Annotated in this window: 54 protein-coding genes and 3 tRNA genes (1 of these 57 only partly in view); 31 read left to right on the top strand and 26 right to left on the bottom strand. The window is 58.5% G+C overall.

The window, feature by feature from the left end; translation table 11 throughout:
* Positions 1–1,886: the 3' portion of a diguanylate cyclase domain-containing protein gene (locus tag B5F54_RS14495; protein WP_172749755.1), read on the top strand. Its footprint begins 424 nt before the window's first position; the window shows 1,886 of its 2,310 coding nt (coding positions 425–2,310); the start codon falls outside the window, past its left edge; it ends in the stop codon at positions 1,884–1,886.
* 279 nt (positions 1,887–2,165) lie between these two features.
* On the opposite strand, the gene B5F54_RS14490 is transcribed toward B5F54_RS14495, so the two are convergent.
* From B5F54_RS14490 to dnaA, 17 genes are all read right to left on the bottom strand, one after another.
* A complete protein-coding gene (locus tag B5F54_RS14490; protein ID WP_087234946.1) occupies positions 2,166–2,777 on the bottom strand; it encodes a Type 1 glutamine amidotransferase-like domain-containing protein in 612 nt (203 codons plus the stop codon).
* Between the two features lie 209 nt (positions 2,778–2,986).
* Positions 2,987–3,532 carry an NUDIX domain-containing protein gene (locus B5F54_RS14485; RefSeq protein WP_087234945.1) on the bottom strand — a complete coding sequence of 182 codons (546 nt, stop codon included), beginning with the start codon at positions 3,530–3,532 and terminating at the stop codon, positions 2,987–2,989.
* 308 nt (positions 3,533–3,840) lie between these two features.
* Positions 3,841–4,494 (bottom strand): lysozyme inhibitor LprI family protein, encoded by a 654-nt coding sequence (locus B5F54_RS14480; RefSeq protein WP_087234944.1) that lies wholly within the window; start codon positions 4,492–4,494, stop codon positions 3,841–3,843.
* Complete coding sequence (gyrA, locus tag B5F54_RS14475; protein WP_087234943.1) at positions 4,484–7,009, bottom strand: DNA gyrase subunit A; 2,526 nt, start codon at positions 7,007–7,009, stop codon at positions 4,484–4,486. Before gyrA ends, B5F54_RS14480 begins: the two co-directional genes overlap by 11 nt.
* A 95-nt stretch (positions 7,010–7,104) precedes the next feature.
* Entirely contained in the window at positions 7,105–7,644 is a 540-nt protein-coding gene (locus B5F54_RS14470; RefSeq protein WP_087234942.1) for a YcxB family protein, read from the bottom strand.
* Positions 7,645–7,873: 229 nt separating this feature from the next.
* Entirely contained in the window at positions 7,874–8,224 is a 351-nt protein-coding gene (locus B5F54_RS14465) for a DUF6054 family protein (protein ID WP_087234941.1), read from the bottom strand.
* Between the two features lie 109 nt (positions 8,225–8,333).
* A complete protein-coding gene (locus tag B5F54_RS14460) occupies positions 8,334–9,002 on the bottom strand; it encodes a hypothetical protein (RefSeq protein WP_207740544.1) in 669 nt (222 codons plus the stop codon).
* On the bottom strand, positions 8,972–9,493 hold the full coding sequence (locus B5F54_RS14455) for a flavodoxin family protein (protein WP_087234940.1): 522 nt from the start codon (positions 9,491–9,493) through the stop codon (positions 8,972–8,974). Before B5F54_RS14455 ends, B5F54_RS14460 begins: the two co-directional genes overlap by 31 nt.
* A 23-nt stretch (positions 9,494–9,516) precedes the next feature.
* Positions 9,517–10,083, bottom strand: coding sequence for a YcxB family protein (locus tag B5F54_RS14450; RefSeq protein WP_087234939.1), 567 nt, complete (start codon positions 10,081–10,083; stop codon positions 9,517–9,519).
* A 19-nt stretch (positions 10,084–10,102) separates the two neighbouring features.
* Positions 10,103–10,777 (bottom strand): hypothetical protein, encoded by a 675-nt coding sequence (locus B5F54_RS14445; protein WP_087234938.1) that lies wholly within the window; start codon positions 10,775–10,777, stop codon positions 10,103–10,105.
* Positions 10,778–10,897: 120 nt separating this feature from the next.
* Entirely contained in the window at positions 10,898–12,838 is a 1,941-nt protein-coding gene (gyrB, locus tag B5F54_RS14440; RefSeq protein ID WP_087234937.1) for a DNA topoisomerase (ATP-hydrolyzing) subunit B, read from the bottom strand.
* Positions 12,839–13,010: 172 nt separating this feature from the next.
* The gene (locus B5F54_RS14435; RefSeq protein ID WP_087234936.1) at positions 13,011–13,508 is read right to left on the bottom strand and encodes a hypothetical protein; all 498 of its coding nucleotides are present in this window, start codon (positions 13,506–13,508) and stop codon (positions 13,011–13,013) included.
* Positions 13,509–13,528: 20 nt separating this feature from the next.
* Positions 13,529–13,801, bottom strand: a complete 273-nt coding sequence (remB, locus tag B5F54_RS14430; protein ID WP_087234935.1) for an extracellular matrix regulator RemB — start codon at positions 13,799–13,801, stop codon at positions 13,529–13,531.
* Positions 13,767–14,843 carry a DNA replication/repair protein RecF gene (recF, locus tag B5F54_RS14425; RefSeq protein ID WP_237966951.1) on the bottom strand — a complete coding sequence of 359 codons (1,077 nt, stop codon included), beginning with the start codon at positions 14,841–14,843 and terminating at the stop codon, positions 13,767–13,769. The genes remB and recF overlap by 35 nt, the downstream gene beginning before the upstream one ends.
* Positions 14,833–15,072, bottom strand: a complete 240-nt coding sequence (locus tag B5F54_RS14420; RefSeq protein WP_087234933.1) for an RNA-binding S4 domain-containing protein — start codon at positions 15,070–15,072, stop codon at positions 14,833–14,835. The genes recF and B5F54_RS14420 overlap by 11 nt, the downstream gene beginning before the upstream one ends.
* Positions 15,073–15,161: 89 nt before the next feature.
* On the bottom strand, positions 15,162–16,271 hold the full coding sequence (gene dnaN, locus B5F54_RS14415) for a DNA polymerase III subunit beta (protein WP_087234932.1): 1,110 nt from the start codon (positions 16,269–16,271) through the stop codon (positions 15,162–15,164).
* Positions 16,272–16,755: 484 nt separating this feature from the next.
* Positions 16,756–18,075 (bottom strand): chromosomal replication initiator protein DnaA, encoded by a 1,320-nt coding sequence (gene dnaA, locus B5F54_RS14405; protein WP_087234930.1) that lies wholly within the window; start codon positions 18,073–18,075, stop codon positions 16,756–16,758.
* Between the two features lie 587 nt (positions 18,076–18,662).
* Between dnaA and rpmH the strand changes: the two genes are divergently transcribed.
* From rpmH to B5F54_RS17730, 10 genes are all read left to right on the top strand, one after another.
* Positions 18,663–18,797 carry a 50S ribosomal protein L34 gene (gene rpmH / locus B5F54_RS14395; RefSeq protein ID WP_038322395.1) on the top strand — a complete coding sequence of 45 codons (135 nt, stop codon included), beginning with the start codon at positions 18,663–18,665 and terminating at the stop codon, positions 18,795–18,797.
* Between the two features lie 325 nt (positions 18,798–19,122).
* A complete protein-coding gene (gene rnpA / locus B5F54_RS14390; RefSeq protein ID WP_237966939.1) occupies positions 19,123–19,461 on the top strand; it encodes a ribonuclease P protein component in 339 nt (112 codons plus the stop codon).
* Positions 19,458–19,694, top strand: coding sequence for a membrane protein insertion efficiency factor YidD (yidD, locus tag B5F54_RS14385; RefSeq protein WP_087234928.1), 237 nt, complete (start codon positions 19,458–19,460; stop codon positions 19,692–19,694). Before rnpA ends, yidD begins: the two co-directional genes overlap by 4 nt.
* 14 nt (positions 19,695–19,708) lie before the next feature.
* Positions 19,709–20,758 (top strand): YidC/Oxa1 family membrane protein insertase, encoded by a 1,050-nt coding sequence (locus B5F54_RS14380; protein ID WP_087234927.1) that lies wholly within the window; start codon positions 19,709–19,711, stop codon positions 20,756–20,758.
* Between the two features lie 60 nt (positions 20,759–20,818).
* A complete protein-coding gene (gene jag, locus B5F54_RS14375; protein WP_087234926.1) occupies positions 20,819–21,670 on the top strand; it encodes an RNA-binding cell elongation regulator Jag/EloR in 852 nt (283 codons plus the stop codon).
* Between the two features lie 338 nt (positions 21,671–22,008).
* On the top strand, positions 22,009–23,373 hold the full coding sequence (gene mnmE / locus B5F54_RS14365) for a tRNA uridine-5-carboxymethylaminomethyl(34) synthesis GTPase MnmE (RefSeq protein WP_087234924.1): 1,365 nt from the start codon (positions 22,009–22,011) through the stop codon (positions 23,371–23,373).
* Between the two features lie 341 nt (positions 23,374–23,714).
* Positions 23,715–25,586, top strand: coding sequence for a tRNA uridine-5-carboxymethylaminomethyl(34) synthesis enzyme MnmG (mnmG, locus tag B5F54_RS14360; RefSeq protein WP_087234923.1), 1,872 nt, complete (start codon positions 23,715–23,717; stop codon positions 25,584–25,586).
* Entirely contained in the window at positions 25,583–26,293 is a 711-nt protein-coding gene (rsmG, locus tag B5F54_RS14355; RefSeq protein ID WP_087234922.1) for a 16S rRNA (guanine(527)-N(7))-methyltransferase RsmG, read from the top strand. The genes mnmG and rsmG overlap by 4 nt, the downstream gene beginning before the upstream one ends.
* Before the next feature lie 77 nt (positions 26,294–26,370).
* The gene (locus B5F54_RS17735; protein ID WP_172749754.1) at positions 26,371–26,619 is read left to right on the top strand and encodes a hypothetical protein; all 249 of its coding nucleotides are present in this window, start codon (positions 26,371–26,373) and stop codon (positions 26,617–26,619) included.
* A gap of 182 nt (positions 26,620–26,801) precedes the next feature.
* A complete protein-coding gene (locus tag B5F54_RS17730; RefSeq protein WP_172749753.1) occupies positions 26,802–27,371 on the top strand; it encodes a flavodoxin family protein in 570 nt (189 codons plus the stop codon).
* A 264-nt stretch (positions 27,372–27,635) separates the two neighbouring features.
* On the opposite strand, the gene B5F54_RS17380 is transcribed toward B5F54_RS17730, so the two are convergent.
* A complete protein-coding gene (locus B5F54_RS17380; RefSeq protein ID WP_140400393.1) occupies positions 27,636–28,136 on the bottom strand; it encodes a hypothetical protein in 501 nt (166 codons plus the stop codon).
* 319 nt (positions 28,137–28,455) lie between these two features.
* On the opposite strand from B5F54_RS17380, the gene B5F54_RS14340 reads away from it, so the two are divergent.
* From B5F54_RS14340 to B5F54_RS14305, 7 genes are all read left to right on the top strand, one after another.
* Positions 28,456–29,370 (top strand): ParB/RepB/Spo0J family partition protein, encoded by a 915-nt coding sequence (locus tag B5F54_RS14340; RefSeq protein ID WP_087234919.1) that lies wholly within the window; start codon positions 28,456–28,458, stop codon positions 29,368–29,370.
* A gap of 381 nt (positions 29,371–29,751) precedes the next feature.
* Complete coding sequence (locus B5F54_RS14330) at positions 29,752–30,450, top strand: LytR/AlgR family response regulator transcription factor (protein ID WP_087234917.1); 699 nt, start codon at positions 29,752–29,754, stop codon at positions 30,448–30,450.
* A gap of 125 nt (positions 30,451–30,575) precedes the next feature.
* Positions 30,576–31,484 (top strand): hypothetical protein, encoded by a 909-nt coding sequence (locus B5F54_RS14325; protein ID WP_087234916.1) that lies wholly within the window; start codon positions 30,576–30,578, stop codon positions 31,482–31,484.
* A gap of 535 nt (positions 31,485–32,019) precedes the next feature.
* Entirely contained in the window at positions 32,020–32,787 is a 768-nt protein-coding gene (locus tag B5F54_RS14320) for a ParA family protein (protein WP_087234915.1), read from the top strand.
* 48 nt (positions 32,788–32,835) lie between these two features.
* Entirely contained in the window at positions 32,836–33,699 is an 864-nt protein-coding gene (locus B5F54_RS14315) for a ParB/RepB/Spo0J family partition protein (RefSeq protein ID WP_087234914.1), read from the top strand.
* 47 nt (positions 33,700–33,746) lie between these two features.
* The gene (gene serS / locus B5F54_RS14310) at positions 33,747–35,024 is read left to right on the top strand and encodes a serine--tRNA ligase (protein ID WP_087234913.1); all 1,278 of its coding nucleotides are present in this window, start codon (positions 33,747–33,749) and stop codon (positions 35,022–35,024) included.
* 145 nt (positions 35,025–35,169) lie between these two features.
* On the top strand, positions 35,170–35,895 hold the full coding sequence (locus B5F54_RS14305; RefSeq protein WP_087234912.1) for an acyl-[acyl-carrier-protein] thioesterase: 726 nt from the start codon (positions 35,170–35,172) through the stop codon (positions 35,893–35,895).
* Between the two features lie 276 nt (positions 35,896–36,171).
* On the opposite strand, the gene B5F54_RS14300 is transcribed toward B5F54_RS14305, so the two are convergent.
* A complete protein-coding gene (locus tag B5F54_RS14300) occupies positions 36,172–36,849 on the bottom strand; it encodes a Crp/Fnr family transcriptional regulator (protein ID WP_087234911.1) in 678 nt (225 codons plus the stop codon).
* Between the two features lie 131 nt (positions 36,850–36,980).
* Here B5F54_RS14300 and B5F54_RS14295 point away from each other — a divergent pair, with 131 nt between their 5' ends.
* From B5F54_RS14295 to B5F54_RS14285, 3 genes are all read left to right on the top strand, one after another.
* Positions 36,981–37,679, top strand: a complete 699-nt coding sequence (locus B5F54_RS14295) for a 4Fe-4S binding protein (RefSeq protein ID WP_087234910.1) — start codon at positions 36,981–36,983, stop codon at positions 37,677–37,679.
* A 329-nt stretch (positions 37,680–38,008) separates the two neighbouring features.
* Positions 38,009–38,995 (top strand): hypothetical protein, encoded by a 987-nt coding sequence (locus tag B5F54_RS14290; protein ID WP_087234909.1) that lies wholly within the window; start codon positions 38,009–38,011, stop codon positions 38,993–38,995.
* A 30-nt stretch (positions 38,996–39,025) separates the two neighbouring features.
* Complete coding sequence (locus tag B5F54_RS14285; RefSeq protein WP_087234908.1) at positions 39,026–39,307, top strand: helix-turn-helix domain-containing protein; 282 nt, start codon at positions 39,026–39,028, stop codon at positions 39,305–39,307.
* Positions 39,308–39,356: 49 nt separating this feature from the next.
* On the opposite strand, the gene B5F54_RS14280 is transcribed toward B5F54_RS14285, so the two are convergent.
* The gene (locus B5F54_RS14280; RefSeq protein ID WP_087234907.1) at positions 39,357–39,686 is read right to left on the bottom strand and encodes a DUF2493 domain-containing protein; all 330 of its coding nucleotides are present in this window, start codon (positions 39,684–39,686) and stop codon (positions 39,357–39,359) included.
* Positions 39,687–39,792: 106 nt separating this feature from the next.
* Here B5F54_RS14280 and B5F54_RS14275 point away from each other — a divergent pair, with 106 nt between their 5' ends.
* Entirely contained in the window at positions 39,793–40,035 is a 243-nt protein-coding gene (locus tag B5F54_RS14275; RefSeq protein WP_087234906.1) for a helix-turn-helix domain-containing protein, read from the top strand.
* A 148-nt stretch (positions 40,036–40,183) separates the two neighbouring features.
* Here the strand turns inward: B5F54_RS14275 and B5F54_RS14270 are convergent, their stop codons facing one another.
* On the bottom strand, positions 40,184–46,627 hold the full coding sequence (locus tag B5F54_RS14270; protein WP_087234905.1) for an NPCBM/NEW2 domain-containing protein: 6,444 nt from the start codon (positions 46,625–46,627) through the stop codon (positions 40,184–40,186).
* Between the two features lie 432 nt (positions 46,628–47,059).
* On the opposite strand from B5F54_RS14270, the gene guaB reads away from it, so the two are divergent.
* Positions 47,060–48,547: an IMP dehydrogenase gene (gene guaB / locus B5F54_RS14265; RefSeq protein ID WP_087234904.1), complete on the top strand. Its 1,488-nt coding sequence runs from the start codon at positions 47,060–47,062 to the stop codon at positions 48,545–48,547.
* 199 nt (positions 48,548–48,746) lie between these two features.
* On the opposite strand, the gene B5F54_RS14260 is transcribed toward guaB, so the two are convergent.
* Both B5F54_RS14260 and B5F54_RS14255 read right to left on the bottom strand, forming a co-directional pair.
* A complete protein-coding gene (locus tag B5F54_RS14260) occupies positions 48,747–49,427 on the bottom strand; it encodes an LrgB family protein (RefSeq protein ID WP_087234903.1) in 681 nt (226 codons plus the stop codon).
* The gene (locus B5F54_RS14255) at positions 49,420–49,791 is read right to left on the bottom strand and encodes a CidA/LrgA family protein (RefSeq protein ID WP_087234955.1); all 372 of its coding nucleotides are present in this window, start codon (positions 49,789–49,791) and stop codon (positions 49,420–49,422) included. Before B5F54_RS14255 ends, B5F54_RS14260 begins: the two co-directional genes overlap by 8 nt.
* A gap of 367 nt (positions 49,792–50,158) precedes the next feature.
* Here B5F54_RS14255 and B5F54_RS14250 point away from each other — a divergent pair.
* From B5F54_RS14250 to B5F54_RS14230, 5 genes are all read left to right on the top strand, one after another.
* Positions 50,159–50,235: transfer RNA gene (locus B5F54_RS14250), tRNA-Met, on the top strand.
* Between the two features lie 3 nt (positions 50,236–50,238).
* Positions 50,239–50,313, top strand: a tRNA-Glu gene (locus tag B5F54_RS14245).
* A 33-nt stretch (positions 50,314–50,346) separates the two neighbouring features.
* Positions 50,347–50,423: transfer RNA gene (locus tag B5F54_RS14240), tRNA-Val, on the top strand.
* A 107-nt stretch (positions 50,424–50,530) separates the two neighbouring features.
* On the top strand, positions 50,531–51,106 hold the full coding sequence (locus B5F54_RS14235) for a hypothetical protein (protein WP_087234902.1): 576 nt from the start codon (positions 50,531–50,533) through the stop codon (positions 51,104–51,106).
* Between the two features lie 196 nt (positions 51,107–51,302).
* On the top strand, positions 51,303–52,337 hold the full coding sequence (locus B5F54_RS14230) for a hypothetical protein (protein WP_087234901.1): 1,035 nt from the start codon (positions 51,303–51,305) through the stop codon (positions 52,335–52,337).
* A 56-nt stretch (positions 52,338–52,393) separates the two neighbouring features.
* Here the strand turns inward: B5F54_RS14230 and B5F54_RS14225 are convergent, their stop codons facing one another.
* Entirely contained in the window at positions 52,394–53,290 is an 897-nt protein-coding gene (locus B5F54_RS14225; protein ID WP_087234900.1) for a helix-turn-helix domain-containing protein, read from the bottom strand.
* A 182-nt stretch (positions 53,291–53,472) separates the two neighbouring features.
* Here B5F54_RS14225 and B5F54_RS14220 point away from each other — a divergent pair, with 182 nt between their 5' ends.
* Positions 53,473–53,880, top strand: a complete 408-nt coding sequence (locus B5F54_RS14220; RefSeq protein ID WP_087234899.1) for a VOC family protein — start codon at positions 53,473–53,475, stop codon at positions 53,878–53,880.
* A gap of 109 nt (positions 53,881–53,989) precedes the next feature.
* Here B5F54_RS14220 and B5F54_RS14215 read toward each other — a convergent pair whose 3' ends face one another.
* Positions 53,990–54,178 (bottom strand): helix-turn-helix domain-containing protein, encoded by a 189-nt coding sequence (locus B5F54_RS14215; protein ID WP_237966923.1) that lies wholly within the window; start codon positions 54,176–54,178, stop codon positions 53,990–53,992.
* 186 nt (positions 54,179–54,364) lie between these two features.
* On the opposite strand from B5F54_RS14215, the gene B5F54_RS17720 reads away from it, so the two are divergent.
* Together B5F54_RS17720 and B5F54_RS14205 are read left to right on the top strand one after the other, a co-directional pair.
* Positions 54,365–54,580 carry a hypothetical protein gene (locus tag B5F54_RS17720; RefSeq protein ID WP_087234897.1) on the top strand — a complete coding sequence of 72 codons (216 nt, stop codon included), beginning with the start codon at positions 54,365–54,367 and terminating at the stop codon, positions 54,578–54,580.
* Positions 54,581–54,676: 96 nt separating this feature from the next.
* Positions 54,677–55,168 carry a hypothetical protein gene (locus B5F54_RS14205; RefSeq protein ID WP_087234896.1) on the top strand — a complete coding sequence of 164 codons (492 nt, stop codon included), beginning with the start codon at positions 54,677–54,679 and terminating at the stop codon, positions 55,166–55,168.
* A gap of 184 nt (positions 55,169–55,352) precedes the next feature.
* Here the strand turns inward: B5F54_RS14205 and sleB are convergent, their stop codons facing one another.
* Positions 55,353–56,030, bottom strand: coding sequence for a spore cortex-lytic enzyme (sleB, locus tag B5F54_RS14200; RefSeq protein ID WP_087234895.1), 678 nt, complete (start codon positions 56,028–56,030; stop codon positions 55,353–55,355).
* Positions 56,031–56,517: the final 487 nt, after the last annotated feature.

Below are 56,517 nucleotides of genomic sequence, written 5' to 3'. Positions count from 1 at the left end.
TGCGCCTCAGCCTGGAACGCCATCAGATCCTCATGGACCAGACGGACGACATCATCATCGAATGGAATATGGAGACGGATTCCTTTTTCTGCTCCCCGAAGTGGGAGACGAAATTCGGCTACATGCCGCAGAGGGAGCATATCACAAGGCATATCCTGCACGGCGATTCCCATATCCACCCGGAGGACCGGCAGCGCGTGGCCGAGGCCCTGCGCTCCATCCGGCGGGGCGCGTTGCACAGCGACCTGGAGTTCCGCATCTGCACGGCGGACGGGCGGTACCTCTGGTGCCGCGCGCGCATGACGGTGCAGACCAGCCAGGCCAACCATCCCGTCCATGCCATCGGCCTGCTGGTCGATATCGACAGCGAAAAGCGGCAGGCCGAAAAACTGCTGGAGATCGCCCAGCGCGATCCCCTGACCAACCTGCTGAACAAGGTGGCCTCGCAAAAACGCATTGAGGAGTATCTCAACACTGCGGCGGACGGCGATTGTTCGGCGCTCTTAATCGTCGATCTGGACAATTTTAAGCATATCAACGACAGCATGGGACACCTGGTGGGGGACGCCATCCTGGTGGACGCCGCACAGCGCCTGAAAACGCATTTCCGCAGCACCGACACGGTGGGGCGGCTCGGCGGGGACGAGTTCATCATCCATATCCAAAACATCCAGGATGTTTCCATCGTTCAGAAAAAGGCGGAACAGTTGATCCTCGAGCTGGGGGACATCGAGACGGTGAACAACGGCATGGAGAATTCCCCCAGCATCGCCCTCTCCTGCAGCATCGGGGCCGCGATCTATCCCAAACATGGGAAAAGCTTCAAAGAACTGTACCGCCACGCGGACCTGGCGCTCTATCAATCCAAAAAGAACGGGAAAAACCAGTACAACGTCTACGACGGTTCCTACCAGCAGGAGCGCATTTTGCGCCCTTACACCCAGCCGGCGTCCATCCCCGAGGAAAAAGTGGATGCGGACGGGCCGGGCAACCTTCTCGACTACCTTTCCGAGCATTGCTTCCACATCCTGTACCACTCCCGCGACGTAGAGACAGCGGTCCAATCCATCTTGGAGATGGTGGGGAAGAAGTTCAACGTCAGCCGGTCGTATATCTTTGAGGACAGCGAGGACGGGAGCTATTGCCGCAATACGTTCGAATGGTGCAACGAGGGCATCTCCCCGCAAATTGACAACCTGCGCTGTATCTCCTATGAAAAGGATTTAAACAACCGTTACCGGGATAACTTCAATGAGGAGGGCATCTTCTACTGCCGCGACATCCGCCTTTTGGAGGAAGAGCCCTATGCCATCCTCGCCCCGCAGGGGATCAAGGCCCTGTTGCAGAGCGCCATCTACGACAACGGCGTGTTCCGCGGGTTTGTCGGGTTTGACGATTGCTCCATCAACCGGTTTTGGACGCAGGACCAGGTGGACGCGCTGGCGTTTATCTCGGAGATCCTGAGCGTATTCCTCTTGAAGCACCGCGCCCAGCAGCGCACCGTACAGGCCGAGGAGTCCATCCGCTCGATCCTCGAAAACCAAAGCACCTGGATCTACCTGATCGACCCGAAGTCGTATGAATTGCTCTATGTGAACCGCTGCCTGGGCCAGATCTTCCCGAGCGCGCAAATCGGCATGCACTGCTACGAAGCCTTTTTCAGGCGGGACCATCCCTGCACGGAATGCCTGTTCCGGAAACTGACGGAGAAAAACCAGAGCCTTTTGCAGGAGGTTTACCATGCGGCCCTGGACCTCTGGCTGATGACCGACACCTCCATGGTGACCTGGCACAACCGGCCCGCCGTCCTGATGTGCTGCTTTGACATCACCCCCTATAAAAAGGCCGGGACGAACGACCTGCTGGACAAGAACCTCCGTCCCTGAGCGGGCGGAGGGGGAGGGCCGGCAAAGCCGGGCCGCTCCGCGCCCCGAGGCCAAAACCGTGCGGCACCAAAAACGCCTTGCAGCCAGCCCATACGGCGCTGGTGCAATCGCCATACATACGCAGAAAAGCGGCGTCCTTTTGAGCCTGAAACGCTCACAAAGGGCACCGCTTTTTTTGTTGCTTTTTGCATATGCAATTTTATGAAAGCTTTCCCGATTTCTATTCGGGTTCTTGGAGCTCCAACGGCCAAGGGCCGTTGGTTTCCTTTTGGGGTTTCCTTACTTCAAAACCTCCACCTGGCCGTCCTCCACGAAAAGCGCCTGGTGGTCGTCGATGACCTTCAGGTCCAGCGTGGAAGCATACGCGGCCACAATCTGTTCGACCGCCGCCCCATACTCCGGGTTGCCCCGGTGCGGCACCGGATACCATTCCGTCAGATGCAGCCCCGTATAGTCCTGTAATCCCGGCGCTTTCCCGGGGTCGTCCATCGCAGACGAATAGGCGATGTCCGGGGCCGCGGCGATGGCGCCCGCCGATTCCCCGATATAGGGCTTTCCCTTGTGGACCTCCTCGCGGATCAGCCGGTCCGCGCCGCTCTGTTTCAGCGCTTGCAGCAGGAAAAAGGTATTCCCGCCCGCGATGTAGATCAGGTCATTTTTTTGCAGCGCCCTTTGGATGGCATCATACGGGGCGGTGGAAACCTCCACTTCGTCCACAACCAGCCCCATCTGTTCCAAATTCTGCTTTTCCAGGGCGGCCCAACCGCCCGGTTCCTCCGCAAGGCTTGCCGTGGGGATATAGGCGACCGATTTCCCTTTGTAATCGGGCATCACCCGCTGCAAGAGGTGGGAGACATTTTGAAACATGGATACCAATAGCAATTTTTTCATCGCTTTTTCCTCCCTGTAAACAAACCTCGCCGGTTTGATGGGCATTCCGATACCGCGAAGCGTCTATAAGGCGCCCGGTTTCCAGCCCTGCGTGCGAAAGCGCAGCCGCCCATCCCATGGGATATGTGGAGGAAGGGCCGTTTCAAAAATGCAAGTTTCGGACGCATTTTATTTACAACTCGTAATTTTTAAAACTATTTTACGGATTGTTATAGTTTTTTCTGCTCCACCAGGCGGGCGGCCTTTAAAACCAGCACCTGGGTCTTCGCGTCTTTGATGGTGTTGTCCATCACCATCTCCACCGCCTTTTGCAGCGGGATGCGCTCGACCTCCAGGAATTCGTCCTCGTCCAGCTGCGATTCCCCGTACCCCGTGATCCGGCAGGCATAGAGGTGCAGGATCTCGTCGCAATAGCCGGGCGTGGGGTAGAGCAGCCCCAGGTTCAAATACTGCTCCGCGGTGGTGCCGGTCTCCTCGCGCTGCTCGCGCTTGCAGGCTTCAAAGGGGTCCTCGCCGCGCTCCAGTTTCCCGGCCGGGGCCTCCAACACCACCTCCTGGTACGGATAGCGGAATTGCCGGACAAAGAGCATCTCGTCCTGTCCCGTGAGCGCCGCCACGCAGACCCCGCCGGGATGCATCACCAGCTCGCGCTTGGATTTGGCGCCGTTTTCGAGCTCCACGTCGTCCACGGCGACCTCGATGATCCGGCCCTTGTAGATATCCGTGCGGCCCAACTGCTTTTCGATCAATTTCATGGTCCGGCCTCCTTATTTAAAATACAAAACGTAATATAAATAATCTATAAAACAATTTGTATTTGACAAATTCATCACATTGTTGAAAACTCGGTTGATAATACTAAAAGTTAATCTGTTCTGCGCTTGCTCCCCGCCGCAAAAAGGCAAACGTCCCTTCCGGCCCATTTGCAAAAGGAAGGCCCAAAAAGGGAAATGCGGGGCTTTGCGCAGTAAAAAAATATACTTTACGAATAAAATAACATACATATTACAAATTGGAATATGTATTTGCCCGTCCTATGATGGGCGGCATAGCATGCCTCCCCTTATCCCTCGAAGTGATACGTATAGTTCGGGTCGATGGCATACAACTCTTCGTAAAGCTCCACCGCCCGGCTGCGGTAATAATCCATCACCCGGCTGGCCTCATCGACCTGCGCCATGGTGCCGCCGACCGCCTGGGCGTCGGCGCGGAATTCCTCCAGGGCCGCTTCGGTCCCATCGCTCCACGCCTGCTGCTCGCTCTCAAGCGTAGCCTTGCGGTCGTCCGAGACCTTTTCCAGCAGGGTTTCGTAGGCATACGCCACCTCTTCGCGCCAGATCTCCGCGTATTTCTGGGAGACCTCCACCATATCCTTGTTGGAGATCGCCTGGTTGTTGTCCTGGATATACGCCTGGTCGATCGGGTTGTCCGCGAATTTCTCGTCAAAACCCGGGTTTTCCGTCTCCACAGGCAGCACCTGGCCGGGGCTGTCCTCCGGCGGCTCCGGCGCGGGCTCCGTGGAGCTCTCCGGCGTGGACGGCGCTTCGCCGTCCGGCTGCGGGGCGGGCGCCGGGGCGCTCTCCTCGGAAGAAGCGCTGGACGTGGGCGCGGAGCTGCTGCCCGGCGGGTCCTCCGTGCCGTTGTCCCCCGTACACCCCACCAGGGCGGCAAACCCGACGGCCGCCGCCAGCAGAATGGCAATCCATTTATTCTTCATTGCTGTTCTCCTGTTCCGATGGTTCCTCGGTCAAATCCTCGTCCCCGGCGTCGCCGTCGTCCTCCGGCAGATCGTCCGGTTCCTCGTCCTCTTCGTGGGCGGTCCGCGCCAGGGTGACAACGCGGCTTCCTTCGTTCAGGCGCATCACGCGCACGCCCTTGCTGGGCCGCGCGCACTCGCGGATGGAATTCGCGCGGATGCGGATGATCACGCCGTCCGATGCGATCAGGATGATGTCGTCGTCCAGGTCAACCACCTTGATGGCGGCCACGTCGCCGTATTTCTCCACGTGGTAGTTGGTCAGGCCCTTGCCGCCGCGCGACTGGATCCGGTAGTCGTCGGTGGAGGAGAGGCGGCCGTAGCCCGTCTCGCTGACGGTCAGGACCAGCCCGCCCTCGCGGACAACGCTCATGCCGACCACGCAGTCGCCCTCCTTGAGCGTCAGGGCCTTGACGCCGCGGGCCGTGCGGCCCATGGCGCGCACGTCGTTCTCGCTGAAGCGGATCGCCATGCCCTTCTTGGTCGCCACCAGCAAATCGTCGCTGCCGTTGGTCAGGCGGACCCAGCACAGCTCGTCGCCCTCGTCCAAGTCGATGGCGATCACGCCGCCCTTGCGGGTGGTCTGGAACGCGGAGAGCGGGGTGCGCTTGATGACGCCTCTGCGCGTGACCATCACCAGATAGCCGTCCTCGTCGAGCTTTGGCACGCGGATCATGGACGTGACCCGCTCGTCCTGGGCGATCGGCAGCAGATTGGCGATGTTCATGCCCTTGCTGGTGCGCGCGCCCTCCGGCACCTCATAGCATTTCAGACGGTAGACGCGGCCCAGGTCCGTGAAGAACATCACATAGTCGTGGCTGTTGATGACGAACATCTCGGTGGCCACGTCCTCCTCCCGGCGCGTCATGCCGGAGACGCCGCGGCCGCCGCGCCGCTGGGTGCGGTAGGTGTCGGCCTTCTGGCGCTTGATATAGCCGAAGTTGGTCAGCGTCAGCACGCATTCCTCCTCCGGGATCAGGTCTTCGATATCCACTTCGCCGCTGATCGCCGCGATTTCGGTGCGGCGCTCGTCGTTGAACTTCGCTTTGACCGCGAGCGCCTCCTCCTTGACAATGGCGAGCACGCGGCTCTCGTTGGCAAGGATGTCCTTCAGGTCTTCGATCTTGAGGTGCAGCGCTCCCAGCTCGTCCTCCAGCTTCTGGCGGTCCAGGCCGGTCAGCGCGCCCAGCTGCATCTGCACGATAGCCTGCGTCTGCACATCGTCCAGGCCGAACCGCTCGGTCATGCGCTGGCGCGCCTGGGCGCGGTCCTTGGAGGTGCGGATGATCGAGACCACTTCGTCGATGAAATCGACCGCAATTTTGAGGCCCTCCAGGATGTGCGCGCGGTCCTCGGCCTTTTTGAGCTCAAAGCGCGTGCGGCGTGTGACGACGTCCTCCTGGAAGTCGATGTAATTCTGCAAAATTTCCTTGAGCGTCAAGGTCTTTGGCTCGCCGTTCACAATGGCCAGCATGATGACGCCGAAGGTCGTCTGCATCTGCGTAAATGTATAAAGCTTGTTCAGCACAATCTGCGGGGAGGCGTCGCGCTTGACCGTGATGACAATGCGCATGCCCTGGCGGTCGGAGTGGTCCTCCACGTTGGAGATGCCGTCGATGCGCTTTTCCTTGACGAGCGTCGCGATGCTCTCGATCAGGCGCGCCTTGTTCACCTGGTAGGGGATCTCCGTCACCACAATGCTGAACCGGCCGTTCTTTTCCTCCTCGATTTCCGCGCGCGCGCGCACCGTGATGCGGCCGCGGCCCGTCGCATAGGCCGCGCGGATGCCCGCGCGCCCCATGATGATGGCGCCGGTGGGGAAGTCCGGCCCCTTGATGTACTGCATCAGCTCGTCGAGCGATGCGTCCGGGTGGTCGATCAGGCAACACATGCCGTCGATGACCTCGCCCATATTGTGCGGCGGGATGTTCGTCGCCATGCCGACCGCGATGCCCGTGGACCCGTTGACCAAAAGGTTCGGGAAATGGCTGGGCAGCACAACCGGCTCTTTCAGGCGGTCGTCGTAGTTCGGCATGAAATCGACGGTTTCCTTGTCGATGTCCTGCAACATCTCGACCGCAATTTTGCTCATGCGGCTCTCCGTATAACGGTAGGCAGCGGGCGGGTCGCCGTCCACGGAACCGAAGTTTCCGTGTCCGTCCACCAGCATATAGCGCATGGAGAAGTCCTGCGCCAAACGCACCAGCGCGTCGTAGACGGAGGCGTCGCCGTGCGGATGGTACCGGCCCAGCACCGAACCGACGGTATCCGCGCATTTGCGGTACGGCTTGTCGGGGCTCAGGCCGTTCTCATACATCGTGTAGAGGATGCGGCGATGCACGGGCTTGAGCCCGTCGCGCACATCCGGCAGCGCACGGGACACGATGACCGACATCGAGTAATCCAAAAAGGACTTCTTGATCTCCTTTTCCAGATCTACGTTAATAATGCGATCGTTTTCCTGCATGTCTTGCATTGTAGAAACCAACCCTTTCTTTCGAGCCTACGGCGATCCCATGGACCGCTTTATCAAAAAACAGCTTGCTGATCTTCTTGAAATGGGGCGCGCCTTCACTTCTGCGTCTGCCCGCCGGTTGGGAACAGCGCATGGAGCTTCTGCACATCCTCCGGGGAGAGCGCCCGCTTGGGGACATACCGCGATTCGCCGGGCCCCAGCCGCAGCAGGAGGATGCGCCCATCCTCCCAAACCGAGAGCATCGCATAGGGGAGGGACGCCGCATAGCGGTCCGATTTTACGTCCACATGGTCCGCAAAAAAGGACAGGGACTGCGCGGTCATGCGCTCCCCGGCGTGGTCGTAAAACGACTGCGCGCGGCTGCGCACCAGCAGGGGCTGGATGGAATCGTGGAAAAAGCCCACCGCCAGGCCCAGCAGCACCAAAAGCGAGAAAAATACCGTATTCTGCGGGTTCCCCACGCCGAAGAGCAGGCAGAGCACAAAGCCCGCCACCACCAGCACAAACCCGGCGGCGCGCAGGAACAGCCGCTCGCCCGGCGATGCGGCCGCATTGCACGCGGCGATCTGATAATCGGCATAATCCTGTTTGGTCGGTAAAAAGCTGACCGAGAGCAGCGGTGTCTGTTGTTCCATTTGTCCTCCTATCCCGGTGCGTGCTGGGCCACGGGACCGGCCCCGCTTCGATGCACGGGGGCCAAAAAAGCCCTGCCTGGTGGTGCAGGCTTGCCCCAAGCGCCCGCGTTTCAAAGCGCGCGCCGCCCATTTCTGCCCGCCGGGAAAATCAAATTCATTTCTATATGTATATTTCAAAATAAATAATACAAATCGTATTTTCTGGATTTCGTTTGTTCTGCTTGGATGCCTACATCCCTTCAAATGGGCCCTTGGACAGGATCTTCTTCACCAGTTGGACGAACGCATCCCCCGTGCCCCAATCGAAGTGGGTGAACGCACCAGTGCCGCCGCCCGCACCGATGGCGGACACCTGCACGGTGCCGCCGTGCCCGACCAACGTCAAGGTGAGGCTGGCGCGGCTGGCGTTGCGCATAAAATAGCGGTCGTACACACGGACGGCAACCTGCGTATCCCCCAAGTCGTATCTGGCAGTGCCGACCAGCTCCACGGAGGCGCCGCTCGCCAGAATTTCCTTCTCCAACAGGGACAAGACCGTGTAGAAATCCGCATCATGGAGTTCCTTCTCAAATTGTGCCATGGATTCCTTCCTCCTTAGTTTGCATATGGCCGGTTTGAAAGCCGCCGTACTGCCGTCCCATCCGCTCCGATCGGCCAACACCCGTTTGGCCCATCGGAACGGACGGCCGTCAGGCCGTAGGTCCCTCGCCCGGCGCTGCAAAGAGCTCCTGTTTCGAAAGACCGTTTTTCCGCCCTTTCCGCCGCCAGACGGACTCCGCAGACATCCGGTACAAAACGCGCGGGAAATTCTGGGTGATATAGAGGTCTTCCGCCTGCCCGCCGGAAACGATGGCCTCCGCGAGCGTTTGGAGCGCCTGCCCGAGGCGCTTTTTGGGCCCGTGGCCCATGGGGATGTTTTGCGTCTCCGGCAGCATCCCGCCCCCGCCGGCGCCAATCCCCTGGCCCCAGCGCACCCCCGCACGGCGGCACCAATGGCGCAGCATGTGCAGCGCATGGGCGTTCTGATGGCCCTCATAAAACCCGGAGTTGACGAGCGCATAGGCTGTCCGCTCCTTCTGCGGCGTTTCCCGGAAATCCGCTTCCAATTGCAGCAGCGCGCCCACCATATGGGAGGGCAGGCCGTCCACATAGAGCGGCATGGCAAACACCAGCACATCGCAGGCGGCAATCCCGCGCAGCGCCTGTTCCGGGAGGGGGGCGGTCCGGATGGCGTATTCCCGCACCGCTGCCTGCGGGGGCAATGCATCGCGCAGCCCCTGCAAGATCACCCAGGACGCGCTGTTTTTTCCCTTTGGGCTTCCGCAAATCAAAGCAATGTCCGTAGCAAATCCCTCCAATCCGGCGGCTGTTCCACAAAGCGCACCTCGTTGACCCGGCCATAGAGGTTCACCGCCATGGCCTGCACCCATTCCTGCGCGGTCCTCTGTTCCTCCGGCGTTGCCCCGCCGTAAAAGACCACGGTCAAACCGTACGAATGATGGTACCGCTGGCGGTGGTGCATCTCCCCGTTTTTGATGACAAAATAGGGATGGACATACGAAATGCACCGGTCCAGCACATTTTTGACAAACGGGCCCGGCCCGCCAAAGCAGCACCGGCTCACAAGGACCAGCTCGCCGCTGTTGGCAAGATAGGCCCCCATATCCCGGTATGGGTCCGGGAGCACGCAGCGTCCGGGCGTTTTGATCCAGCAGCCGAAACAGCCGGTGCAGGGGCGGATCGTGCCGTTGTCCGAAAACACCGTGCCCGCAAAAGGGGACTCCAGCTCCCGGACCGGTTCCGCCTGCTCCACATCCTGGATTACCAGAAAGCGATGGTTTTCACGCATCGATCGTTCCTCCGTTCCCCCGCCTATTGTTTGGCCCAGAGATACCGGTTGGCGAATTGTTCGCGCATGTGGGCGGACACGGCCTCCCGCTGTCCGGGGGAAAGCTGCTTTTTATCGACAATCAGCAGATGCCGGTCCCAACCGCCCGCCACGACCAAATACGCGGGGCATTCATAGCATGCGTAATAATCGCTCCAATACCCGCTGATTTTTTCATAAGGGGTTTCACAGCAGACGCTGTCCCGGTAAAAGGCGATTTTGCAGCGCTGCTGCCAAAAGCGGTTCTTTTGGAAGACCGCCGCCGCGCGTTTCTGCATCCGCACCGGCTGGAACCAGAAAAAATAGGCCGCCAGCAGCACGCCCAAACAGCCCACGGCAATGGGAATCCAGGCCGTGGCGTATTGATACCGGTAGACCGGGATGCAGGAAAACGCCAGGGCCGCCACGGTCAGCGCCGCGGCCGCGCGCACCCCTCTGCGGCTCCAAACCGAACGGTGGCTTTCCGCAAACACGGCCGCCTGCGCATATTCCTCCGCGGTGAGCGTCTGATGCACCACCGCGATGGGTTCCCCCTCGTAAAACGTTGGCAAAGGGCAGTCCTCCTTCCGGTCAATCCTCCCGCGGCTGCGTGCCCGCCTGGATCATCGCCCGCACCTCCGGCAGGACCGAAGGTTCCACGCAGCGCATGGGGAGGATCACCATATCGTCGCCCTTGAAATACACGACGATGTTCTTCTGATAAATCGCGCTCTTACACGAGCCGTCCAACGGGATCTCCCACTGGTTTTCCCCGCGGCCCATCTCGATCTTATGCGGATAGATCTCCATGCAGATTTCCTTGCCATTCGCATTGCGCTTGGCGTCCTGTTTGATGCGGATGTCCGGCAGGAAGATCATGATGAAGATCATCGCCGCGCAGACCGTGGCAAAAAACAGGTTGTCCGGGTTGCGTTTCAAAAAGAAAAAGACCAGGAATCCCAACAGCAGCGCGGAAAAGACCACCAGCTCGATGCGCATGCGCCGTTTGCGCCGTTTGCCAAACTGCGTGCCGCGCATACAGGTGCGGATCTCCTCCTCGGTCAGGACATAGGAGAGCTTCACGCCGGTGATGGTGTCTTTGTACTCCTGGTCGGCGCCCTCGGACACGATCTCCGCGTCGCTGCCGTCCCACTGGACGGCCTCCTCCTGCTCTTCATCCTCCAAAAATTCCGGTTCGGGGGCCTCAACCCCCTGGGGTTCCGGAGGCTGGGCGGTCTCTTCGTTTTCTTTCGTAAAGTCTTTCATGTAGGATTCTCCTTTGTATGTTTCGGCGCGATGCGCCATAGTATAGCCCGTATGCAGGGAACCGGCATGGGCCATTCAAACGAATTTTCTTCCGTCTGCCGGAAACCGGCAGCACAGGGGTTAAATGTCCAGGTTCTGGACGTACTTCGCATTCTTTTCGATGAACGCGCGGCGCGGTTCGACCTTGTCGCCCATCAGGATGGTGAAGGCCTCGTCCGCGGCGGCGGCGTCCTCCACCTCCACGCGCAGCATCGTGCGGGTTTCGGGGTTCATGGTCGTCTCCCAAAGCTGCTCGGAGTCCATTTCGCCGAGACCCTTGTAGCGCTGGATCTCATACCCGCTGACCAGCTCCGCCATCAGCTTGTCGCGCTCCTTGTCGGAGAAGGCGTAATAGTGGTTTTTGCCCTTGCTCACGCGGAACAGGGGCGGCTGCGCCAGATAGATGTGGCCCTCCTCCACAAGCGGCTTCATAAAGCGGAAGAAGAAGGTCAAAAGCAGCGTGCGGATATGGGAACCGTCTACGTCGGCATCCGCCATGATGATGATCTTCCCATAGCGCAGCTTGGAAATATCGAATTCCTCGCCGATGCCGCAGCCCAGCGCCGTAACGACCGGCATCAGCTTTTCATTGCCGTACACCTTGTCGAGGCGCGCCTTTTCGACGTTCAGCATCTTGCCCCAGAGGGGGAGGATCGCCTGGTATTTGCGGTCGCGCCCGCCCTTGGCGGACCCGCCTGCGGAATCGCCCTCGACGATGTAAATCTCGGTCTCGTCGGGGTTGCGGCTCTGGCAGTCGGCCAGCTTGCCGGGCAGGGAGGCGGTCTCCAGCTCGGACTTGCGCCGCACCAGCTCGCGCGCCTTGCGCGCGGCCTCCCGCGCGCGGGAGGCGGACAGCGCCTTGTCAAAGATCGTGCGCGCCGTGGCGGGGTTCTCCTCCAGGTAGGTGGCCAATTTGTCGGACACCAGCTGGCTGACCAGCGTGCCGACCTCGGTGTTGCCCAGGCGCGCCTTGGTCTGGCCCTCGAACTGCGCGTCCTTGACCTTGATGCTGATGATCGCGGTCAGGCCCTCGCGCACGTCCTCTCCGGACAAGTTCTTGTCGTTGTCCTTGAGGATGTTGTATTTGCGGGCGTATTCGTTCATCACGCGCGTGAGCGCCCGCTTAAAGCCGTCCTCATGGGTGCCGCCGTCCGTGGTGTGGATGTTGTTGGCAAAGCTGAGCATCAGCTCGTTATAGGAGTCGTTGTACTGCATGGCGATTTCCGCTGTGGAGTTGTTGTCCGCCGCCGTGCAGGAGAAATGGATGATGTCGTCGTGGATGGGCTCCTTCTCCTTGTTGAGGAACTCCACAAAGCTGGAAATGCCGCCCTGGTAGCAGTAGTTGTCCTGCAAAAGGTTCTCCGGGTCGCGTTCGTCCCGCAGCTCGATGTGTACGCCCGCGTTCAGGAAGGCCTGTTCGCGCAGGCGCTTTTGCAGCGTCTCATAGTCATAGACCGTGGTGTCCTTAAAAATCGACGCATCCGGCTTAAAGGTGACGGTGGTGCCGGTCTTGTCCGCCGGGCAGTCGCCGATGACCTCCAGGTCGCCGGTCGCCTTGCCGTATTCAAACCGCTGGTGGTAGATCTTCCCCTCGTGGTAGACCTCGACCTCCAGCCAGACGGACAGCGCATTGACCACGGACGCGCCGACCCCGTGCAGGCCGCCCGCGACCTTATAGCCGCCGCCGCCGAATTTGCCGCCCGCGTGCAGGATCGTAAAGACCACCGTGACCGCGGGCAGGCCGGTCTTGTGCTGGATGCCCACCGGGATACCGCGCCCGTTGTCCGTGACGCGGATCACGTCGCCGGGCAGGATCACCACGTCGATCTTGTCGCAGTACCCGGCCAGCGCTTCGTCGATCGCATTGTCCACGATCTCATAGACCAGATGGTGCAGGCCGCGCGGCCCGGTGGAGCCGATGTACATGCCCGGGCGCTTCCGGACAGCCTCCAGCCCCTCCAACACCTGGATCTGGTTTTCGTCGTATGTCTGATTCGTTTGCAAGACTTCGTTTATATCCATGTTACATGATTCCCCCAATAACACACATAAAGGCTGCGGGACCTTCCCTGCCTGCGGCCGCAGCGGGCCCTGGTTTTCCCGGCCCTTTGGCCGCCCAAATCCGGCAGGCCGCCGCTTTTTCCGGCACATTCCCAGCCTGTTTCAAAAAACCTTCCGCGATGTTCAAAAGGCGCTATAACCGCCGGGCCGTCCGCGGATTGGGACGGCGCCCGGATTCCCCGCCGCTGGGTGCGCCCCTGGCCGTCCGGCCGGGCGCCTGGCTCTGCCGCTGGCCCCCGCGCGGAAGGTCCACGCGCTGCGTATCGTGCATCTGTCCCGGAGCCGGCCTGCGGCGCGCCCTCTCCGGCGCAGCCGGCGGCACCTTTGCCGGCTGGATGGGCCGCAGGCGGACAAAAAACGGGCTGATCAAAAAGAAAAGCAAAAACGGGACGGCGATCAGAACCAGGGAGGTAAAGCTGAATTCCTGCACCAGTGTCACAAACAGGACGAAAAACACCGCGCCGGCGATGGCTGCCACGGCCGCAAGCGGATAAAGCGCTTTATCCAGCGAGACGTTCGAGCATTCGCCGCATTTCCCGCAGCGGTATTCCCCCCGTGTTTTCAGAGCCCATGCGCGGAACCAGTTGACCTGTTTCCCGCAGTGCGGGCATTTTGGAAGCATGAGTCGCATGATGTTCCCCTTCTACTGTTTCAAACATTGGAAATTTCGTCGATGTACCCCGTCCGCTTCAACAGCGTGGACGAGGAAATCTGGGAGATATAGACCGTCTCCCGGTTCTGGCTGTCGCGGCAAAGCACAAAGGACTTCGGCAGCTCCATGCTGACGTTGACGACCTTTCCGGCCTTCTCCGCCTGCGCCAGGTAGTTCCGTGTGGTTTTGGAGATCGTCGAGGTCTCCATATTGAAGATGCCGACGATTTCATCCATCTTAATCACCGTGTCCTGCCCCAGATGTAGGTACATAAAGTTCTCCTCTCCGCACTTCAAACAGCGCGCCTTCCTCCAGGCGCTTGACCGCGCCCGGCTCGCAGCACGTGAGAAACACCTGCCGCCCGTCCAAGCGGTTGAGCAGGTAATGCTGCCGGCCGGCGTCGAGCTCGCTCATCACATCGTCCAGCAGGATGACCGGCGCTTCGCCGCCCTCCTGCTCCAGCACATCGGCCTCGGCCAGCTTGAGCGCCAACACCAGGGAGCGCTGCTGCCCCTGGGACCCATAGGCCCGCGCAGAGACGCCGTCCACGGTGACCTCCAGGTCGTCGCGGTGCGGCCCCACCGTGGTGTGGCCGCTCTGTAGGTCGTCCCGGCGCGCCGCCGCCAATGCCTCCCTTAGATTTTCGGCGCTTTTTTGATACTGTATTCCAAATTGTTCCTTATTTTCCGAAATCCCCGCGTAGAGCTCCCGCGCGGGCGCCTCGATTTTTTGTATGTACGCCGCGCGCTCCCTTGCCACGGCGTCGCCGTACCGCGCGAGGCGGTCGTCCCAGATCTCCAGGGTATCCAAGAGCTCAGCGTGGCGCGGGATGTCTTTCAGCAGCGCGTTGCGCTGCACCAGCGTGTGGTGATACCGCGACAGAAGCGGCGCATAGGCCGGCTTTACCTGGCAGAGGGCCGCGTCGATGAAATTCCGCCGCAGCGCCGGGCCGCTCTTGATGAGGGAGAGGTGCTCCGGGGAGAACAGCACGGCGCGGAATTTGCCGACCAGCTCCGCGGGGGAGCGCTTTGGCACGCCGTTGAGCGACGCGCTGCGCCGCCCGTTCTGGATGGTGAGCTCCGCCTCCTGCTCGCGCTCCTCGCTGTAAAATTGCAGGTGCAGCGCCGCCTTTTCCTGGCCGAAGGCCACCAGCTCGCCGTCGCGCGCGCCCCGGAACGAGCGCCCGCCGGTAAACAGCCAGACCGCCTCCAACAGGTTGGTTTTCCCCTGCGCATTCCTGCCGTAGATGACGTTCATCCCCGGGCAGGGGGTGAGGCTTCCCGCGCAGAGGTTGCGGTAGTGTTCAAACGCCAGACTCTGTATTTTCAGAACTACACACCTCGTAACATACGTTGTTATAGACCGCCTGGTCGCCGGGCCGCATCTTTTTCCCGCGCATGGTGCACGGCTCGCCGTTCACCTGCACGTTCCCGGCCTGGATCTCAAATTTCGCCTGCCCGCCCGTATCCACGGCGCCGCCGCGTTTGAGCAGGGCGTCCAGGCGGATGAACTCTGTGTCGATCGAAATGCTTTCTTTCTTCATAGATCGGTCTCTTTTCTGTAAAATATGGGCCGCGTGCTGCGCAGGCAGCCGCGCCGGTTTTTTCGCAAACGCCCGGGCAAAGCGGGGCGTCAGCTGTCGCTCTTCAGGCGGACCGGAAGCACCAGGAACAGGAAGGCGTTCCCCTCCCGCGGGAGGACCTTCATCGGGCTCAAGGGGCCGTTCAGCTGCACCTTGACCTCGTCGCCCTCCGCGTTCCGCAGGGCGTCGAGCAAATACCGGTTGTTAAATCCAATCTCCACATTCCCCCCTGTAATCTGCGCTTCGAACTGGTCGTTCGCGCGCCCCATGGAGGTGGAGCAGGACAGCTTGATTTCATTGTCCTCAAACAGGCAGCGGACCGGGCTCTTCAGGCGGTCGGTGATCAGAAGCGACACGCGCTCCACGCTCTCGATAAAGCTGCGCGTGTTGACCAGCACCTCGGTGCTGCTTGCGGCGGGGATCGCCGCCTTGTAATCGAGGAATTCGCCCTCCAAAAGCCGGGAGATCACCGTATAATTCCCGATCTTAAACAGGATATGGCGGCGCCCTACGACCAGGGAAAGGGTCTCTTCCTCGCTGTCGCTGAGCAGCTTCGTCACCTCGTTGAGCGTCTTGCCCGGGACCACAAAGCTGGCCTCTTCGTTTGCCTGCACCGGCTCCTCGCGGATCGCCAGGCGGTACCCGTCCACGGACACCAGCCGCAGCGTGCCGCCGCCCAGCTCAAACAGGGTCCCCGTGTGGATGGGCTTTGCGTCCGTGTCCGCCACGGCAAAGATCGTCTGGCGGATCATGCTCTTGAGCATGCTGTGCGGCAGATCGATCGTGGTCTCCCCGGTGATCGAGGGGATCTCCGGATACTCCTCCGCCGGGATGCCGACGATCGAAAATTCGCTCAGGCCGCAGGTGATCGCGGTGATGTTCTTTTCATCGGACGCGATGCAGACCTGCTCCCCGGGGAGGCGGCGCACGATATCACCGAACAAACGTGCGCTTAAGACCAGGTTGCCGGGCTCCTCCACAGAGGCTTCGATGGTGGTGGTCATGCCCAGCTCCAGGTCATACCCGCAGAGGGTCACCTCCTGCCCGTGCGCTTTCAGGAGGATGCCTTCGAGCGCGGGGATGGAGGATTTGGTCGAGACGGCCCGCTGCACATTGGAGACGGCTTCCGTCAATTGTTGTTTGCTGCAAGTTATTTTCATTGTATCACCCTTTTATCTGTTTGGGCCAAGCGGCTCGATGTTTTCCACCTTGTTTGCGGGGTTTCCACCGCAACTTCCGGTTTTCTCTCTTTATAAGCATAGCAATGGAATGCTTTTGATTTAGTACCAGCAGTAGGGGCCGGGGAAATGTGGAAAATCTCCGGAAACCCAGTGCTGGCGCGGCAAAAAACGCCGGAATTTTCATTTTTTGTATGTTTATGCATTGTGGAAGGTTGTATTATCCACCCCAGAATCAACAATTTGTTGAAAACTCTGTGGGGAAAGTTGAAAACACGTTAAAAGATTTCAAGGCGCAAAAATCCGGTTTCTCAAAAGGCTCTTTTTAAGAAACGGCACACTCTGCATAGCATCTATACAATTTGTATTATAACTATTTGTATAACGAAAGGCGCACGAATCCGCAAAGCGCCGCATGGTTACACAGCCGCCCTGTGGGCGCAAAACGCCGGGACCCTGCCGGGGGTTACCGGTCGCGGATGTTCTTGATGATGTCCTCCACGGTGCCCTTGGTCTTGGGATCGCGGGCCATGCCCTTCTCCACCTGCTGGATGGCGTAGACCACCGTCGAGTGGTCGCGGCCGCCGAACTCCTCGCCGATCGAGGTCATGGGCATCTGGGTGATCTCGCGCACCACATACATGGCCACCTGGCGCGCGTTGGAGATGTTGGCCGAGCGCTTGCTCGAGCGGATGTCCTCCGGGCTGGTGCCGTACGTGCGTGCGACCTCCTCGATGATCTTCTCCACGGTCACCGGGACCGGCTGCTCGTTGTTGATGATGTCGCTGACCGCCATCTGCGCCGTGGACAGGTTGAGGGCGTCGCCGTTGAGCAGGTAGTACGCCTTCATCTTCTTGACCGTGCCCTCCAACTGGCGGATGTTGTTCTTCAGCCGGTTGGCGATGTATTCGATCACGTTGTTCGGCAGGTCGATGCCGAGCAGCTCCGCCTTGCGCTTGATGATCGCGATGCGCGTTTCAAAATCCGGCGGCTGGATGTCCGCGGTCAGGCCCCACTCAAACCGGGTGAGCAGGCGCTCTTCCAGGGTGGCGATGTCCTTGGGCGGACGGTCGGATGTGAGGACGATCTGCTTTTTTGCCTCATATAAGGTATTAAAGGTGTGGAAGAATTCCTCCTGGGTGGATTCCTTGCCCGCGATGAACTGGATATCGTCCACGAGGAACACGTCCGCCTTGCGGTACCGCTGGTGGAACTCCGCGGTGGTGCCGTGGCGGATGGCTTCGATCAGCTCGTTGGTGAATTCGTCGCCTTTGATGTAGACGATGTTCATCTCCGGATGCCTTCTTGCGATCTCGTTGCAGATGGCATAGAGCAGGTGGGTTTTCCCGAGGCCGGAATTGCCGTAGATGAACAGCGGGTTGTAGAGTGTCGCCGGCTTTGTGGCGACCGCCATGGAAGCCGCATGCGCAAATTTGTTCGACGGCCCCACGATGAACGTGTCGAAGGTGAACTCGTAGTCGTCGTTCTGGGAAGAGGCGTCCTCTTCCTCCTCCTTCTCCGCGGAGGGCACGTCCTCCGGCACGCAGATCTGCACCTGGATGCCCGGCCCGAAGATCTCGGCCACCGCATCGTTCAGAAGATCCATATAGCACCGGTTCAGCGTCTGCCGGTGGAATTCATTCGGCGCCTTCAGAAGGGCGATCCCCTTTGCAAAGTCCAGGCTGACCGGCTCAATCCGGCTGATCCAGGTGGTGTAAGCCACCTCTGTGATGTGTTTTTTGCAGTATTCGCAAATAAAACTCCAGGCTTCGGTAAAAGATTCCATGTTTGAACCTCCGTGTTTTCAAAATCGTCCTTGCGCGCATGTTTTCCTTGCAAACAAAGCGGGTGAAACCGGGACCGGCACATCCAAATTTCACCAGTTTTGGAAATCGATAGACTTCAGGCAGTATATATCTTATAGTATCACAATTTCATCGCTTTTACAACTTTTCAACAGTTAGAAATCGATTTGGTGAAAAGCTGTGGAAAAGAATCCCGTGTAAAAAGGGCGTCCCCGCCGGAAAAACCGGGGCTTTACCGGGCAGAAAACCGCTTTTTCCACAGATTCCCCAAAAAAGGCGGCGCCGGGACGCCCCCGTCCCGGAAGGGAAACCGGCTGGGAAACGCCCCTGCAAAAGGCCCCGTCCGCCCCCGGTTTGCCGGTGAAAAATTTTTTCGCATTGTTCTTTTAAAAAGATACGGCCCTGCATCTTGTGGTCGGGAAAGGGCATGCCCCTTAGTTCTTGCGAAAATCCCGCAGGAATGCCGGTTTCCCGCGCATTTTTTCGCTAAGAAAAGGTTGACAGCCCGGACGGATATAATATATAATGCTAAATTGCAAGGTTTGTACCCCGAAAGGAGGGTGTATGTATGCTGAGAACGTATCAGCCCAAGAAGCTCCACAGAAAAAAGGAGCACGGCTTCCGCAAAAGAATGTCTACCAGCAACGGCCGCAAGGTATTAGCCCGCCGTAGAGCAAAAGGCAGAGCGCGCCTGAGCTACTAAGACAAAAGGCCACCGGAGTGTGGCCTTTCTTTTTAGCACGAGCCGCGCGGCGGCTTCCCAGGCCGCCGGAAATCGTTGGACGGGAGACAATGGCACGCGGATGCGGAAGGGGGCTCCAAAAACAGGGCGGCCCTTCCGATTTTCAAACGCGCCGGTTTTGCTGCGCGCTGTTTGTTGCAGCAGCCCTCTAAATAAGGGGCATATGGGCCGTTTTTTTGCCTGTTGAGGCAAACAACGGGCAAACCGGCGGATGTTTTTCGGGAATAGGTCCCGGATGGCGCATCCAATGTGCGTTTCTGGCATCCCGAAGAGGGATCGTGGAAGAATGATGGACTTGTTTACACCAATCAAAGAGAATCGGGATTTCCGGCGCATCTATACGCGGGGCAAGTCGTATGTGTCGCCGGTGGTCGTGACCTATGTTTTAAAAAACCGCAGCCAGAACGTGCGCGTGGGCATTACGACGGGGAAAAAGACCGGCAATGCCGTCAAGCGCAACCGCTCCCGCAGGATTATCCGGGAAGCGTTCCGGCAGGCTGCCCCGCAGGTGCGGGAAGGGTTTGATTTTGTCCTGGTGGCGCGCGGCCGCACGCCCTTTGTAAAAAGCACGGATATTTACCGCGTTTTGATGCGGCAATTGAAAGACGCGGGTGTTTTGAAATGAAACGCCTGCTTATTTTGCTTATTCGATTTTATCAGCAGGCGATCTCCCCATTCAAACAGCCCTGCTGCAAATATTATCCCACCTGTTCCAATTATGCGTTGGAGGCGATTGAGCGTTTCGGCGCGCTGAAGGGTTCCCTTTTGGCGCTGTACCGCATTTTGCGCTGCAATCCGTTCAGCCGGGGCGGGTATGACCCGGTCCCGGAGAAGAAGGAAAAGGGAACATCAAAATAGAGGAGAAAGCATACATGGAAATTTTCAATTGGTTCGGCAGTATTCTGGGATATTTGTTGTGGTTCCTTTATGAAATTATCCCGAACTATGGTGTTGCAATTATTCTGTTTACAATCATCACCAAGCTTTTGCTCCTTCCTTTTTCGGTCAAACAGCAGAAATCCATGGCGGCCAACAGCAAGATGGCGGCCAAGCAGCAGGAGATCCGCACCAAATATGCAAACGACCGGCTGAAAATGCAGGAGGAAATGCAGAAGCTGATGGAGCAGGAGGGGGTCAACCCCACCAGCGGTTGCCTGGTGACCCTGATCCCGTTCCCGATCATGCTCGGCATTTACTACACGGTTCTGTACCCGCTGCAGAACGTTCTGCACATCAGCATTGATTCGATCAATAAAGCGACCGCCCTGTTGTCGCAGATCCCGGGCGTGGGCACGACGCTGAACGTCGGCTACTACTCCCAGATGGAGATCATCAAACATTTCGACCAGCTCCGTCCGCATCTGACGATGTTTACCGGGGACGAGCTGTCCCGCATGGAATCCCTGAGCCGCGGATTCAATTTCTGTGGCCTGAACCTTTTGGATACGCCGCAAAGCAGCCACTTCCTGACCTTTATGTGGGTCATCCCCGCGCTGTGCCTTCTGACCTCCCTGCTGTCGCAGGTGATTATGATGAAGATGCAGCCCGGCATGAGCCAGCAGCAGGGCTGCATGAAATGGATGCTCTACCTGATGCCGCTTCTGACCGCCTGGATCGCGTACACCGTCCCGGGGGCCGTCGGCTTCTATTGGACCATCCAGACCACGGTGAGCTTTGTGCAGTCCATGCTATTGCGCAAATTCTATAGCCCCGCGCTGGTGAGCGCAAAGGCGGAGGCGCAGCGAGTCGCGCTGCGCGAGGTGGAAGAGGCGAGGATGAAGCCTCTGGCCGTGCCCCTGAAGATCCATGCAGGGCCCGCGCCAAAGCAGCAGAAAAAGGAAAAGGCGTCTGCGCAGCATCCACAAAAACAAAAGGGAAAGCAAAAACAGAGCAGCGACGATTACCGGGGAACAAAAAAATAACGAGAAACGCGCCGCGTATCAAGAAGACAACCGTGCGGTGTGGAGCCGGGAGGGTTAAACGTGATTAAAGAAGCAATTGGAACCGGGAATACGGTGGAAGAGGCCTTTGAGGCCGCATGCAAGGAGTTGGGCGTGGAGTCCCACGAGGCAGAATTCGAGATTCTGGAAATGCCCGTGAAAAAGACATTCGGCCTGTTTGGCGGCAATCCCGCAAAGGTGCGCGCCTATGTCAAAGACAGCCCCGCAGACGCTGCGGCGCAGTATTTGAAGAACATCCTCTCCAATATGGGATTGTCCAACGTGCAGTTCGACATCCAGGAGGAGGAGAGCGGCGCTTTGATCTCCCTGTCCGGCGAGGACGTGGGCTTTATCATCGGGCACCGCGGGGAGACGCTCGACGCGCTCCAGTATTTGGCCGGCCTGGTGGCCAACCACATTGAGAATACGTACTTCCGCATTACGCTGGACATCGGCAATTACCGCGAGAAGCGCAAGGACACCCTGGAAGTGCTCGGCAAAAAGATCGCAAACAAGGCGGTCAAGTCGGGCCGCAATTGCTCCCTCGAGCCCATGAACCCGTACGAGCGCCGCATCATCCATACGGCGGTGCAGACTGTGGAGGGCGCAAAGAGCTGGAGCGAAGGCGAAGACCTCAACCGCCATGTGGTGATCGGCCCGGTGGATGGGGAGCGCCCGCAGCCGCGCAAGCCCTATCATTCGCGCGGGCCCCGCAAACCGTACGGCGATAAATCCCGCGGGGACTACCACAAGAACAACTACGGCGGCAGAGGCCCGCGCCCGCAGGGGCAAAGACCGGCCGGGCAGACGCAGCAGCGCTCCCAGCCGAGGAAAGAGACCTCCGGCCCGCTCTACGGCCGCATCGACATCAATCGGAATAAAGACGGCGAATAAGGCTGTCGTTTGGATACCAGACGGAAGGGGGACGGTTCTGCGGAATCGTCCCTTTTTGTCATGCCATGGGCGCGCTCGGGGGAAGGGCCCCTGCGCGCCAGGAAGCGCATCGGAAACACAGGGACGCGCGGCAAGCCCTTTCTGTTTTGGAAGGCCATGCGCCCCCGCGGGGAATCTGCGCGCCTGGCCGGGCAGCGCCTTTTCCACGCAGGGGAGGAAAGGGGATCGGCCGCCTCCTTCCCAGCCCGCGAACCCCGGCCCCGCGGCTGGATGGGGATTGCTGGCCGGGCGGCCATTTTCCGGAAGGCCGCGGACGCATCGAAAAAGGAGGAACATCCATGCCAAAGACCATAGCTGCCATCTCCACCCCGCAGGCCGCGGGCGGGATTGGCATCGTACGCATTTCCGGCCCGGAGGCGCGCGCCATCGCCGGGCGCGTCTTCACGTCCGCGCGCGGGAAGACGCTGGAACAATGCCGCGGGTATACCGCCCTGTATGGCCGCGTCCACGACGCGGAGGGGGAGATCGACGAGGCGATCGCCCTGAATTTTGTCGCCCCGGCCAGCTTTACCGGGGAGGATGTGGTGGAGCTCTCCTGCCATGGGGGGATCTACGTCATGCGCCGCGTCTTGCAGGCGGTCTTTGCGGCGGGCGCTGCCCCGGCGGGGCCGGGGGAGTTCACCCGGCGCGCGTTCCTGAATGGGAAGATCGGCCTGACCGAGGCGGAATCCGTGATGCAGATCATCTCCGCCCAGGGCCTAGAGGCCGGGAAAGCGGCCATGGCCGGGCGCGACGGCGCGCTGGAACGCCGGATCATCCAGATCCGCGAGGGATTGACCACCATCGCGGCGCACCTGGACGCCTGGGCGGACTACCCCGACGAGGACATCCCGGAGGTGGACGGCAGCGGCCTCCAGGAATCGCTGGAACACGCGGCCCAGGAGCTGGACCGCCTTCTCTCCCAGTTTGAGGCGGGCCGCGTCCTGCGCGAGGGCGTGGAGACGGTGATCGCCGGGCGGCCGAACGTGGGCAAATCCACCCTGATGAACCTGCTCTCCGGCTGCGAGCGCTCGATCGTCACCGAATACGCGGGCACCACGCGCGACGTGGTGGAGGAAACCGTGCTGCTCGGCGGCATCCCGCTGCATCTGGCGGACACGGCGGGCATCCGCGCTACGGAGGACCCGGTCGAGCGGATCGGCGTGGACCGTGCGCGGGAGCGCGTGCAGGCGGCGCAGCTCGTCCTGGCGGTGTTCGATTCCTCCCAGGCGCTGAACGAGGAGGACCGCCTCTTGATCGAGTCCGTCCAGGATACGCCCGCAGTTGCGGTGGTCAACAAGAGCGATTTGGAAAATGTAATTGACTTAGAGTATATTAAAAATCATTTTAAACAAATTGTATATATTTCGGCGCTGTCCGGCGATGGCTTGGAGGCGTTGGAACAGGCGGTCGCGTCCCTGTTGAAGACGAATGAATTGGACCCGTCGAGCGGGATTTTGTTCACCGAGCGGCAGCGCGACGCGGCGCGGCGTGCGCGGGATTGCGTGCAGGAGGCGCTGGATGCGCAGCGCTCCGGCGTGACGCTGGACGCCGTGACGGTTTCCGTGGAAGGGGCGGTGTCGGCCCTGTTGGAGCTGACCGGCGAGCGCGCGACGGAAGCGGTCGTGGACCAGGTCTTTGCGCAGTTCTGCGTCGGCAAGTAACCGCGCGGCGAACGCGCAAAAAAGCGCTGGGAAAACGCCGAAAGAGAAAACGGTCGAAAACCGGCAAGCGCCATCGCGCAAAACAATGGAAAACATGCGGGGCAGAAAACAGAATCCCGCGCATGTTGGGCGAAAAAAGGGACAACGGGTCGCTTAACACCCGATGATTACAATGAATGAAGAAATAGCGGGCTTTCCGTCGCATTTGCGGGGGAAAGCGGCTGTTTTTGGAAAGACGGTCTCTGAAAAACAATTGCTGAAAAACAAAGAGGGTGCATCTTGGCGCTTCGGCTGCCGGATGCGCCCGAAATCCTTGGAAAACGATAAAGGGGGAACCCAATTTGACCTATCAGGCCGGAACATATGACGTCGCGGTGATCGGCGCGGGACATGCGGGCATTGAGGCGGCGCTGGCCTCGGCGCGCCTCGGCTGTCAGACGGTGGTATTCACCATCAATATGGATGCGGTGGGAAACTGCCCGTGCAACCCGTCGATCGGCGGCACGGCGAAGGGCCATCTGGTGCGCGAGATCGACGCGCTCGGCGGCGAGATGGGGCGCACGGCGGACGCGACCTTTTTGCAAAGCCGCATGCTGAACAAGGGCAAGGGCCCGGCCGTGCATTCCCTGCGCGCGCAGATCGACCGCCGCGAATACAGCAAGGTGATGAAGCACAAGCTGGAATTGCAGCCGAATTTGCAGCTCAAGCAGGCGGAGATCGTCGACCTGTACCAGGAGGGCGGCAACTGGGTCTTGACCACCCGCATGGGCGCGCAGTATACCGTACAGGCGGTGGTCATCGCGACCGGCACCTTCCTCGGCGGCAAAATTTTTGTGGGCGACGTGGCCTATGAGAGCGGGCCGGACGGCATGTTCCCGGCCGCCTTTTTGGGCGACGCCCTGAAAAAGCTGGGCCTGCGCCTGCGCCGCTTCAAGACGGGGACGCCCGCGCGCGTGCTGCGGTCCAGCATTGATTTCACAGATCTGGAGGTGCAGGAGGGCGACGAACCCGTCGTGCCCTTCTCCTACGACACCCTGCACCCGGGCAAGAACCAGGCGGTGTGCCACGTCTCCTGGACGAACGAGGAGACAAAGCGCATCATCCTGGAAAATATCCACCGTTCCCCGCTCTACGGGGGAAAGATCGAGGGCGTGGGGCCGCGCTATTGCCCCAGCATCGAGGACAAGATCGTCCGCTTTGCGGATAAAAAGCGGCACCAGCTCTTTATCGAACCGTGCGGCAAGGATACGGAGGAGATGTATTTGCAGGGCATGAGCTCGTCCCTGCCGGAGGATGTGCAGCTCGCGTTTTACCGGTCGATCAAGGGCCTGGAGCATGTGGAGATCATGCGCTGCGCCTATGCGATCGAATACGACTGCGTGGACCCCTTGCAGATGGAAGCCACGCTTGAATTCATGGATTTCCCCGGCCTGTACGGTGCGGGGCAGTTCAACGGCAGCTCCGGCTATGAAGAGGCCGCCGCGCAGGGCTTGGTCGCGGGCATCAACGCGGCGCTCAAGATCCAGGGCAAGGAACCGCTGGTTTTGGATCGCGCGGGCTCCTACATCGGGACGCTGATCGACGACCTCATCACCAAGGGCGTCTCCGACCCATACCGCATGATGACCTCGCGCTCGGAGTACCGGCTGGTCCTCCGGCAGGACAACGCGGACGAACGCCTGACCCCGACCGGCCGGAAATTGGGCCTGATCGGGGACGAGCGCTGGGAGCGCTTCTGCACAAAGGAGGAGCAGAAAAAGCGGGAGATGGCGCGCGCGCGCCGCACCGTGTTGCCGCCCACCGAGGTGCTCAACGACATCCTTGTTTCACGTGGAACAACGCCGGTTTCCACGGGCGTGAAGCTCGCGGACCTGCTGCGCCGCCCCGAGCTCAGCTATGAAGCGCTGACCGCGGTGGACATCACGCGGCCGGTGCTGCCTGCCGCAGTGTTCGAAAATGTGGAGATCGAGATCAAATACGAGGGATACATCGTGCGCCAGAAGGCGGACATCGCGGAGATGCGCCGTCTGGAGGGCAAAAAGCTGCCCCGCGGCGTGGATTACAAAACCATCACCGGCCTGAGGCTGGAAGCGCAGGAAAAGCTGCAAAAGGTCATGCCGGCGAATATCGGCCAGGCGTCCCGCATCAGCGGCGTGAGCCCGGCGGACATTTCGGTGCTGTTGATCTGGCTGGCAAAGGAGGGGAAGGCATGAGCGAGGACATCCGGCAATATTTGCAGGAGTGCGCGGCGTCCTATGGGATTGCCGTGTCCTCCGGGCAGGCGGAGCAGTTTCAATGGTATATGGAGCTGCTGATCGAGTGGAATCAAAAGATGAACTTGACCGCGATCACCGAGCCGAAGGCCGTGGTGGTCAAGCACTTTTTGGACAGCATCCTGTTGTTGCCCGAATTGGAGCAGGGCGACACCCTGATCGACGTGGGGACGGGCGCGGGTTTTCCCGGCGTGCCGCTGAAGATTTTGCGGCCCGGCCTCCAGCTGACCTTGCTGGACAGCTTGAACAAGCGCCTTATCTTCCTCCGGGAGGTGCTGGACCGCCTGGGGCTGGACGCACAGATCGTCCATGCGCGCGCGGAAGAGGGTGGGCGGCAGGCGGGCCTGCGCACAAAATTCGCCTTCGCAACCGCGCGGGCGGTCGCCCCGCTGAACCTGCTGTGCGAATACTGCCTGCCGTTTTTGCAGATGGGCGGCGTCTTTTTGGCCATGAAGGGGCCGGAGCCGGACGCCGAAGTGGAGGCGGCAAAGCGGGCGGTCTCCCTGCTCGGATGCCGGTTGGACGGCGTGAAACGCTTCACCCTGCCGGGCGGCGACGCGCGCAGCGTGGTGCGCATCCGCCGGGAAAAGCCCCTGGCGGCGGCCTATCCGCGCCATGGCGCAAAGATTTCCAAAAGCCCGCTCTGAGTGGGCAAGAAGGGCAAACGCGCTCTGCGGCTTGCCGGAGGAAACTGCAAAAGCCCCTGCACGGGCGGCGCTGCCGTATGGGAAGGATTTCCCACCGGCGGGCGCGTTGCGGGGGAAAAGCCCCTGGCGGCGGCCTATCCGCGCTAGGACGCAAAGATTTCCAAAAGCCCGCTCTGAGTGGGGCGAGAAGGGCAGGCGCGCCCTGCGGCTTGCCGGAGGAAACCGCAGAACCCTCTGCGTGGGCGGCGCTGCCGTTATGGGAAGGATTTCCCACCGGCGGGCGCGTTGCGGGGGAAAAGCCCCTGGCGGCGGCCTATCCGCGCTAGGACGCAAAGATTTCCAAAAGCCCGCTCTGAGTGGGGCGAGAAGGGCAGGCGCGCTCTGCGGCTTGTCGGGGAAAATTGCAGAAGTTCCTGCGTGGGCGGGCGCTGCCGCAGGGAGAGGATTTCCCACCGGCGGGCGCAGCGCGGGGAAAAGGGGAAGAAGACTGGATGGAGGAGATGTCGAATTGAAGGCTTTGTTGCTCAATGCGAGCCCCAAGAACAACGGGAACACGGCCCGGCTGTTGGAATTGATCGGGGACGCATTTCAGAAAAAAGGGATGGAAACGCAGACGCTCTGCCTGGGCGACCTGCATTATGCCTTCTGCAAGGGGTGCAGAAGCTGTTATCAGACGGCAGAATGCGTGCAGCACGACGACGTACAGTTGGTTTTGGAACAGATGGAACAGGCGGACCTGATCGCCATCGCGTCCCCGGACTATTGGGGCGGGATCACCGGCCAGCTCAAGGCGTTCATCGACCGCTGCACGCCGTACAGCCCTGCGCACCAGCCGCACGCGGCGCTTTCCATGGGCAAGCGGGGGATCAGCATCGCCCTGAGCGCCCGCGAGGACCCGCGGGAGTGCAAGGAGATCCTGGCCCGCATCGACCGGTTTTTCCAGCGCATGGGAATCCGGCCCATGGCAAATTACTACACCTGCGGCGTCCTGACCGAGGATGACCTGAACAACAACGAGGGGAAACTCGCGGAAGTCACGTTCTTTGGGGAAGAGATCGCCAAAACGCTGATGAAATAGGCCGCTTTCGCGCATGGAGCGTGCCTTTGCGCCGCGCAGGTGCGCGGGTTGGACCATTGTGACCGGCCGGAAGGACAGCAAAACCCTAGTCGCTCTCCAATACGGGAGCGTGGATTGAAATCGGATGATGGTTTGCGTCGGCATGTATGCTGTGCTCGCCGCCCTCCGTGCGGAGGGTGTGGGTTGAAATCATGTCCATGATGAGGTGGTTATTGCTATGGCCCATGTTCCCCTATGCAGGGGGCGTGGGTTGAAATGATCCGGTCAAGCAAAAGAAGCTGACCACCAACATGTCACCCTCCGTGTGGAGGGCGTGGGTTGAAACTCATAGCAGATGCGCGGGTCGATGGGTTGCTTGTTCACCGCCCGAAAGGGCCGTGTGGGTTGAAACACGGATTTGAAATGGGTAATGAACCGGCTTGGTGGCGGCAGGCGGGACTGCGAGGATGGAAAGGGCGTTCCCAGATCATGGGGATTCCCGAGAGCTGCCCGCTCAAAGGGCGGCGTGGGATGAAATGGGTGTCCGCGCGTGGCCAGCAGGCAGCCTTCCGCATTGGCGCCGGATGGGATGGCGGGGGAAAGGAAAAGCGCCTCAAAGCGGTTGGTCCTTGCCCCGCCTCTCAATTTTGCGGATGTGCCGCCGCTCAAAAGGCGGCGTGGGTTGAAATAGAAATTTGTAGACCAAGCCGTGATGTTCAGCGGCCGCCACCCGCGAGGGTGGCGTGGATTGAAATCGGTTAGATAATCGAGTGATACTTTGTACATATGTCGCCACCCGCGAGGATGGCGTGGATGGAAATTGCACCAGCATGGCGAACGTGGGGATGAATCCCAAGCCGCCGCCTGCCCGGGTGGTCAATCATCCCCAAAATGGAGCCCCTATAGGCAAACAGTCCTAATATCAAAAATTCCAAAGGCTCAATCGACCGGAATCACGCCAAAATCCACAGGAAAAGCGTTTTTTCGCGTACAGATTCCAACAAAAAGTTTCCCTCCCATATGGTATGCTTAAAGCACAGAAGGACAAGCCCCCCTGGGGCGGTTACATAGATGTGCAGAAAGAAACCAGATGGGAGGTATTTTTATGGGCATCATGCAGGATAAACGGCGCGTGATCGAGATCCCGCTCGACGACATTTATCCGAATCCCGCCCAGCCGCGCCGGTCGTTCCCGGAAAAGGAGCTCCTGGAATTGAGCCGGAGCATCCGGCAGAACGGCCTGCTGCAACCTTTAAGCGTGCGCCGGACCAAAAACGGCTATGAGCTGATCGCGGGCGAGCGCCGTTGGCGCGCGTGCCGCTTGGCCGGGCTGGACAGCGCGGCCTGTATTGTCAATTCGTGCAGCGATAAGCAGAGCGCGGTGCTGGCGATGACCGAAAATTTACAGCGCCAGGACCTGCAAATCTTTGAAGAGGCCGAGGGCATCCGGCGCTTGATCGAAGAATGGGGCGTGACGCAGGAAGAGGCGGCGCTCCGGCTGGGGAAGAGCCAGTCCACCCTGGCGAACAAGCTGCGCCTGCTCCGCCTGACGCAGGAGGAGCGTAAAAAGATCAGCGAGAATGGACTCACCGAGCGCCATGCGCGCGCGCTGCTCCGGGTGGACGACGTCGAATTGCGCGGCAAGGTGTTGGACGCGATTCTGGCCCAGCATTTGAATGTGCAGCAGACCGACCAGTTCATCGAGCGCATTCTCTCGGAAAAAGAGGACAAGCCTAAGAATAAGAAGCGGATCATTGTAAAAGATATCCGTATCTTCATGAATACGATCAGCCATGCGGTCAAGACCATGCAGCTCTCCGGCATCCAGGCAAAGACCATCCGGAATGAGACGGACGATTACATCGAGTGCATTGTCCGCATCCCAAAGACGGGGCCGGCCGCCGGCCGGATGACACCTCCGCCGGAGAAGCAGGCGGCTGTGCCGGAGGCGGCGCAACCCCCAGTTCCCAGCATGGAAAGCAATCCGGAGGACAAGCCTGTTTCGCGCATTGCGGGGTGATTGCCCGTACAAGCCCCGGAACTTGCGGGGCCCTTTTTGGGGAAGAACACGAGTTGTAGACCCCCACACCGCCCGGATTGGCGGGCGGTAGGGGGAATGCCGGGAAAACCCGGCGGCCAGCCCGCCGGTCGGACGGGCATTGGCCAAACCCGCGCGGTAAGCCCGCGCACCGAAAACAGATTACAAGACTACTCCCATTTCCCTTATATTTTCCCTGTGAAAAGCCGCTGCGGTGCTTTGCACTGCGGCGGCTTTTTCCTGTTATTTAAGGTATCATTTTGTTGATTTGACAGCAGCTTTAAATTATAAATTGGAAAAAGAGTTGATAATAAATCGGGATAGAATTATAATTGTTATATTCTTATTTAGAGGCGAGAAATAATGAATTGTTTAATCTTATGTAATCAAGATGATAGGGAGCTGTTAATTAAAAAATTTATCAATAGAAATTATAATCAAACAATTCATTTCACTTTTATAAAGACTTTAGAGGACATATTTAATATAGTACGTAATAGGCGATTTCCTGTTGAATTTTTATTAATACAATTGATTCACGATGCTGACTTTTTGCAAAGTTTGCAAAAGGTTCGAACACAACTCCCCAGTACATTTCTGATGCTGATTTTTGATGATCCCCAATTTTATTCGTTTTCCTTTATGCTCAAGGCATTTCAAGTTTTTCAACATCCAATCGATCTTGCGTTTTTAAATGCAGAGATGGAACGCGCTGTGCAAGAGTATATGGATCAAGGGATGCTGCATATTACACGCAATCGATGTGAAAGTATAACGATCCCTATAAAAGAGATCGTATTTGTGGAAGTATATGACAGGCATATTTTGATTCATACAACAAAAGAAATTGTTCGTGCCAATGGGACTTTATCCCACTACTTGCAAGATTTACAAAATTATCGTTTTGTGCAGATTAATAAATCTGAGATCGTCAATGTAGAGCATATAAAATCGATCCATAAAAACGAAATACGATTGGATGACACACAAGTGCTTTGGATGAGCAGATATTATATGAAGAGCATGGATAAAAAGATATTGCATCATAGTCAAAATAAATGACCACATATACAGATATGATTGATATTTTTTAAAAAATATAGTTAATATAAATTGAAATTTCATAATTGGGGAAGGGGATAGTCCAATGGGATTTTTTATTCGTAAGATAGGAGGCCTAAAATTATATGAGAAAGGAATATAAATATGAAAAAAGTATTCTTTTTAAAATCGTTTCTTTGCTATTAATCATGACCTTTGTGTGTAATACATCTATTTTTTCTTTTGCGGCGATAGAGACAAGTGAAACCCCTGTTGCAGAGTATAACCCAAGTGGAATTGAAGAGTTCGGCGAGGCAACTTATTACCACAATTATACGGAAGACTACCGTATTACGATTGGGCTTTTATCGGATGGAAGATATGATATAGCCTATCTGGAAACCGCAAATCCCGATCTTATATACCATAGCGTTACTTTTATAGAGGATGTTGAACAACCCGAAAACTTTGAAGAAATTGAAAAAATGGTTTGTGATGGCCGTGTTGATTTAAAAACAATGGACATCAATCGTGAGGTATTGTTGACCAGATCGGGAGACGACGATGCAAACGTGATTGGGCTGGATTTGGAAGCGGACCGGGGAGAGCCTTATTCGGATAAATATATCGATTCCCTATCTGGCGGAGGAAAAACAGTCTCCTTATATGAATCCATGTATTTTGACATCCGTGATAAGGCAATCGAAGATTTTACATTAAAAGCGGGCCTCACAGTTGCGGTAATTGTAACGACGTTAAAGATAACGACACGACAGGTTAAGATTCTTTTAGGTTCAGTTCTTGTACTTATTAACGGTGAATATCAGTTAAGCCAAAGCACGGGGGTACATTCCTATAATGCAAGCGTTGTTTATTATCGGGAGGTGCGTTCAGGGAATATCTCCCCGTACCGTGCAAGTAGAGAACTGAAATATGTTTATTACGTGGCGTCCGGCCTTGGGACTTGTGTGCACGATGATAATGTACGGGATATTCATGATGATGACTTTTATGATACACAAGCGTTATTAGAAAAAGGGCTTTCTTTATTATAAAATTGTATTATGAATTTTAGGGGGGATCGTTATAGATTATCAGCCTAAAAGCGTGAAAGCTTTTTGGGGCGTATTGACAAGTATCATGTATATATCAGCAGGTGTTTTTATGATTCTATTTACTTTATTGCATTTTCCTAATTGGATAGTAAATTTAGTATTCTATGGGTTGTTTTTAGGAGCGATATTTATAGATTATAAAAAGACGCGTTGTCCCTATTGTCACTCTATGCGAGTAATGGGATTGCTTCATGCGAAAGGCAGCCAAGAGATATGTCCCCGTTGTAGGCGTCTCATTTATTACGATTAAGTCCTCACAATGGAATAAGAAATCTTGCAGCCGAGAGCCCTGCCGCCGGAAGCGATCCGCGGCGGGGTTCTTCGTTTCACGTGAAACATTGCAAATTTCAAGGAGAAATACTTTTCCTTCCTTCCCTTCCGTGCTATAATAAAACCATTGTTACAACGCTGGGCGTTGTAAAGGCTCCCCTTTACGGAAAAAGGGGACGGTTTTCTTTGGAAACGGGGGCGGACTATGGGAAAAATCATCGCAGTAGCAAACCAAAAGGGCGGCGTGGGCAAGACCACCACGGCGGTCAACCTTTCGGCGGCGCTCGGTGCAAAGGGGAAAAAGACCCTCCTGGTCGATGTGGACCCGCAGGGGAATTCCTCCAGCGGCGTCGGCGTGGACCGCCGCAGGGTCAAGCAGACCATGTATGAGGTGTTGATCGGGGAGACGCCGGCACAGGAAGCGCGCATCCACACCGAATTTGCCAACCTCGACCTGCTGCCCTCCAGCATGGACCTGGCGGGCGCGGAGCTCGAACTGATTGAAATGGAGCACCGGGAATCCATCTTAAAAAATGCGATCGTCCCCCTGCGGGCGGAATACGATTTTATCCTGATCGATTGCCCGCCGTCCCTGGGCATCATTACGACGAACGCCCTCTGTGTGGCGGACACGCTCTTGGTGCCCATCCAATGTGAGTATTACGCGTTGGAGGGGCTTTCCCAGCTGATGAATTCGGTCCGGCGCGTCAAACGGCAGTACAACGAGCAGCTCGACATCGAGGGCGTGCTCCTGACCATGTACGACGGCCGCCTGAACCTGACGCAGCAGGTGGTGGAAGAGGTCAAAAAGTATTTCCCGCGCAAGGTGTTTGCAACCGTGATCCCGCGCACCGTGCGCCTGTCCGAAGCGCCGAGCTTCGGGCGCCCGATCTGCTATTTTGACCGCAGCAGCAAGGGCGCTTATGCATACGACGCCCTGGCCGACGAAGTATTGAAAAAAGCAGCCCCCTGATTTGGGGACGAAGGGATACCGAATATAGCGCACAGGGGGTGAATGAAAATGGCGGGAAAAAAGAAGGGCGGCCTGGGCAAGGGCCTGGACGCGATCTTCGCAGAGAACGATATGGAGGACGCCAACGCGACGGTCACGCTGAAGATCAGCGAGATTGAGCCGAACCGCGCCCAGCCGCGCAAGGACTTCAACGACGAGGCGCTCGCGGAGCTGGCAGATTCCATCGCGCAGCACGGCGTGTTGCAGCCGCTTTTGGTGCGGCCGCTTTTGGGCGGCGGTTACCAGATTGTCGCCGGGGAACGCCGGTGGCGCGCGGCGCGTATGGCGGGCGTGTCGGAGGTGCCCGTGGTCATCCGGGAGATGAGCGACCACGAGGTCATGGAGCTTGCCCTGATCGAAAATTTGCAGCGCGAGGACCTGACCCCCCTGGAAGAGGCGCAGGGCTACCAGTCGCTGATCGACCAGTACGGCATGACGCAGGAGGAGATTTCCCGGACGGTCGGGAAGTCCCGCCCCGCGGTGGCGAACGCGCTCCGCCTGCTGCATCTGCCGGAGGACCTGCAAGCGCTGGTCTCCGCCGGGAAGCTTTCCGCGGGCCATGCCCGCACGCTGCTCGGCTTTTCGGACGAGGAGCAGATGCGCGCGGCGGCGAAGCTGGTTGTGGAGCAGGGTATATCGGTGCGCGAGCTGGAAAAGCTTGTAAACAAGGCAAACGGCAAGGAGGAAAAGAAGCCGCCGCGCAAGAGCGGGCGCATCCACTACTTCGACGAGGTGGAGCTGGCGCTCAACGAGCATCTGGGCCGGAAGGTCCGGGTGAGCGGCACGAAAAAGCGGGGCACCCTACAGATCGAGTTCTATGGGGAGGACGACCTCGCAGGCCTGATGAAGCTGTTTGACCAGGAAGACGATTGAATGTTTCACATGAAACATCACATACAGAAAACAAAGGAGCAACGAACATGTTGGATTTAAAGATGATCCGGACAGAACCGGACAAGGTAAAAGCGGCCATTCAAAAGAGAGAAATGAATCTCGACAGCGTGATCGACGAGATTTTGAAGATTGACGTGGACCGCCGCGCCGTCACCGGCAAGGTGGAGGCAAAGAAGGCGGAGCAGAACGCCGCGTCCAAGCAGATCCCGGCCATGAAGAAGGCGGGCCAGGACACCACCGAATTGATGGCGCAGATGAAGGTCCTCTCCGCGGAGATCAAGGAGTATGACGCGGAGCTCGGCGAGCTGGAGGAAAAGCAGAAGGACCTGATGCTCTCCCTGCCGAACCTGCCGGACGAGGACGTCGTGGCGGGCGGCAAGGAGCAGAACGTCCCGCTGCACTATTTCAAGGAGAAGCCGGTCTTCGACTTCCCGATGAAAAACCACGTGGACCTCTGCGAGGCGCACGGCATGATCGACTACCAGCGCGGCGCGAAGATCGGCGGAAACGGCGCCTGGATCTACCGCGGCTGGGGCGCGCGCATGGAGTGGGCGCTGCTCAACTTCTTTGTGAATGAACACCTGGGCGACGGCTATGAGCTGATCCTGCCGCCGCATATGCTGAACTACGAATGCGGCTATGTCGCCGGGCAGTTCCCGAAATTTGTGGAGGAGGACTACTGGATCGCCAACCCGACCAGCGCCGACCGCAAATTCATGCTGCCCACCGCGGAGACCGCGCTGGTGAACCTCCACCGCGACGAGGTCCTCACGCTGGACGAGCTGCCGCGCAAATACATCGCCTATACGCCGTGCTACCGCCGCGAGGCGGGCTCCTACCGCGCGGAAGAGCGCGGCATGATCCGCGGCCACCAGTTCAATAAGGTCGAGATGGTGCAGTACACCACGCCGGAGGGCTCCGACGCGGCCTTCGCGGAGATGGTCGGCAAGGCCGAGCGTCTGGTGCAGGAGCTGGGGCTCCATTACCGCCTGAGCAAGCTCGCCGCGGGCGACTGCTCCTTCTCCATGGCGCGCACCTACGATATCGAAGTTTGGATCCCGAGCATGGGCATCTATAAGGAGGTCAGCTCCGCGTCCAATGCGCGCGACTACCAGGCGCGCCGCGGCAACATGAAGTACCGCGGGGAGGACGGCAAGCTGCACTTCGTCAACACGCTGAACGCCTCCGGCCTGGCGACCAGCCGCGTGATGCCCGCCATCGTCGAGCAGTACCAGAACGCGGACGGAAGCATCACCGTCCCGGAGGTCCTGCGCCCGTATATGGGGATCGACGTAATCCGGTAATCCCTGTCCATGGGGCCGCCGCGCGGCGGAACCCCCCGGGCTTGCCGGAAAGGAAAACAAGCAGACAAGATCCCCCGGCGCCATGTAGCGGCCCGGGGGATTGTGATCATTTGCCATGAAATAGAACGTGGCAAGGAGGAGTTGGATGGTTACAGTAGAAGAATTCAGCCGGACGGTGCAGGTCGCCAGCTATGAGGTGGGCGCAAACGAAAAGATCAAATTGAGCGTCCTGCTGCGCATGGCGCAGGAGACCAGCGAACAGCACCTTGGGGAGCTGGGGATCGGCTATGAGCGGTTGAAGGCGGATGGGATCGTCTTTTTGATGACAAACTACCGCCTGCTCATCAAGCGGTTGCCCGTCCATAACGATGTCCTGACCATAAAGACCCATCCGCGCGGCACGGTGGGCGTGCAGTTTTACCGCGATTTCGTCGTTTATGCGGATGGGGAGGAGATCGCCCGCATCATGCAGACGTCCGTATCCGCCAACCCGGATACGCATAAAATCCTGCGCCCAAAGGTGTTCTTGGCATACAACATCTTCCAGGACGCCAAGGTCCCCCCGGAAGACCGGGTGGACCGCCTCACGGTCCCGGAGGGGCTGCCGCTTTTGGGCGAGCGGCCCATCTATTATTCGGACCTGGATTTCAACCACCACCTGAACAATGCGGTCTATGGGGACGTGCTGATGGACTTCCTGCCCGCAGAGATGCGCCGGCAGCCGCTGCGGAAAATCCAAATCAGCTATATCAGCGAGAGCAATCTGGGGGAGACGCTCAAAATCTACGGCGGCCCCACAGAGGGCGGCGGGTTTTTCCTATACGGCGACCACGAGCGCGGCCTGAGCTTTTCCGCAAAGGCCGAACCATAACAGAAAAGACGGATCAAACGGCTGGCCCAACGGGGAGTCCCCATGGGCCGGCCTTTTAACGCATAGGGGAACCCCTCCGCCTCCACCGTGCGGAACAAGAGCGCGAAAAAGAAGGGGAATGATTTTACCAAGAACAGGGCCTTCCGGAAAGGTCCAGGGAAGCCTGCTGTTTTTCCGGCTGCGGGCAAATGCGCTCCCTTTCCGTTCGTACAAGCGGCTGCGGCTGTTTGGCTTCTGCCCCTGCGCGTACCCCGCCATCCCTCCGGCAGCGGCCGCCTAGCGGGGGAGCTGCTTGAGCCGGAAGCGGTTCCGTTCCACCTCGAGGACGCCCTCCTCGCGCAGCTTGGACAAAACCGTGGACATGGCGCTGCGCTCCACGCAGAGGTAGTCCGCCAGCTGCTGCCGGTCAAAGGGAATGGAAAATGCCGCGCTGCCGTGCAGGGCGGCCTGCTCCGAGAGATAGGAGAGCAGCTTTTCCCGCGTGCTGCGCTTTGAGAGATGCCCGATCCGGCGGTTGAGCATCAAATTTTTGTCCGCGACCACCGCAAGCATATTTTCCACCAACCGGTGGTGGAAGGCGCAGCCCGCAGGGCAGGCACGCAAAATTTTCCGGTAATCCATCCACAGTACAACGCTCTCTGCCACCGCCAGCACGGTGACCGGGAGCGTTTTGTGTTCCCCGGAGGCGCAGGCGAACGCCTCGGCAAAGAGGTTGCCCGGGTTTAGGCCGGTTAAAATCGTCCGGCTGCCCGAAAATTCCTCCCGGATCACCTGCGCGCGCCCCTCCAAAAGCACGCCCACGCGGTCCGCCGGATCCCCGGCCAGCAGGATCACCGCGCCCGCCGCAAAGCGCTGTTGCTGCGCCCGCAGGCAGTCCAGCATTTGCTGCCTTTCTTCTTCGGAAATCCCCCGGAAGAGGGGCACGGACTCCAAAATTTCGTTGTATTTTTTCATGGTTCCCTCCGCTTGTTGGAATTCCAACAGACATTCTGGATTCAGTATAGTAGGATAAGGGCAAGAAAGCAAGGGAAATCCGGCAAGGGCCCTTCGGGAAACCGTTTTGAGACGACAGGAGGAAATCCGCTATGGAACGAAAAATCATCAAAATCGACGAAGACAAATGCAACGGCTGCGGCCTGTGCGCGCAGGCGTGCCACGAGGGGGCCATCGGCATGGTGGACGGCAAGGCGAAGCTGCTCCGCGAGGACTACTGCGACGGCCTGGGGGATTGCCTGCCCGCCTGCCCGGCCGGGGCGATCTCCTTTGAAGTGCGCGAGGCCCCGGCGTATGACCAGGCGGCGGTGGAGGCGGCAAAACAGGCAAAGGCCGGGAACCTGCCGTGCGGCTGCCCGGGGAGCCAGGCGAAGCGCATCGAGCGCAAGGCCCCGCCCGTGCGGGAACCCATCGAGGAAGCGCCGAGCGAACTGCTCCAATGGCCGGTGCAGATCAAGCTGGCCCCGGTCAACGCGCCCTATTTTCACGGCGCAAGCCTGCTGGTCGCCGCGGACTGCACCGCCTACGCCTGCGGGGATTTCCACCGCCGGTTCATGCGCGGCCGTGTGACCCTGATCGGCTGCCCGAAGCTGGACGAGGGGGACTACGCGGAAAAGCTCACGGAGATCCTGCGGCAAAACGACATCCAGAGCGTGACGGTTGTGCGCATGGAGGTCCCCTGCTGCGGCGGGATTGAGAACGCGGTCAAGCGGGCCTTGCAGCAGAGCGGCAAGATGATCCCCTGGCAGGTCGTGGTGCTCGCGACCAACGGGGACGTCCTCTTCCGATAAGCGGCAAATAAGCCCGCTCTTGGATGCGTGAAATGGTTTTATTAATCAAATGGACGCCTGCGGGCCGGATGGAAAAGATTCGGCTTCGCGGGCGTTTTGCTAGTTTTAAACCGGCGGGAAACGTTCCGGGCGGACGCGGGGAAGCGGGAAAGGGCGTACCGGCGCGCGGCCCGTGCGCGGAACGTCTATGGTTGAAACGTATGGCGTGAAAAATTTTATCAAAATCGTTCAAACCCATTGACAACGGAAAAAAAGATGGTATATTTAAATCGTAAGTAGTAAGTAGTAAGTAAGCTGACGGTACCATCCACAATGAGGAGGAATGGACCATGAAAGAATTGACATTTGCACAGCAATTCGCCCTGATCGCACTCAACGCGCAGGATAGCCTGCATATGACGACGGTGAAAAAGATCGCGGTGCGCTGCATGGCCGCGGCCGCAATCCTGGAATGGGCCATGGAGGAGGACGGGCTGCAAAGCGAGTTTTCCACTGTTTCCAAGCAGGATGTGGAAAACGCAGCGGCGTTCCCGCACCGGCAGGAGGTTTTCCGTGCGCTCCTGAAAAAGAAAGGCGCCGTCCAGATGCCGCTGCCGGAGCTGTTGGCCCGGGTCACGCATTTTTCCAGACGCACCCTGAAGAAAATTGAACACGCCTTTTCCGACCCGCTCAAGGGCATGGATCTCCTGGAGGAGATTCCGAACTTGCTCGGCTGCGATATGGACTATGACAGCGCGAGCGTCACGATGCGCGAATATCGGAGCGACCCCGCCACATATACCCGGCTGACCGAGGGCATGCGGGCCGACGTCCTCGAGGACGGGGAAATGGCCGACGAGACGGTGATGCTGCTGTGGCTGCTGCGGGAGAGCAGCTGCATCTATGACTTTTTCTCCAAGGAGGAGCGCAAGCGCGTGGGACAGCGCATGGCGGAGCTGCACCGGGCCAACCGGCTGGCAAAAATGCTCTTTGCGGTGGACATCCACAGTTCCCTGGAAATCGCCGTGAAGAATTTCCTGCGGAGCAAGAAGGAGGTCATGGAAACCCCGACCGGCATCGGGCTCGACTTTGTATTCCCGTTTTTGGAGCGCTCGCAGTCGGTCTTCATCGACATAGAGGCGTGGTTTGAAAACAAGGAACAGCGCTTGCAGGATGTGGAAGCGCGTTTGACCAAATACGGCCACCAATACACGGTCCTGCGGCGGGGGGCCGTGCCGCTCATCCAGATCGACAATGTATTGTACGAGGCGGTGCCGACGATCAGGCAACTGAAGGTGCCGGTGCAGGGGATGCGTCTGCGCAAATACCCGCTGTAAAGATTCAGCAAACGGGAAAGGGGGAGGAGTATGTCGCGCCAGCGGTCCATAGAAAAAATACAGGCGTCGGATTACGTGAGCATTGGGGAACTGGCGCGTCTGACCGGCTGCCGGTACAGCACCCTAAAGTTTTACACGGAAGAGGGGATGCTGCCCTTTGAGCAGCCGGAGGAAAACCTCACCCGGCGGTTCCCGCGGGAAGAGGCGGTCGCCCGCCTGCAGGAGATTCAGAGGCTGAAAGCGCAGGGGTTGTCCATCCCAGAGATCAAGGCGCTGCTGGAAACAAAAGGCTTCCACCCAGAGGAATTCTAGGGCGGAAGCCTTTTATTTTTCATAAAATGAATGACGCGCAATGGAAATTTTAAATTTTGTATACTTGTATCGGGATATTCCTTTTTTTACAGTTGTCAATCACATACTTTGTACCTTTTGATTGTCCATCCCAAAACGCGATTACAACATCTGCATATTCGATTATTTGTAAGTTTCGTTTTAAAGGAGCCCCTTTCCCGTACTTATAGTATTCAGGCAAAAATTCCGTCAACTTGATGTGATGTTCTATGGCGTATTTCCTTGCACATGTATCGATTCCTTTTGCGCCACCGGAAACGATTTCTGTGACATCTTCCGGAAGATATTTTTCTAAAGGATCGACGTATAAATTTCTGGAGCCAATCACTGCTACTTTCATAATGGAACATCCCTATCGTCTATGTATAGACTATATAGTAGCATGCATAGCCTATAAATTGCAACTGTTTTTTATATCCTATTAAAAAAGCGAAGGAGAATAGGATATGAATACAGTTGCAGCTGTGCGAAATCGTATTTTGGAGCTCTGTGGCGAGCGAAATATCTCTATAAACAAATTAGCAAATATCTGTGGATTGCCGCCATCCTCTGTAAAGAATATTCTATATGGAAAAAGCCAAAATCCAAAGATATTGACCGTCAAAATGATTTGCGATGGTTTAGGCATCACGCTTGCACAATTTTTCGACACAGATGAATTTAACCATTTGGAGCAGGAGATCCGATAGCCTTTGAAAGATCGGTTTGGCTCCATTTTCTGCCGGTGCAGGCAGGAGAATAGAACCTACAAAAATACACAAAGCCCCTGGCTGGGAATTGATTCCCAGCCAGGGGCTTCGCTAGTTACAGGGAAGAAGCCTTCCCTTTTATCTTAGATTAGCCAATCGTTACCGTGCAGTGCTTTGTAGCATTCTGGCCCGGCAGGGTCGTGTAAACGCCCGTGCTCTGGCCCGGCGTACCGGTGGCATAGACTCTGTAGTAGTAGTCGTTGCCAACCTTCGCCACGAACTGCGTCTTCAGCACATCGCCGTTGCCGACCGTAAAGCTCGGCGTCATGGCGTTGCCGTTGACGACCGTCATCTTGAAGCAGTAGGCGCTGCCTCTCTTCAAGGTGAAGTTGACCGTCGTATCGGAAACCACATAGGCGTTCGTTGCCACGCTCTGGCTTGCGGATACCACACCCGCTGCGCCGTATGCGTTGCCAACGTTTGCGGACGTGCTGCCGCTGTTCTTCGAGCTCGTGGAAGTGCTCTTCTCGACCAAGCCGTCGATGCTGTTCTCCAGCGCCTCGACTGCGTCTGCAACCTCTTCTTCGGTCGCTTCTGCGTCGTTCAGAACTGCCTTCGCGGTGCTCAGGGCGGCCTTCATCGTTGCCACGCTCGTTGCCGTGTACTTATTGGTGTTGATCGCTTCGGCTTCCCCGATCAATGCTTCCAGAGCATCCTTATCCGGGATCATGCGCAGGGCGGAGATCGCCGCTGCCAAATCTTCTGCTGCGGTATCCACCGCATCCTGCGTGGCGTTTTCATTTGCCAGGACAGTTTTTGCCTCTTCCAGAGAGGTCTCGAATGCGGTCCATGCCTCGTTCTGGATGTACTGGTCTGCGTTTTCGACAATGCCGTCGCCCTTGAGGACCAGCGCTTCCAGCTCGGTGACGTCTGCGCGGTAGACCAGGCCATAAATGGCGTCATACAGCGCATCCACCGCTGCGGTGATGTCCGCTTCCAGAACTTCCTCGTCGTCCGTCAGGTCTTCGGCCGCCGCATACGCTTCGTCCAGCGCTTTCAGGCTGTCCGGCGTAAACAGGTCGCGGTTGATGGACTCTGCGATCTCCATCGGGATTTCCAGCTGGCTCTTATCGCCTGCGACAAAGCTCAGGTAATGCAGTGCGTCGATCAAGTCGCTCCATGCGGTGTTGATCTCGTCCTGCGTTGCGGTCTTCTTTGCTTCGACGTCCTTCGCCGCCTGCAAGGTCGCTTCGTACTTCTCCTTCACGGACGGAACGGCTGCTTCCGCCTCGTCCGCCCGGCCTTCTGCAATTTCGATGGCAGCGCGCAGGTTCTGCTTGTCGACGACTGTGAAGCCAAGCTCGATCGTGGTGTCCGCGTTCGGCATGGCTGCGCTGTAGACATATTCAGAAACGTCAAAGCTGTCTTCCGCGATGGCTTCGCCGTTCACGGTGACGCCTGCGATCTCGCGGCCTTCCACGCTCGGTGTGAAGGCCAGGTTGAGCTCCGTGCCAGAGAGCACATCGGCCTGATAGGAACCGATCAGGTTCGCGATCGTCTGGTCTTCGCCGTCGATGGAAAGACGCACGCTTCCGGCCGGGAATTTCACCGTGAGCGCGTATTCCCCGGAGGCCGGCTGTAGGGCTTCGAGTTTTTCCAGGAGGTCGGCGGTCATTTGGATGAACGCTTCCTCCGAAGGTTTCACTTCTTCATACAGGCCGTACGCATCGCTGAAGGTCTCCGCCAGTGCTGCGACGCCCTCGGGATCGTACTGGTTTGCGGAATCGGACTCGATGAATGCGAGCACGGCCGCCATGGCCTGCAAGAACGCATCCTTGACCTCGTCCGAAGGCGCGATATAGGGGATCAATTGATCGATGGCATCGCGCAGGGCTTCTGCCGCCGCGTCGATCTCGGCCTGGTCGCGCGAGGTATCCCGCACGGTTTCCGCTTCTTCCAGGACCTCCTGCATAGCGTCCCAGCTTTCGTCCGTATAGGCCGCCGAAGAGAGGGCCTTTGCGCGGGCGATCTGGTTGAGCAGTTCGGTCAGTTGGACAGTCGGCTCAAGCGCCATGTCTTCGAAGCCGGGCCTGAGGGATTCAAAATAGTCAAAGCCGAATTTCCCGGTCGGTTCCAGGCGGATGGTGTGCTCGCCTTCCGTGAGGACGGGGGAGACCCACACGCGCTTGTAACCCTGCTGGGATACTTCGGGAACGTTGGTGTTGATGGTGGCAATCAGCGCATCGTCGATGTAGATGTTTGCGCCCACCTGGCTGCCATCCACCTTTGCGCCGACGCACACTTGGATGCCGTTGAAGGTATAGGACAGCGAAGTGCCCCGCCAGTCGTAGTTGTCGCCGACATAGGTTTCCGTCCCGTTGTAGGCGTCGCCGCTTTCCCAGAGCGCCCAGGCGCCTTCCTTGACAACGGCTTCGTCCTCGCCGTCCACCTTGTCCCATGGATTTTCGGTCAAGTAGGAGAAATAGTCCACGCTGAATTTCCCGGTGGGCACCAGTTGGATGGTATGGGTGTCGTAGTCCAATGCGCCGGAACGCCAGACTTCGAAATACCCGTTCTTGCCGCCGTTCGCGGAGGAATTGCTGTTGATATGGTCAACCAGCTCGCCGTCCAGGTAGACGTCCGCGCCCGCCTGGCTGCCGTCGATCTTGCCGCCGACGATGACCTGCGTGCCGGTGAAGGTCAGGGAGAGCGAAGCGCCTTCCCAGTCGTAGCTGTCGCCGACGAAGGTCTCCGTGCCCTCGTATGCGCCGCTGTCGTTCCAAAGGCCCCAGGCGCCCTCTTTAACAACGGATTCGGACTCGCCGTCCACCTTTACATAGGCCGTTTCGTCCTGCGTGGATGCAGGGGCAGCCGAGAAAGCGGCGCGAACGGCACGCTGCGTGGATGCGGACGGTTCCATCTGCATTCCAAAGTGCGTTGTCGTTGCCATGAGCTCGAGCGTCTCGGGATCATAAACGTTCAGGCGCGCCTCATAGCCGGGCACTGCGTCCGCAGGGACCGGGATTTCCAGGGAAATGGACTCCTCGCCCTTGAGCGAAATGCGGTCCTCCAGGATGGACACGTCCACCAGGTTGCCCTCGCTGTCGTACAGCGCCAGGGAAGCGGCGTATGGGTTGCTGCTGCCGGTGTTCTTCATGGTCACATACACCTGGAAGTCCGTCCCGGGCTGCAGGCCCTGGCTGCTGCTGGCCACCGTCGTGGTATAACGGGTGCCTGCCTTGGTGATGTCGCGCGCCGCACCCAGGAGTTTTGCGTCCGCCCAATCGGTGTGGTCGTTGCTGTTGGCGCCGTTGGAATCGGTAACCAGGCGGAGCTTTGTGACGCCGCGGACACTCAGGTCCACAAACTCGCTTGCGCCGTTGGTCATCTGCATTTCATAGATCAGGGTTTCCTCTTCGCTGTCGCCCACCGTGGCGTAGACGCGGTAGATGGCGTCTGCGGAATTGCCGCCCACCTCGTCGTCGATGCCGGCGATTGCCTGGAAGCGCGTATATTTGCCGTCCAGGTTGTAAACCGCTTCGCTGTTCGCGTGCAGGCCCAGGCCCTTTTCATACACGATCCCGCCCACGGTGATGGGGTTGCCCTCGATGGACTGGTCGATGCCGGGGGTCTTTCCTTCCCAGCCCTGGGTGATCGGCTGTGCAGGTTCGAGGTCCGAGACATAGACGGAGTCCGTGGTGTAGCCATAGTCGGCGGACTCGTCCGCTGCGCCCTGCGCGTCGATGCCGTAGACCGTGGCCTCGTTCAGGAAGGCGTGCTCCCCTTCGGGGACATCGGTGAAGGTGACCTTGACAAAGCGGGCGCGGATGCCGCCGAGATCCTCTTCGTAGGGGCGGTTCGCAACCGTATCCGCTGTGTAGGAAGCAATCTCCGTCCAGGGGCCGGATTCGTTGGTGGCGACCTCTACTTTATAGGGATAGGGGGTGCCTTCGAAGTCCAATTTGAGCTTATACATGTGCAGGGCATATTCGGTATCCTGCATCCAGTATTCGTCCGGGCCGGCGTTTTCCGCCACCCACTGGGTGGAGAGGTCGCCGTCGTTGGCCATAGCGCCGTTGCCGCTGGAGGGGAAGGTGGGATGGCCGGTCTTGTCCGCCCGATAATTCCCCGCGTCGAGCAGCTTATCCGTGGTATCCTCTTTTTCTTCAATCAGGAAATTGTCTGGCTCGGTCCGGCCGTATTCCGGCTCGGTGGCGGTGGTGGTGATGGTGATCTCCGCCGGTTCCATGCCGGGCGCGGTGGCCTCAATGACGGTGGTGCCGGAATAGTAGGAGCGGAATTCCGTTGCGCCCTTGCCGTCGCGCATCAGGTTGCCGCCGGTCAGGGTCATGACCTTTCCGGTGGGGAATACGCCGGGGCCGTCGATGACTTCCAACGTCACGGTGGGGGACTGGTTGACCCAATCGCCGTTTTCATCCTTGACCGTGACGATCAAGTGGGTGTCCGCCGTGCCGTCGTTTGGAATCGTATCCTGGGAGACGGTGAGCTCCAGATGGTCGCCCGTGCCTTCCTTGGAGAATTCCGCCGGGACGCCGGTATAGGTCTGCCGGTACCAGTACCACGCCTTGAGCGGCAGGCGGCTGTAGTCGATGAAGCCCATCTTCGCCAGGCCGGAACCGCCTACGCTGCCGTGCTGGAACGCGCACCAGAGCGAGATGCCGGCGCGGTTGCCCTTGAGCGCATAGTTATAGATGTCGCCGCCGTCCTGCATATCGCCGAAATACGGGCGGAACTCATCGGAGGAGCTGCCCCGGTCGGTTGTGTGCGAACCGTATTCCGCCGAGATGCTCGGCATGTATTCGGTCATATGGCCGGGCATCCCTTGGCCCTCTTCCGGGAGCTCGGCGGAGCCGCCGTCGCCGTTGTAGCCTGCCACGTCGCAGACGTCCAGGGTGTCAAAGCCCTCGCGCTGCACGCCGCCCATGCCCGCCTTGCGGGTGGGGTCCAGCAGGTGGGCCAGGTTGCGCATTTCGTTGACCAGATCCTTGCGGACCTGCATATCGGATTGGCCCATGGGGAAGAAAAGCTCGTTGCCCATGCTCCAGATGATGACCGACGGGTGGTTCCGGAAGATGCGGATCATGTCTGAAAGCTCCCGCAGGCAGGCCTGGTTAAACGCCTCGTAGTGCTCCGGGTTGGTCGGGTAGCCGTTGACATTGTTCCAGTCCGAAGCGGTGTAGGTGGGGGCGCGGTCTGCGCCGCCGCCCATGGCCCAGAGGGAGACCTCCGACCACAGCATGATGCCCAGTTCGTCGCAGGCGTCTGCATAGGCGGGGTCGTGGGGATAGTGGGAACCGCGGATAAAGTTCATGCCCGCGTCCTTAATCATCTGTACGTCGCGGAAGAAACCCTCGTTTGTGACCGCGTCGCCCCAGCCCGCGTGGTCCTGGTGCGCGTTTGCGCCGAAGAGGACGGTTTTCTCCCCGTTGAGGTAGAAGCCGTCGTTCAGGAACTGCGCCCAGCGGAAGCCGAGAGGGGATTCAAAGAGGTCGATGGCGTTGCCCTCGCCGTCGTAAATGGTCGTATAGACGCGGTAGAGGTTGGGCTCGTCCGGGCTCCAGAGTTTGATGTCCTGGATGTAGTCGCTCTGGGTGTCGACCACCGCCGTGGAGTTAGCCGCCACAACCGTGGGATCGGAGGCAAACGATGCCACCAGCGTGTTGTCGGCCGTATCGACCACCTCTTGCTTGACCACAATGGTCCGCGCCGTGTCGGAGTCATTTTGTACCTCGGTCTGCACGCGCACATCGGAGCGCTTCTGCGCGATGTTCTCGCGGATCTCCTCGGCCGGCGTGTAGCTCTCCTCGTCGATGTTCTCATAGTCGTGGTAGAGCGTGCCGTCCTCGTTCTTCTCATCAAAACCGGGGTTGTTCAAGGCCGGGGTGGTGACCGCCGTGCCATACCAGGCCACGTGGACGCCGTCCGTGATGTTGAGGTATACGTCCCGGTAGATGCCGCCGGAGAAGTGGTGGTCGCCGGTGCGCGGGTTCTGCTCGGGGTTCCACTTGTTGTTCACGCGCACAGCGATGACGTTCTCCCCAGCGTGGAGGTTGTCGGTGATGTCAAAGGTAAAGCCGGTATAGCCGCCGTTATGGGTGCCCACGGCCTCCCCGTTGACAAAGACCTCTGTTTCGATAAAAGCGCCTTCAAACTCAATGCTGATGCGCTTGCCGCCGTCCAGCCACTCCTGCGGGACGTCGAAGGTCTTGCGGTACATGCCGTAGCCCACAAAGAAATTGGTCTCCATATTATAGGGGATGCTGAAGCTGTGGGGCAGGCCGACGTTGGTCCATTCGGAGTCGTCAAACGCAGGGTCGATTGCGCCGCCGAAATCCGGGGCGGTATCGTCCGTGACGGATTGGCTCTTGAATTTCCACTCGCGGTTGAAATTGATCTGCTGCCGGGGCGTCTCCGGGGCTTCATAGGTGTCCCCGACGGCGGTCCCGGTGGACAGGACGGTTTGGCTGTCGATGGCGCTCTCCTGCGCCATTGCGCTGCCGTTCAGAGAAAACATGCCCAGCAGGAGCGAAAGCGCCAGCACGCTGGACAGGATTCTTCGAAACCTTTTCATTAACAGTTCTCCTTCCTTTCCAATGTCCTTTTCTTACCAAATATAGGGAACGTTGACGGGCAAAGCCGGTTTCCCTCCTTTCAAAGCCAAATGGTCAACGATACCAGATGAAATAATGGCATGTGGACCGAACATCCATCTGCCATGTAAAATGGCGAAAGGAAATAATATAAATCCATAAAAAACCAATAAAATTTTGCAAATTTTTAGAATTGTATACAATTGATAATAGCACAAACGGAAAGATTTTAGAATAGAAATACTGAAAAATGGGAGGATTGTCCATGTTTTTGATTCAAATATCCATATCTTCTTTCCTTGAGGGAGAAAGCCGCCTTCCCCGTTGCAAAATTCTCTAGGCGATGCTATAATAAAATACTATAAACTCGCGCGAAACAGGTCAAAAAAGAGAGATGGAAAAGGAGGCAAAACATGTTAAATACGGATTTTTCCAGCAAGTTTGTCAAAGAGGGGTTGACATTTGACGATGTCCTTTTGATCCCGGCGGAATCCCATGTGCTGCCAAAGGAGGTGGACGTCTCCACCCAGCTGACCAAGACCATTCACCTGAACACGCCGCTGATGACCGCGGCCATGGATACGGTCACAGAGACGGAGATGGCGATTGCCATTGCCCGCGAAGGCGGCATTGGCATCATCCACAAGAACATGTCGATCGAAAAACAGGCGGACGAGGTGGACAGGGTCAAGCGCTCTGAAAACGGCGTCATCGTCAACCCGTTTTTCCTCTCTCCGGACCACTTTGTCCATGATGCGAACGACATCATGGCGCGCTACAAAATTTCCGGTGTGCCGATCTGCGAGAACGGCAAATTGGTCGGCATCATCACCAACCGCGACCTGCGGTTCATGACCGAGGCGGACTTCGACCAGAAGATCTCCGCCGTGATGACCAAGGAGAACCTGGTGACCGCGCCGGTGGGGACGACGCTCAAGCAGGCGCAGGAGATCCTCCGCCAGCACCGCATTGAGAAGCTCCCGATTGTGGACGAGAACGGCTACCTGAAGGGCCTCATCACGATCAAGGACATTGAGAAATCCGTGCAGTACCCGAATTCCGCAAGGGATGCGGCGGGCCGCCTGCTGTGCGGCGCGGCCATCGGCGCAACCGCAGACGTGCTGGAGCGCGTGGCGGAGCTGGTCAAGGCGCAGGTGGACGTGGTGGCGCTCGACTCGGCGCACGGCCACAACAGCGGCATCCTGGACGCGGTGCGCAAGGTCAAGAAGGCGTTCCCGAACCTGCCGCTGATCGCGGGCAACATCGCGACGGCAGCCGGCGCGGAGGCCCTGATCGACGCAGGCGCGGATTGCGTGAAGGTCGGCATCGGCCCGGGCTCCATCTGCACCACCCGTATCGTTGCAGGCATCGGCGTGCCGCAGATCACGGCGATCTACGACGCGGCGTGCGTCGCGGCGAAGCACGGCATCCCGATCATCGCGGACGGCGGCATCAAGTATTCCGGCGACATCGTCAAGGCGCTTGCGGCGGGCGCAAACGTGGTCATGGTCGGCTCCATGGTCGCGGGCTGCGAGGAATCCCCCGGCGAGACGGAGGTCTTCCAGGGCCGCCAGTTCAAGGTATACCGCGGCATGGGAAGCCTGGCCGCGATGGGCAAGAAGGACGGCGGCAGCTCCGACCGCTACTTCCAGTCCGACAGCAAGAAGCTGGTCCCCGAGGGCGTCGAGGGCCGCGTGCCGTACAAGGGGCCGCTGTCCGAGACCGTCTACCAGATGCTCGGCGGCCTGCGCGCCGGCATGGGCTATACCGGCTGCGGCAGCATTGCGGAGCTGCATGAGAAGGCGCAGTTCATCCGCATCACGGGCGCGGGCCTGCGCGAAAGCCATCCGCACGACATCCAGATCACGAAGGAATCCCCGAACTATTCCCTCAGCGTGTAAGGGGAAGGTTTCTTTCCGCATAGGATACCTGCTTATAGTTATAGACAGAACAGGGACCCGAGGTTGCAAAACCCCGGGTCCCTTTTTCCATGCCGGAAACCTGTGGGAATCCATCTGGAAAACCAAAAGGCCAGCACCGGGGACAAGCCCGGCGCTGGCCCCAGCGCATCCAAGGGGCGGTTCCCCGCCCGTATCCGCTTTACAAAAACAGCGACAAAATAACCGTGATAATCCCGCACACGCCGATGGAAATCCCGCTCATCGCGCCCTGTACCTCGCCCATCTCCAGGGCTTTGGTGGTCCCAAGGGCGTGGCTGCACGCGCCCGTGGCAAGCCCCTGCGCGACCGGGCTTTTGATGTGGAACACCTTGGCGAACAGCGGCGCGGCCAAGGCCCCGATCAGCCCGGTGAGCAGGACCGCGACCATCGTGATGGCGACCACGCCGCCCTGGCTTTCCGCAATGCCCACCGCGATGGGCGTGGTGCAGCTCTTGGGGAGCAGCGCCTTGGTGATGGAATCGTCCAGCCCAAAGGCCTTGCACAGCAGGAATACGCTGCCGATGCTGGTGATGCTTCCGGCGGTACATCCCGCGAGGACCGGCCAGAAGTGCTTTTTTAAGACGTCCATCTGGTTATAGATGTTTAAGGCCAGCACCGCGGTCGCCGGGCCCAGGAAGAGGTTGATGATGTCCCCGCCTTTGTTGTACGCCTCCAGCGGGATGTCAAACAGCACGAGCACCGCAATGCAGAGCAGGATGGCGATCACCAGGGGGTTGCAGATCGCCTTGCGGGTCTTTTTCTGGATCCAGATCCCCGCTTCAAAGGCGGCGATGGAGAGCACAATGCCGAACAGCGGCGAGTATACGACGGTTTCAAACATCGGGTTTGTCCTCCTTCCGCGCGGTCCATTTCATCACAGCCTGCACTGTCCACCCGGTGACCAGAAAGACGAGGGGCGTGGTGACCAGGCAGATGACCAACAGGGGCACCAGATTGGCCTTCAACACATCCAGGTAGTCCAGCAGCCCCACGCCCGCCGGGATGAAGAAGAACGCCATGTTCGAGAGCAGGAAGTTGGATTTTTCCTGGATATGCCGCGGCTTGAGCCATTTGCAGGCCAGCAGCAGGAAGAGCAGGACCATGCCGATGACGCTGGCGGGGAACGGGAACGGCAGCACCGCCGCGATCGCCTCCCCCAGGAGGCATACAAACAATACGATACCGATTTGTGCGAGAATCCTCATTTTGAAACGCTCCTTGTGCAGAAAATCCCTTACAAAAAATACCTTATTATGATAGCACAACCGCCGCGCGCTATGTGCATAAGCTTTTTTGCGCGACGGCACGAAATCTGGATAAAAATGCGGAAACCGCGCGGCAGGGGAGAGCGCCGCCCGTCCGCGCCAAGGCCGTTCCATGCGCGGGAGGCGGCCCTTTATGGGGCGTACCGGGCGCCAATCCCCCGGGAATTGCCCGGATTTTCCCGGAAAAGCGAAAAAAATCAAAAAAAGTCAAAACTTTCTTGGAATGGTCCTTGACAAAACCGGACAGGCTGTATTATAATGATAAACGCTTCGCATAGACTATATGAAAGTCCTGCGAGACGTTTATGGCGGCATAGCTCAGTTGGCTAGAGCATTCGGTTCATACCCGAAGTGTCACTGGTTCAAATCCAGTTGCCGCTACCAAATGGCCCGGTGGTCAAGCGGTTAAGACACCGCCCTTTCACGGCGGTTTCACGAGTTCGAATCTCGTCCGGGTCACCACTCTTTTTATTCCCGCGCAAGCGCACGGGGTATGGACGCATAGCTCAGCTGGTTAGAGCGCTCGCCTCACACGCGAGAGGTCATGGGTTCGAGTCCCCTTGTGTCCACCAATTCTGAAGCACCTATAGCCTGCGCTATAGGTGTTTTGTATTATCAAATCAAAAACAAGGCGCTTGCAACCGGTGCTGCGCCGCACATCATAGGAGGTCGACGGACGATGAAAAAAGTTCTTGCGCTCGCCGCAGCTGCGGCGCTCCTGCTCAGCATTTCCGCCTGCGGGGTGGATGTGGGCACCGTTTCCGGCTCAGATGGGACAACGTCGGATGCAATCCTGAGCTCGGTCCCCGGCGAGGAGTCGCAGACGGGCGAAGAGAGCCAGGCGCCCGCCAAAGACCCGGAGGAAATCGAGGCGGAGGTGGACGACAACCTCACCGGCCTTTGCAGCTTCCTGGCGCAGACCGGCGGCGTGGGCGGCGACCCCGTGGATATGGCGGCCGATTTCATCGGCGCGGTGGCGGGCGTGCAGTACCGCTTCAGCTATGAGGGCAGCAACAACGTCACGGTGGAGCTCTACGAATACGACCTCGACAACTTGAACGGCGAGGCCCAGGCGGTGCTGGACAGCGTCAAGGCGAACGGCACCTTTACCGTCATCGGGCAGGAGGTCACGGACGCCTATCTCTCGGACAGCGGGAAGTACCTGATGATCTATAAGGACACCCAGACGAACGAGCAGAACGAGCTGCACAAGCAGGAGATCGTCGAGCAGTTCCAGGGATTTAAAGCGGAATAATTCTATATGGGGAAAGAAGCTGTTGTGGGCCAACGGGCCTGCAACAGCTTTTTTGGTTTGTAGCCGGCCGTCCGGGTCGAAGCCCCTCCACGCAATATATTTTCTATGTGAAAATATTTCTCCAGAAAAATTGAAAAATCCTCGAAAGGGGGATGGTATTCCAAGTAGAGGAATCTTTTGGAAGGAGGAATATCCGATGAAAAAGACCATTGCGGCTATTACAGCGGCCTGCCTGCTCCTGGCAACGGGATGCGGCCTGCATCTCACCGGGAGCCTGGAGGCGTATGGCCCCAAGGAAACCGTCCCGGCGATTCGGGTTGCCGTAGGCGGCGAGGAAGCGGATTATGGGGTGACGCTCCATGAGTGGGACGGGTTTACGGACGCGGCGCTGGATTACGCACCGTGGTTCCCGGGCGCGGTCCAGGAGGGGGTCCGGATTCCCACAGCGCCGACCGGCACAGAGGTTACCGTCACCTTTTCCGGGGAAAAGCCGCAAAACATTCTGGTAGAGGATTACGCCCTGGACGAGGCGGGGGAGTTTTCCTGGTTTTGGGGGAAGATTGCCTCCCGAAGGTACACCGGAACCCAGGAAATGGAGATCCCCCTGCTGGAATGCCGCCCGGAGATCCTATATGGGGATATCGGCTGGGGGACGGAGCCGTTCCTGCACGGGTTCAACATGGAGTGCGAATGGGCGGACGGGAACCGGTGTACGTACTCCTTTATGGTCCGGACGGAGCAGAAGGCCGTCCCGGCGAGGAAAGCGCCGCCGCAGCTGCGCATCCAATGCGGGGACGCCGTGCTCGAACCGGCGACGCTGGTCGATCGCTGGGGCGGGGAAAGCCCACGGGCGGACGAGGCGTTTCCCGAACTCTGGAACCTCTTGGCGCAGGCGCCCATCGTTTCGATGCCAGAGGACGGGACTCTGGAATTTTCCCTGGATGGGCGCGCCCCCGATATTGGCCGGTTGAGCGCCTGCCTTCTCGACGAGGAGAGCATCCCCGAATATGGGGAGGATACGCTTGAAAGCGGAAACAAATATCTGCCCGCCTTCTCCATAGAGGGCGGGCAGGGGACGCTCGCATGCGCGGACCTGGGGTTCCCGCAGACGCCTGCGCTCTACGGCTTCCGGCTGGACTGCACCTGGCAGTCGGGTGAACCGGCGGGCCGGTGTACCTATGTGTTCGTCGCCCGGTGGGATGGGGAACCGGCGGAAGCAATTCCCGACTGACCGCTTTCGTTTTCCACCGTTTTTGCCCAAATGGTGGAAAACTTTCCTGCGCCGCCTTACGCGCCCTGCGTTTTGGCGCGGTAGCCGCGCGGGGTGTACCCCGTTGCGGCGCGGAACTGCTTGGAAAAGTAGCTGTGGCTGGAAAAGCCGCAGCGCGCCGCGATCTCGATGACCGGCAGTTCCCCGTGGGTCAGCAGGTCCATGGCGGCGAGGATGCGCCGCCGCTGGAGGTAGCTCTGCGGCGTGGTGTGCAGGAGCTGCTCAAAGGTGCGCTCGCATTCGCGCGGGGAGAAGTGCACCGCCTGGGCGAGCACCCGCAGGGAGAAAGGTTCGCTGTAGTGCGCGTCAAACCAGAGAAGCATCTGTTTCAGCCGCTCTTCCCGCAGGGGGGAGGGGCTGGCGGCCGCTTCCCCGGCGTGCTGTTGGAGCAGCAGGAATGCCCGTGAGAGCGCCTCCCGGACCGTGAACTCAAAGGCATAGGCTTCGCCCTGGCGGGCGGCATGCGCCGTCACAAAAGCGTCTAGGACGTCCTTCTGCCAGGCTTCGCCGGGCAAAAGCAAAAGGGTGGGCGGCCCGTTTTCGAGGAACGGGCGCACATATTTGACGTCGATCGCGTTCCCCTCGGGGCCCGCCACGATGGACGGGTCAAATACGAGGGAACGGTACCGGCAGGGGGATTCCACCGCGCAGGTCATGCTGTGGAGCTTGTCGGTGTTGACAAGCACCCCCTGCCCGGGCTGCAAGAGAAATTGCGTTTCCGCGGCGGAGACCTCGACTTTTCCCTGGTCGAGCATAAACAGTTCCACCTCATGGTGCCAGTGCGGTGGGACTTGCGAGGCGATATACTGGTGGACATCCCCGCGATAGGCATGGCAGGGGAACAGGGAGCGGCCGACCGGCTGCCGTTCCATCCGGTTGGCCTCCACCTGCAAGGAGCACTGTGCAAGCGGCATCCATCACAACCCCTTTCTCATTATTTGTCGCTTTTCTTATAGTATATGGCGCTTTCTGAAAAGAAACAAGGGCTTATTTGCGCTATAATACCAGTAAACGCGCGGCCCGCAGGGCATGGCCGCGGCCGGGCGGCAACCGGCCCGTGCGGGAACGGCAGGAACACGAGTAAGGAGGATTTCCCATGCTGGAACATGTTGCGATTTGGACCAGGGACCTGGAAGGGATGAAGGAGTTTTATTGCGCCTATTTTGACGGCAAGGCGGGGGCGAAATACCGCAGCAAGTCCGCCGCGCATCCGAATTTTGAGTCGTATTTCCTGACCTTTGGGGACGGGAGCCGGCTGGAGCTGATGCAGATGCCCACCATCCCGGAGAGCGCCTATGCGCCGGGGCAGGAGGCGCTCGGGTTGACGCACATCGCCTTTGCGGTCGGCGGCACGGACGAGGTGGACGCCCTGGCGAAGCGCGCCCATGCGGAGGGGCGGCCGGTGCTGCTGGAGCCGCACCGCACCGGCGACGGCTATTATGAGGCGTGCATCCTGGACCCGGACGGGAACCGCGTGGAGGTCACCACGCTGCCGGAGGCATAAGGATTCCTGAGTAGGAATGAGAAAAATCGGAAGAGAGGCTTCCTGCGTTTGCAGGGAGCCTTTTCTATATAGAAAAACAAGGCGGCTGCAACTTGCAACTGCCTCGTTCTCATTCGCGGAATTCTAAAAGTTTTGAGGGCGGCACATCCAATGCGATGGAGATGCGGAAGAGGTTATCCAAAGAAATGCCGACGCTCGCCACTTCGATTTTGCTGATATGGGTCTGGTCAACGCCGATTTTCTCCGCAAGGGCTTCTTGCGTAAGGCCCCGCAGCTTTCGGTAATAAGCAATATTCAATCCCAATTTTTTGTAAAGACTTTTAAATTCAGACCGCACCATACATCACCATGTATTAGTTTAAAGGGATGGAAGAGGAAAATGTATAGATTGTAAATGCTATATTATGTATTTACAATACATATATAGTATGGTATCTTATATAAAATGGTTTTGAAAATCCTAAAATTGTAAGGAGCAAAAGCGATGATCTACTGCGGCAACCATTTCTGTGCCTATTGGTTCGAAGGGATTTGTATGAAGGAAGACATTCGCCTGGACAACCGCGGGGTATGCCTGACCTGCGTGCAGGTCGATATCGACCGTTCCCTGCTGGCCCGCCAGCGGGCGCAGGCCCGGGAATACAGGGAAGGGTTGGAGGATTGCGCGAAAAAGTGGCTGGATAACCTAGATTTTACATAATTTTAATCCCTCCTGAACCACAGCGGGCGCCCGTTCCGGTATGATAAAGACACAATCCAGTGAATGTTGTAAACAGTTCGTTTAGGAGGAAAAGACATGAAAAGAACGATCGCTTTTATGATGGCTTTGGCATTGTGCGTAGGAACGACCGCTACCGCATTTGCCGAGGATACTGCCACGGAGTTTAGCTTCACCCTGCGCAACGACCCGACCTATACGGTTACGATCCCCGCACAGGTGACCATTGAAAAGGATGGCACGGATGTAGAAGTTGTAGCAGAGGATGTCGAGAACCTCGCAGAGAATGAGAAGATTTCCGTCACGATCGCTGGCACGGATTATTTCCGCAACCAGATGGTCCTGACCGACAAGGATACCCGCGCGGTGATGCGCTATCAGATCGTCACCCCGGACGGCCGCACCTTGGAGACCACCGGCACGGACACCATGACCGGCCAGGAGATTGTTTCCTTCACGGCTGACGGCACGGAGACCTATACCGTGAAGCCGGTGGTCGCGCCTTCCACCAAGCCCGGCAACTATACCGGCACGCTCACCTATGGCATTTCGGTTGTCGAGGCTGAATAATTCCTTAAAAATCGAATAACTCCCTCACAGGTTCACCCCCGTAGCTGCTGCCCAGCTGCGGGGGTGATTTTTTTGGTATAAAGAGAAACCGTATAAAGGCGATGGATTCCCAAACGGCCCGGCCCGTCCAAAAAATTTTTGAACATGCGGGCCGATGCGTTCGGGGAACCGCCCCAAAAAGGGGTTAAGAGCAGAACCGGTGGTTGCCGATCACCGTGATGACCGGGCGTGAAAAAATCCATTTGTTGGTGGACTTTGCAGGGTTGTAGTAATAGACCGCGCCGCCGGAGGGGTCGTTCCCGTTGATCGCGTCGCGCGCCGCGCGGTAGGCGGAGTCGGCGACCGCCGCGTTCACGCCCCCGTCGTACAGGCAGGAAAACGCCCCCGGCTGGTAGATCACCCCGGCCAGCGTGTTGGGGAAGGAGGGGTGCTCGATGCGGTTGAGGATCACCGCCCCGACCGCCACCTGCCCCTGGTAGGGCTCCCCGCGGCTTTCCGCGGAAATAATCTTGGCCAGCAGGTCCACATCACTGCTGCTGAACCCGCCCTGCCCGGCGCCGGAGGAGATCCCCAGCTTGCGCAGCGTCTGTTCCCCGGCGATGCCGTCCGCCGCCAGGCCGTTGTATTTTTGGAACGCGATGACCGCGTTCTTGGTCTGCGTGCCGTAGATGCCGTCCACCTCGCCGGTGTAAACGCCGTATTCCTTGAGCTTGGTCTGGATCTGCCGGACCTCCTCGCCGGTGGAGCCCACTTTGGAAAGCGTCTGTACGCTGCCGCCGAAATTGCCGGCCAGCGCGATGATTAAAACGTTCACCAGCAGGATCACCAGGATGCGCCAAAGGTATCTGAAGCCATGTTTCATGATGTAGCCTCCCACAGAAGTTTCCATTGATACGATTGTTTCCATGGGGAGCGCAATTATACCCGGACAGCTTCGCGCGGGAACATCGAACGCTTTTAAAGGGAACCCAGGGAGTTCCCGGGCCATTTCGCGCACCCTGCCTGGCTGCCTAAATCCCATAGGAAAGAAGGATTTTCAAAGAAAAAAGGAAATTTTTATAGGAAGGACGCGCGCGTTCCCCAGCCCATCTACCAGGAAATCTTGAAAAAAGTGGAATCCCCCTGCGCCGCGCGCTTGCGTTGGAGGAGTGGAGCGCTGCACACATGACCTGGTGGCCAGGGTGCTTTCCCCTTGCCTTTTTTATCCATATATAGTAGAATGGAAAGGCCGCAGAAACGCCCCGTTTTGGCAGGGAAAAAGGCCGGAAAAGGAGAATTTGAAAAAAGTTTCAAATTTTTTTAAAAAAGGTGTTGACAAAAGGGGTAGGGTTTGGTATTATATTCGAGCA

Origin of the sequence: Anaeromassilibacillus sp. An250 (assembly GCF_002159845.1) — a bacterium.
Taxonomy (GTDB): Bacteria; Bacillota; Clostridia; order Oscillospirales; family Acutalibacteraceae; genus Anaeromassilibacillus; species Anaeromassilibacillus stercoravium.
Note: the sequence above shows the minus strand (reverse complement) of the source record. Positions and strands in the feature narration are given on the sequence as shown.

What these genes read in the sequence shown, in the direction of transcription:
- B5F54_RS14380 (WP_087234927.1), top strand. Translation starts at nt 19,709, where the DNA reads ATGGAAATTTTCAATTGGTTCGGCAGTATTCTGGGATATTTGTTGTGG.
- B5F54_RS17735 (WP_172749754.1), top strand. Translation starts at nt 26,371, where the DNA reads ATGGGAAGGATTTCCCACCGGCGGGCGCGTTGCGGGGGAAAAGCCCCT.
- B5F54_RS14485 (WP_087234945.1), bottom strand. Translation starts at nt 3,532, where the DNA reads ATGAAATTGATCGAAAAGCAGTTGGGCCGCACGGATATCTACAAGGGC.
- B5F54_RS14255 (WP_087234955.1), bottom strand. Translation starts at nt 49,791, where the DNA reads ATGAGGATTCTCGCACAAATCGGTATCGTATTGTTTGTATGCCTCCTG.
- B5F54_RS14420 (WP_087234933.1), bottom strand. Translation starts at nt 15,072, where the DNA reads ATGAAGAAAGAAAGCATTTCGATCGACACAGAGTTCATCCGCCTGGAC.
- gyrB (WP_087234937.1), bottom strand. Translation starts at nt 12,838, where the DNA reads ATGGATATAAACGAAGTCTTGCAAACGAATCAGACATACGACGAAAAC.
- B5F54_RS14300 (WP_087234911.1), bottom strand. Translation starts at nt 36,849, where the DNA reads ATGAAAAAATACAACGAAATTTTGGAGTCCGTGCCCCTCTTCCGGGGG.
- B5F54_RS14480 (WP_087234944.1), bottom strand. Translation starts at nt 4,494, where the DNA reads ATGAAGAATAAATGGATTGCCATTCTGCTGGCGGCGGCCGTCGGGTTT.
- B5F54_RS14340 (WP_087234919.1), top strand. Translation starts at nt 28,456, where the DNA reads ATGGGCATCATGCAGGATAAACGGCGCGTGATCGAGATCCCGCTCGAC.
- B5F54_RS14315 (WP_087234914.1), top strand. Translation starts at nt 32,836, where the DNA reads ATGGCGGGAAAAAAGAAGGGCGGCCTGGGCAAGGGCCTGGACGCGATC.
- remB (WP_087234935.1), bottom strand. Translation starts at nt 13,801, where the DNA reads ATGTACCTACATCTGGGGCAGGACACGGTGATTAAGATGGATGAAATC.
- B5F54_RS17380 (WP_140400393.1), bottom strand. Translation starts at nt 28,136, where the DNA reads ATGTACAAAGTATCACTCGATTATCTAACCGATTTCAATCCACGCCAC.
- B5F54_RS14465 (WP_087234941.1), bottom strand. Translation starts at nt 8,224, where the DNA reads ATGGCACAATTTGAGAAGGAACTCCATGATGCGGATTTCTACACGGTC.
- B5F54_RS14455 (WP_087234940.1), bottom strand. Translation starts at nt 9,493, where the DNA reads ATGCGTGAAAACCATCGCTTTCTGGTAATCCAGGATGTGGAGCAGGCG.
- B5F54_RS14435 (WP_087234936.1), bottom strand. Translation starts at nt 13,508, where the DNA reads ATGCGACTCATGCTTCCAAAATGCCCGCACTGCGGGAAACAGGTCAAC.
- serS (WP_087234913.1), top strand. Translation starts at nt 33,747, where the DNA reads ATGTTGGATTTAAAGATGATCCGGACAGAACCGGACAAGGTAAAAGCG.
- rpmH (WP_038322395.1), top strand. Translation starts at nt 18,663, where the DNA reads ATGCTGAGAACGTATCAGCCCAAGAAGCTCCACAGAAAAAAGGAGCAC.
- B5F54_RS14295 (WP_087234910.1), top strand. Translation starts at nt 36,981, where the DNA reads ATGGAACGAAAAATCATCAAAATCGACGAAGACAAATGCAACGGCTGC.
- dnaN (WP_087234932.1), bottom strand. Translation starts at nt 16,271, where the DNA reads ATGAAAATAACTTGCAGCAAACAACAATTGACGGAAGCCGTCTCCAAT.
- dnaA (WP_087234930.1), bottom strand. Translation starts at nt 18,075, where the DNA reads ATGGAATCTTTTACCGAAGCCTGGAGTTTTATTTGCGAATACTGCAAA.
- yidD (WP_087234928.1), top strand. Translation starts at nt 19,458, where the DNA reads ATGAAACGCCTGCTTATTTTGCTTATTCGATTTTATCAGCAGGCGATC.
- B5F54_RS14220 (WP_087234899.1), top strand. Translation starts at nt 53,473, where the DNA reads ATGCTGGAACATGTTGCGATTTGGACCAGGGACCTGGAAGGGATGAAG.
- sleB (WP_087234895.1), bottom strand. Translation starts at nt 56,030, where the DNA reads ATGAAACATGGCTTCAGATACCTTTGGCGCATCCTGGTGATCCTGCTG.
- rnpA (WP_237966939.1), top strand. Translation starts at nt 19,123, where the DNA reads ATGATGGACTTGTTTACACCAATCAAAGAGAATCGGGATTTCCGGCGC.
- B5F54_RS14320 (WP_087234915.1), top strand. Translation starts at nt 32,020, where the DNA reads ATGGGAAAAATCATCGCAGTAGCAAACCAAAAGGGCGGCGTGGGCAAG.
- B5F54_RS14305 (WP_087234912.1), top strand. Translation starts at nt 35,170, where the DNA reads ATGGTTACAGTAGAAGAATTCAGCCGGACGGTGCAGGTCGCCAGCTAT.
- B5F54_RS14235 (WP_087234902.1), top strand. Translation starts at nt 50,531, where the DNA reads ATGAAAAAAGTTCTTGCGCTCGCCGCAGCTGCGGCGCTCCTGCTCAGC.
- B5F54_RS14325 (WP_087234916.1), top strand. Translation starts at nt 30,576, where the DNA reads ATGAGAAAGGAATATAAATATGAAAAAAGTATTCTTTTTAAAATCGTT.
- B5F54_RS14330 (WP_087234917.1), top strand. Translation starts at nt 29,752, where the DNA reads ATGAATTGTTTAATCTTATGTAATCAAGATGATAGGGAGCTGTTAATT.
- gyrA (WP_087234943.1), bottom strand. Translation starts at nt 7,009, where the DNA reads ATGCAAGACATGCAGGAAAACGATCGCATTATTAACGTAGATCTGGAA.
- B5F54_RS14285 (WP_087234908.1), top strand. Translation starts at nt 39,026, where the DNA reads ATGTCGCGCCAGCGGTCCATAGAAAAAATACAGGCGTCGGATTACGTG.
- rsmG (WP_087234922.1), top strand. Translation starts at nt 25,583, where the DNA reads ATGAGCGAGGACATCCGGCAATATTTGCAGGAGTGCGCGGCGTCCTAT.
- B5F54_RS14260 (WP_087234903.1), bottom strand. Translation starts at nt 49,427, where the DNA reads ATGTTTGAAACCGTCGTATACTCGCCGCTGTTCGGCATTGTGCTCTCC.
- guaB (WP_087234904.1), top strand. Translation starts at nt 47,060, where the DNA reads ATGTTAAATACGGATTTTTCCAGCAAGTTTGTCAAAGAGGGGTTGACA.
- B5F54_RS14275 (WP_087234906.1), top strand. Translation starts at nt 39,793, where the DNA reads ATGAATACAGTTGCAGCTGTGCGAAATCGTATTTTGGAGCTCTGTGGC.
- B5F54_RS17720 (WP_087234897.1), top strand. Translation starts at nt 54,365, where the DNA reads ATGATCTACTGCGGCAACCATTTCTGTGCCTATTGGTTCGAAGGGATT.
- B5F54_RS14470 (WP_087234942.1), bottom strand. Translation starts at nt 7,644, where the DNA reads ATGGAACAACAGACACCGCTGCTCTCGGTCAGCTTTTTACCGACCAAA.
- B5F54_RS14225 (WP_087234900.1), bottom strand. Translation starts at nt 53,290, where the DNA reads ATGCCGCTTGCACAGTGCTCCTTGCAGGTGGAGGCCAACCGGATGGAA.
- B5F54_RS14270 (WP_087234905.1), bottom strand. Translation starts at nt 46,627, where the DNA reads ATGAAAAGGTTTCGAAGAATCCTGTCCAGCGTGCTGGCGCTTTCGCTC.
- B5F54_RS14280 (WP_087234907.1), bottom strand. Translation starts at nt 39,686, where the DNA reads ATGAAAGTAGCAGTGATTGGCTCCAGAAATTTATACGTCGATCCTTTA.
- B5F54_RS14205 (WP_087234896.1), top strand. Translation starts at nt 54,677, where the DNA reads ATGAAAAGAACGATCGCTTTTATGATGGCTTTGGCATTGTGCGTAGGA.
- B5F54_RS14490 (WP_087234946.1), bottom strand. Translation starts at nt 2,777, where the DNA reads ATGAAAAAATTGCTATTGGTATCCATGTTTCAAAATGTCTCCCACCTC.
- B5F54_RS14290 (WP_087234909.1), top strand. Translation starts at nt 38,009, where the DNA reads ATGAAAGAATTGACATTTGCACAGCAATTCGCCCTGATCGCACTCAAC.
- B5F54_RS14230 (WP_087234901.1), top strand. Translation starts at nt 51,303, where the DNA reads ATGAAAAAGACCATTGCGGCTATTACAGCGGCCTGCCTGCTCCTGGCA.
- mnmE (WP_087234924.1), top strand. Translation starts at nt 22,009, where the DNA reads ATGCCAAAGACCATAGCTGCCATCTCCACCCCGCAGGCCGCGGGCGGG.
- B5F54_RS14445 (WP_087234938.1), bottom strand. Translation starts at nt 10,777, where the DNA reads ATGAAAGACTTTACGAAAGAAAACGAAGAGACCGCCCAGCCTCCGGAA.